The organism is Streptosporangium sp. NPDC050148, assembly GCF_055586505.1.
In genome coordinates this window covers 22546-80216 of the sequence record NZ_JBVJIA010000017.1, presented here as the reverse complement: position 1 = coordinate 80216, position 57671 = coordinate 22546, and the positions used below count along the sequence as shown (strand labels likewise).

The window sequence follows — 57671 nt, the reverse complement described above, 5'->3', positions numbered from 1 at the left end:
ACGCGCTGGACACCCTGGGCCTGCCCGAGGTGCTGGCCGAGGTCGACGAGGGCAACGCCGCGTCCGTCGCCGTCGCCGAGCGTCTCGGCATGACCCCCTTCGAGACGATCCCGGGCCTGCTCGGCCCGATGACCCGCTACCGCCGGACCCGCTGACGCGCGCGCCGGAGACCGGCCGCCGAATCCCGTTCACCGGCCGCCGCCCACACCCAGCGCGCACTCCTGGGTACGGCCCTCACCGGCATGTTTGACATCTCTCCCACCCTGACCGATCGTTGTACGTATAAAGGACGTATGCGTCCGATAAGCGGACAGAGCGGGAGAAGCGGATGCCGTACTACCGGGTCGTGGGAGAGATCCCCCGCAAGCGGCACGTGCAGTTCCGGCGGCCCGACGGCGGGCTGTACGCGGAGGAGCTGATGGGTGAGGAGGGGTTCTCCAGCGACTCGTCGCTGCTGTACCACCGCCACCTCCCCACGGCGATCATCAAGGCCGAGGCCGTCGCGCCCGACGAGACCGGCAGGCTGGTGCCCAACCTGCCGCTCTCCCCGCGCCACCTGCGCACCCAGGACCTTCCCGACGGGGGCGACCTGGTCACCGGCCGCGGCCTGCTGGCGGGCAACGCCGACGTCCGCCTCTCGTACGCCGCCACCGACGTCGCCAGCGGCCTCTACCGCAACTCCATGGGCGACGAGTGCGTCTACATCGCGAGCGGGCGGGTCAGGTTCGAGTCGACGTACGGGGTGATCGAGGCCGGGGAGGGTGACTACGTGGTCGTCCCCACCGGGACGATCCACCGGTGGGTGCCGCAGGGCCGGGTCACCGCGTTCACCGTCGAGGCGTCCGGGCACATCCGGCCCCCCAAGCGCTACCTGTCGAAGTACGGCCAGTTCCTGGAGCACGCCCCCTACTGCGAGCGCGACCTGCGGACCCCGCAGGAGCCGCTGGTCGTCGAGGGCCAGGAGGTGCCGGTGCTGGTCCGCACGCGCGGCGGCCTCACCCGGCTGGTCTACCGCGAGCACCCGTTCGACGTGGTCGGCTGGGACGGCTGCCTCTACCCGTACGCGTTCAACATCAACGACTTCGAGCCGATCGTGAAGCGCACCCACGCCCCGCCGCCGGTGCACCAGACCTTCGAGGGCCCGAACTTCGTGATCTGCTCGTTCTGCCCCCGGCCGCTGGACTTCCACCCGGACGCGATCCCGATCCCGTACAACCACCACAACGTCGACTCCGACGAGCTGATGTTCTACGCGGGCGGCGACTACACCGCGCGCCGGGGCTCGGGCATCGACGTCGGCTCGGTCTCGCTGCACCCCGCCGGGTTCACCCACGGCCCGCAGCCGGGTGCCGTCGAGGCGGTCATCGAGGCGGTACGGCAGGGGCACACGGAGACGACCGAGCTGGCCGTGATGGTCGACACCTTCCGCCCCCTCGACCTGGGCCCGGCCGGGCTGTCGGTGGAGGACCCCGGCTACGCGTGGACATGGGCCCGGTGACGAGCGCGGGCCCCCGTACGAGCGGGGGCCCGTCGGCCGACACCGGCCCGGCGGCCGCCGCCGCGGAGCCGGCCGGCAGCGGCCCGGCGGTGAACGCGAGCACGGTCACACCCGCGGGCACGGTCATGCGCCCGCGGGTGGGTAGGGACAGGCCATGAGCGCAGACGCGAGCACGCACACCGGCGGGGCCACGGGGACGGGAGCGGGCGCCGGGACCGCCCCCCTGTTCCGCGGGCTCGTCGACGACGCCGGGCTCTTCCCGCCGACCGCACTGCCGATGTCCGAGGCGCTGGAACGGCACAGGAACGACCTGGCGGGCGGCGATCCAGTGCTCACCCACCGGTTCCTCTGCCCGGCCGGCCGCCTGGACGAGCTCCGGGAGCGGGTGACCTTCCCGATCCGGCTCGGCCTGATCCTGGACGTGCCCGACCTCCCCCCGCTGGACGACCTCACCGTGGAGCTGGTCGAGGTACGGCAGGGACCGGGCGAGACGCCCGGGGACGTGGCCGAGCGGCTGGCCGGCCGGATGCCCGCCGGAGCCAGGCTCTTCGTCGAGGTCGTCCCCGGCGACCCGGCGTCCCTGCCGCGCGACGCCTCCGGGCCCGGCCTGAAGGTCCGCTGCGGCGGGCCGGCCGCCGACGCCTTCCCCCGCGCCGAGGACCTGGGGGCCCTGATCGCGCACTGCGCCGAGCACGGCGTGCCGTTCAAGGCGACGGCGGGGCTGCACAACGCGGTCCGCCACTTCGATCCCGCCTTGGGCGTGGACCGGCACGGCTTCCTCAACCTGGTCCTCGCGGTGTGCGCGGCCGTACAGGGGCGCGACCCGGTGGCCGTGCTGAAGCTGACCGACGTCGGCGGGCTGGTGCGGACGGCCCAGGCCGTACCCGAGGAGATCGCCACGCGCGCCCGGGAGCTGCTGGTCTCCTACGGGTCGTGCAGCACGGGCACCCCGATCGACGACCTGGTCGCCCTGGGCCTGATCGCGCACCGCCCGCCCTCCGCCGGGACCGGCCCCGGCCCCGTGCCCGGTACGACGTTCGACACAGCAGAGGAGATCGCGTGATGTCTTGGGGTCCGGAGAACCTGCCCTACGGAGTCTTCTCCCGCCACGAGGGGGAGACCCCCCGGGTCGGCGTCCGGTACGGCGACCACGTTCTCGACCTCGCCGAAGCCCTGCACGACGAGGTGTTCGCCACCGGCTCGCTCAACGCCTTCATGTCCAGGGGCCCGGCCGCGTGGCGGGACACCCGGGCGCTGATCCAGAACAAGCTGAGCACCGACCGCGCGGTGGTCGAGCGGCACCTCGTCCCGCTGGACCAGGTCACCCTGCACCTGCCGTTCGAGGTGGCCGACTACGTCGACTTCTACTGCTCGCTGGAGCACGCCTCCAACCTGGGCCGGATGTTCCGCCCGGACGGCGAGCCGCTGATGCCCAACTGGCGGCACCTGCCGGTCGGCTACCACGGCAGGGCCGGGACGGTCGTCCCCTCCGGCACCCCGATCGTCCGGCCGGCCGGGCAGCGCGGCGCCGGGGTCTTCGGCCCGTCCGCCAAGCTGGACATCGAGGCGGAGCTGGGGTTCGTGGTGGGCGTCCCGACGGCCCTGGGCGACCGGGCCGGGCGGTTCGAGGACCACGTGTTCGGCGTGACGCTGGTCAACGACTGGAGCGCCCGCGACATCCAGGCCTGGGAGTACGTCCCGCTGGGCCCCTTCCTCGGCAAGTCCTTCGCCACCTCGGTCTCCCCGTGGATCACCCCGCTCGCGGCCCTGTCCGAGGCCCGCGTCGAGGGACGCCGCCAGGACCCCGAACCGCCCGCCTACCTGCGCAGGCAGGAGCCGTGGGGACTGGACGTGCGGCTGGAGGTCGCGGTGAACGGCGAGGTGGTCTCCCGGCCGCCGTACCGGGACATGTACTGGACGCCCGACCAGATGCTCGCCCACATGACCGTCAACGGCGCGTCCCTGCGCACCGGCGACCTCTACGCCAGCGGCACGGTCTCCGGCGCCGAGCAGGCCGAACGCGGCTCGCTCATCGAGCTGAGCTGGAACGGGACCGAGCCGTTCAAGCTCCCCGACGGCTCGACGCGGAGCTTCCTGGAGGACGGGGACGTCGTCACGATCACCGCCACCGCTCCCGGGCCCGGCGGCGCCGTGATCTCCCTGGGCGAGGTCTCGGGGAGGATCGAGCCCGCGCGCTAGACGGCCCTGCGTCCCCTTTCCCGGCCCCCTCCCCGGCCGCCTTTCCCGGCCGTCTCTCCGGCGGCCGGAGAAGGCGTCCCCTGACAGCACTCGTACGAAGACATACGGTGGAGAAGGAACCTCCCGGACATCCGTCCCGTTGTACGAGTAGGAGGGCCGGAGCATGGACTATTGGGTCATCTGGCTGATCGTGGCCGTCGTTCTGGGGATCGCCGAGATCTTCACCCTGACCACCGCCCTCGGCCTGCTCGGAGGCGCCGCCCTGTTCGGTGCCGTCGCCGCCGTCCTCGGGCTGCCGGTGCCGCTCCAGCTGGTGGCCTTCACGATCGCCCTGGGCGCGGGGGTGACCGTGGTGCGGCCCATCGCCAAGCGGCATCTGGCCCAGCGGTCCCGGAGTGAGCGGTTCGGGATCCAGGCACTCGTGGGCAAGACCGCCTACGTGCTCCGCGAGGTGACCGGCCGGGACGGCCGGGTGCGGATCGGCGGTGAGGAGTGGTCGGCCAGGGCCTACGACGAGACCCTGGTGATCCCCGCCGGCGCGACCGTCGACGTGATCGAGATCGAGGGCGCGACCGCGCTCGTGTATCCCCGGGAGTGACACATGGACGCTCTACTCATAGCCGGACTCCTCGTCGTCCTGTTGGCGGTCTTCACCGTGGTCCGTTCGGTGCGCATCGTCCCGCAGGCGCGGGCCCGCAACGTGGAACGGCTCGGCCGCTACCACAGCACCCTCGGGCCGGGTCTCAACTTCGTGATCCCGTACATCGACCGGGTCTATCCGATGATCGACCTGCGTGAGCAGGTCGTCTCCTTCAAGCCCCAGCCGGTGATCACCGAGGACAACCTCGTCGTCGAGATCGACACGGTGCTGTACTTCCAGGTCACCGACCCGCGGGCGGCGGCGTACGAGATCGCCAACTACATCCAGGCCGTGGAGCAGCTCACGGTCACCACGCTGCGCAACGTGGTCGGCTCGCTGGACCTGGAGATGACGCTGACCTCGCGTGACACGATCAACAGCCAGCTGCGCGGCGTGCTCGACGAGGCGACCGGCAAGTGGGGCATCCGGGTCAACCGGGTGGAGATCAAGGCCATCGACCCGCCCAAGAGCATCAAGGAGGCGATGGAGAAGCAGATGCGCGCCGAGCGGGACAAGCGCGCCGCGATCCTCAACGCCGAGGGCCAGCGGCAGTCGCAGATCCTCACCGCCGAGGGTGACAAGCAGAGCGCGATCCTGCGGGCCGAGGGTGACCGGAGCGCCGCGATCCTCAAGGCCGAGGGCCAGTCGCAGGCCATCGACGAGGTCTTCCAGGCGGTGCACCGCAACGACCCCGACCCCAAGCTGCTGGCCTACCAGTACCTCCAGGTCCTGCCCGAGCTCGCCAAGGGCCCGAACAACACGTTCTGGGTGATCCCCAGCGAGGTCACCTCCGCCATCCAGGGCGTCTCCAAGGCGTTCACCGAGGCGCTGCCGCAGTCGTCGGCCGTCAACGAGACCCCCCGGGTCAACGAGGCCGCGGCCGAGGAGCGGAAGCTGGCCGAGCAGGCCGCCGCGGAGGCGGTCGCCGAGGCGGCCGAGGCCGACCTGGGGCCGCGTCAGCTCAGCGCCGGCCCCTCGCGCCTGCCCGGTGACGGCCTCACCGACGGTCTCGCCGACGGCCGGCAGGAGCGTCCCCTCCACCAGGAGCGGAACAGCGGCACCACCTCGTGATCCCCTCACGGTGCGGCCCTACCCGGACACCCGGCGGGCCGGAAGCGTAGTGACCGGCGTCGCCGTGACCGAACCGACCCTGCCAGGGGTCGCACTGGCCACGGCCACCGGGGTCCTGACCACGCTGCGCCAGGAGGGGACGGTGGAGACCCGACCCCGCGGCCCCGGCACCCCGCACGACCGGCGCGCCCGCCTCGAGCGGGCGCGCGGGCGCTGTGAAGCCGCCATCCCTTGCCGGCGCACATCGGCCCGCTCCATCGGCCGCTGACGGTGCCGAGCCTGCTGGTGTACGCCGAGTGGGCACTGAGCGCCCTCGACGGCCACGACCTCGACCCGGACGAGCTGTTCGAGTTCGGCCTCGGGCCACTGCTCGACGGCGTCGCGGCGCTCATCGAGGCCCGGTCCGGTCGGGGCTGACCAGGGTGGGAGCCGTCTACCTCCTGGTTCGCAGGCAGATGTCCGGGTACTCCTCTAGGACTCGGGAACCGGGTGTGAAGCAATGCCGTCGGTGGGATTAAGAAAACCGCGATGGACACCCCGAAGGCCACGGGGCACAGTGCGTAGGGTCGGAACGAGGGGAGATCCGCGATGAAGGCACTGGTCAAGGAACGGGCCGAGCCCGGCCTGTGGCTGGCGGACGTGCCGGAGCCGTCCATCGGCGCCGGGGAGGTGCTGATCAAGGTGCTGCGCACCGGCATCTGCGGCACCGACCTGCACATCCGGAGCTTCGACGCCTGGGCCCGGCAGACGCTGCGGACACCACTGATCATCGGCCACGAGTTCTGCGGCCAGGTGGTCGAGGTGGCGCCCGGCGTGGAGGACATCGCCCCCGGCGACCTGGTCAGCGGGGAGGGGCACATCGTCTGCGGCAAGTGCCGCAACTGCATGGCCGGCCGGCGGCACCTGTGCCGCAACACCATCGGCCTGGGGGTGAACCGCGACGGCGCCTTCGCCGAGTACGTGACGCTCCCGGCCTCCAACGTCTGGGTGCACCGGACGCCGGTCGACCCGGACATCGCGGCGATCTTCGACCCGTTCGGCAACGCCGTGCACACCGCCCTGACCTTCCCCATGGTCGGCGAGGACGTGCTGATCACCGGTGCCGGGCCGATCGGGCTGATGGCCGCCGCGGTGGCCACGCACGTGGGCGCCCGCAACGTGGTCATCACCGACGTCAGCCCCGAACGGCTGGAGCTGGCCCGCAAGCTCGGCGTGACGCTGGCGCTGAACATCGCCGAGACGCACGTCCAGGAGGGCATGCACGAGCTGGGCATGCGCGAGGGCTTCGACGTGGGCCTGGAGATGTCGGGCAACCCCCGGGCGCTCCGCGAGATGATCGCCAACATGTCGCACGGCGGGAAGATCGCCATGCTCGGCCTGCCCTCCTCCGAGTTCGCCGTCGACTTCGCCACCATCGTGACCTCGATGATCACCCTCAAGGGCATCTACGGCCGGGAGATGTACGAGACCTGGTACGCCATGTCCGTGCTGCTGGAGAAGGGCCTCGACCTGTCCCCCGTGATCACCGACCGCTTCTCCTACCGCGACTTCGACGCGGCCTTCGACACCGCCGCCGGCGGCAAGACCGGCAAGATCATCATGGATTGGACGGCCTGATGTTCGACAACGTTCGCGACGACCTCCGTACCACCCTGGACGAGATCGCCGAGGCGGGCCTGCTCAAGCCCGAGCGGGTCATCACCACCCCGCAGCGCGCCGGGATCGCGGTCGCCGGGGGCGGACAGGTGCTCAACTTCTGCGCCAACAACTACCTCGGGCTGGCCGACCACCCCGAGGTGGTCGCCGCCGCCAAGGAGGCCCTGGACCGCTGGGGCTTCGGCATGGCGTCGGTCCGTTTCATCTGCGGCACCCAGGAGGTGCACAAGGAGCTGGAGGCGCGGCTGTCGGCCTTCCTGGGCCAGGAGGACACGGTCCTGTACAGCTCGTGCTTCGACGCCAACGGCGGGGTGTTCGAGACGCTGCTCGACGACCGGGACGCGGTCATCTCCGACGCGCTCAACCACGCCAGCGTCATCGACGGCATCCGGCTGTCCAAGGCGCGGCGGCTGCGCTACGCCAACCGCGACCTGGCCGAGCTGGAGGCGCGGCTCAAGGAGTCCTCCGACGCCCGGCGCAGGCTGATCGTCACCGACGGCGTCTTCTCCATGGACGGCTACGTCGCCCCGCTGGCGGAGATCTGCGACCTGGCCGACCGCTACGACGCCATGGTGATGGTCGACGACTCGCACGCCGTCGGCTTCGTCGGCGACCACGGCGGCGGCACCCCCGAGCTGCACGGCGTACGCGACCGGGTCGACATCCTCACCGGCACGCTCGGCAAGGCGCTCGGCGGGGCCAGCGGCGGCTACGTCGCGGCGCGGAAGGAGATCTGCGAGCTGCTCCGCCAGCGCTCGCGTCCCTACCTGTTCTCCAACTCCCTCGCACCGGTGATCGCCGCCTCCTCGCTCCGCGTCCTGGACCTGATCAGCGGCTCGGACGAGGCCAGGACGCGGCTGCGCGCCAACACCGCGCGCTTCCGCACCGGCATGACCGAGGCCGGGTTCGACATCCTGCCGGGCGACCACCCGATCGTCCCGGTGATGATCGGTGACGCCGCCGAGGCCGGGGCGATGGCCGAGCGCCTGCTGGAGCGGGGCGTCTACGTGATCGGCTTCTCCTACCCGGTGGTCCCGCACGGCCAGGCCCGGATCCGGGTCCAGCTCTCGGCCGCCCACTCGGCCGAGGACGTCGACCACGCGATCGAGGCGTTCGTCGCCGCCCGAGGCTGAAAACCCGCCGCCGGACCCTCCGAAAACCGGCTGAAGACCCCCGAAGACCCTTCAATGCCTGTCGCGGGCCCGTCTCCGCCGTCCTCGGTGGCCGGGCCCGCGTCACGGGTCACGGGCGGCCTCGACGACAATACAGGCGTGATAGACACGCGGCGGCTGAGGACCCTGCGCGCGGTCGCCGACCACCGTACGATCACCGCCGCCGCGGCGGCGCTGCATCTGACCCCCTCGGCGGTCTCCCAGCAGCTCCTCGCCCTGGAGCACGAGGTGGGCCACCGGCTGCTCGACCGCGACGGCCGGGGCGTGCGGCTGACCGCCGTGGGGCGCATCCTCCTCGGCCACGCCAACGAGGTCCTCGCCCAGCTTGAGCGGGCCGGGGCCGACATCGCCTCCCACACAGCCGGCAGGGCGGGCGAGGTGACGGTGGCCTCCTTCGCCACCGCGATCGGCCTGGTCGTGGCCCCGGCGATCGGCGTCCTGCGGGACGGGCAGCCGGGCATCCGGGTCCGCGTCCTGGACGCCGAGGGCGACCAGAGCCTCACCATGGTCCTGGACGGCGCGGTGGACGCGGCCGTGGCCGTGGAGTACCGCGGGGCCCCGGCCGAGGACGACCGGCGGCTCTCGCGCATCCCCCTCTACTCCGAGCCCTTCGACGTGGTGCTCCCCGCGGGCCACCGGCTCTCCGGGGGCGAGGTGACGGTCGCGGACCTGTCGGGCGAGACCTGGATCGGCCCCTACCCCGGCAACCCCTGCCACGACGTGATCGCCCTGGCCTGCGAGCACGCGGGCTTCACCCCCGAGTTCGCCCACTCCTCCGACGACTTCAGCGCGGTGGTCGCGCTGGCCGCCGCCGGGGCCGGGGTGGCGATGGTGCCGCGCCTGGCGCTGCGCGGCACCGGCCTGTCCGGCGTGACGGTCCGCGAGGTCGCGGGCCCGGAGCGCCGCGTCTTCGCCGCTGTACGCCGGGGCGCGGAACGTCATCCTCTGCTCGTCCCGCTGCTGGAGGCCCTGCGCGACACCGCCACGGCCCTGCGCGGGGCCGCGTCCCCCTGACACGCGGATGTTCGTCGCGGCCGGAGACGTCCCGGCGGCTACGAAGCGCTGCGGTGCCCGCCCGCATGTCTCGAACTCGGGCGGAACCCCCCGTCCGCGACCCCCGAAACCAGGTGGATCTGCCTTCTTGCGAGCTCCGGACCCGGGCGGAACTCCCCGCCGCTCTCCACCCACGGCGCCGTCGAAAGCGATGACCGATGCCGGAGCCAGTGATGACCCACGGCCGCCGCGACCAGAGCGACCGTGGTGACCATCCCGACGATCACCGCCTGAACCACAAGGTACATATGACCGACTCCATCCCGTAGGTCCTTTGCGCTGCCTTTCGAGGGAAGTAGTCCTTCGGACGCGTCATGACCAGCATCTTTGCAAAAAGCGCTTCGCCCGCCCGTGCCCGTTTTCTGACCTTCACCAGTTTTCGAGCGGCCAGATCGGACGTACCGCCAGGTCCCGGCCGGGCGTCGGAGGACGGGCGCGCTTCAGGTTCGGACGAGCCCTCGGCGAGGGCTCAAACGGGGAAATGGAGCCGGAGCGGCACATGTCGCGGGCTCTTTCGTGGGGGACGAAGCCGCCTGCCGCTACCCGCCGGGGGTGGTTCATGGGCTCCCGACACAGGTGCTGGGAGCCGAACCCTCACGGTCCGTCCTTCACCTCGGCCGAAAGACGAGGCATCGGAGTCCGCGCCGGGCGGGGAGGTCGCGGTGCGGGAGGCGTGAGCCGCTTCGTGGCCCGCTCAATGCCTTGGATCGTCGCCGGGGCGGGCCGCGGGGGCGTCGTCGGGGTGTGGCGCCGGGTCGTCCTCAGCGTGGGGTGACACGAACAGGGCGGCCAGGAGGCAGAGCGCGGCCGTCGCGAGGACGAGGGTCAGGCCGGTGCGCGTCCCTGGCGCGACGAGCAGGATCCAGCCGAACGCGGCGGTGCCGAGCGAGCCTCCGAGCTGGCGGGCGAAGGTCAGGGTGCCCATCGCCGCGCCGATCTGCTCGGGACGGGCACGCCCCTGGGCGATCAGCGTGTACGCCTGCATGGACAGGCCCAGGGCGCCGCCCGCCAGGGCCATGCCGAGCACGGCGATCGCGACCGACAGCGGGCGCGGGGCCTGGTGCAGGGCGGGGAGCAGGGCCAGCGCCGCCGTACCGGCGACGCCCATGACGAGGGCGAGACGGCCCCAGCCGGTGACGGCCGGCCGGCGGCGGGCCAGGACGGAGAAGGCCGAGGTGGCCGCGAGCTGGCCACCGGTCAGGGCCAGCAGCAGCAGGCCCGTGCGCCCGCCGTCCGCGCCGGTCCCCTCCTGGACGGCCATCGGGACGAAGGCGAAGGTGCCGAACAGCGCGACACCGGCCAGGCCGGTCGCGACGATGCTGCGGGCCAGGCCGCGATCGGCGAAGAGGGACGGCGGGATCAGCGGCTCGGCGGCCCGGCGCTCGGTCCGGACGAACAGGACCGCGCAGACGGCGACGGCCGCGACCACGGCGCCGGCGCCGAGCGGGCTGCGGGCCAGGGACTCCGAGGCTCCCAGCGCGACCGTACCGCCTCCGACGGCCGCGACGAGCAGGGCACCGGCCAGGTCGAACGGGGTACGGGCCCGCTCCGGCGGCCGTCCCGGAAGCCCGCGCAGCGCCAGGAGCGCGGCGACGGCACAGAGCGGGAGGTTGATCGTGAAGATCCACCGCCAGCCGGGTCCGGCCGCCAGCAGACCGCCCAGGGGCGGCCCGGCCAGCGAGGAGAGCGCCATGACGCCGATGAGGTACCCCTGGCGCCTGATCAGCTCCTCGCGGGTGAACATCTGCGCCAGGGCGCTGATCGCGGTGACCACCAGGCCGCCCCCGCCGACGCCCTGGACCGCCCGCGCGGCGATCAGGGCGGGAAGGGAGGGGGCCAGGGCGCAGGCCAGCGATCCGGCGGCGAAGATCAGCAGGGCGCCGTGGAAGACCGCGCGGCGGCCGAGCAGGTCACCGAGCTTGCCGTGCACGGGGGTGGAGACGGTGACGGTGAGCAGATAGACGGCGGTGACGGCGGCGATCGCGCCGCCCGATCGCAGGTCGGCGGCCATGGCCGGGAGGGCGGCGACCACGACGTTGCCGTCCAGCTGGGCCATGAACATGCCCGCCAGCAGGGCGGCGAAGGCGAACCGCGTCGCGCGGGAGGGCTGGGAGGGCTGGGAGGGCACGGCGGTGCCGCCGGAAGAAGATGCGTGCATATCGCACACATTACGATGGTTGCGATATGCACGCAATACGCGACGAGTGGTCTCGCGAGACCAGACCGGGCGCCCCGTCATCACGAAAATGAAAACGATTATTTACATGACCATGATGACTACTTTATGCTGTCGTTCGATCACCCTTCGACATGACAGGAAGTAGGTGAGCACATGCCGGACAACGGCACGGAGATCCCTCCCGACCCCCGGGTGGCCTTCACGGACCTGACGACGGCCGACACGGGCCAGACGGACCAGCGCCCCGGGGTGGCCGACCGCACCGCCGTGGCCGCCAAGGGCGGCGACCCCCTACCCCCGCTGGCCGACGAGGAGCTCGACGACAGACCGCTGGCCCTGCGCTTCACGGAAACGGCATCGGAGGAGTAGACATGCAACTGCGCTTCCGCAACCGCTACAGCTCCAAGGTGTGGGTCGCGATCATGTTCTACAGCCCGGACGGCTGCCGCGACTACGGCCAGTGGGGCACCCGGGGCTGGTGGGCGATCGACCCGGGCGGCGAGGCGTTCGTCCTCAACACCACCAACCGCTACGCCGCCTTCTACGCCGAAGCCGCCAACGGGGCCGTCTGGACCGGCCCGTACGGCCCGATGTACGTCTACCAGAACGCCTTCGACTCCTGCCTGGGCATCGGCAGCACCGCCGCCAGGCTCGTCGGTACCCGCCTGGTCGACATGAACGGTTACTCGACCTACTACGTGAACCTCACCGCATGACGCGCTCCGCCCCCTGACGCACCGCCCGGCAGCGGCCGGCCCGGTGCGACGGTACGGCGGACGCGGATGAGCGCCTCCCGGGCGACGGCCACCGATCCCCCTTTCCGGGCCGTCCCCCTTACCGGGAGGCGCTCGATCCCATGCATCACCTCGGCGCCGGCGCGACTCCCGCCGTCCCGGCCCCCGGACACCGGCCATGCCGATCTCGTCCGGACGGGCGGCGGCTCACCTTCTCCGCGCCCGCCCCCGCGTCATCGGCGGCCGCTCGCGACCGCCGCCGGCTCGACCGGCTCGGCGTCCGCCGCGGCCCGGGAGAGCCTCCTGCGGCGATAGGGGATGATCACGCCCGTCGCGTAGATCGCCATCCCCAGCAGGACCATGAACACGATCGTCGGCCACTGCAGCCACGGCGGCAGGTAGAGGGCCAGGAACCACGCACGCGTCGGGCTTCCCGTCGCCTTGAGGTATCCGGCCACCAGCCCCTGCGGGAACAACGGGATCGCGCCCACCATGAAGCAGAGCCCCACGATGATCTGCTCGTGGCGCGGCAGGTCCTCGAAACCGGTCCGGACGCCCGGCGTGCCGCTCGGCCCGGAGGACGACCTGCGGCCGGTGCGCATCATGTTGAGCAGTTCGGGCCCCTGCGCGAGCAACCGTCGCTCGGCGAGCAGCCCGAGCCCCCAATACCAGAGGATCCCGGTCAGGACGCCGACGGCCACGCCCGCCCAGCCGTACAGCGCCGCCACGATCACCGCGGGGGCCGCGGTGAGGATCGCCAGCATCAGCACCGCGTACACCATGCCGGTGACCGCGCCGTCGTCGTCGGTGGAGCGCAGCGGGTTGCCACCGCGCCGGTGCGGGTCGGTGCCGGGGATGAGCCCGTACACCGAGACCAGGGCGACCAGCCCGGCACCGCCACCCAGCAGTGCGGGCAGGACGGCGAGCAGCATGGGCCACGGCCCGCCGGTGACCAGGGCCAGGCCGACCGTCAGCGCGACGGCGAGGGGCGCGACCGACAGCAGCCACGCGTGCTGCCGCCCGCGGACGTCGCTCGCGCCGGGGGTCATGAGCGTCAGCCACAGCGCGGTGCCGTCGGTGCCGTAGAGGTTGGCCGACATGGCCGCGGCCATCACGACGAAGACCGGTCCCGCCCAGGGCAGCATCCCGGTCCAGCCCATCAGCAGCGGGGCCGCGGCGAAGCACACGCCGTAGGCGAGGGCGAAGGTCAGCTGATGGGTGCGCACCAGGTCACGCGACCAGGTACGCGCCTCCTTGGCCAGTACGGCGCCGGAGGCGGTGGTGGCCCGGATCGGGCGCCGTCCCCTCGTGGCCGCCCTGGACGCGCCGGCCCTCCGGGTGAGCAGCACCGCCCACGCGGCCAGCAGCAGGACGACCAGCAGCGCCATCCCGCCCAGGGCCGCGAGCACCCGGAACCAGTCGGCGGACCCGGCGGCCTCGACCGCGACCGTCCCCCAGCCGGAGGGCAACCGGCGGGCCAGGTCCGTCACCACCGGCGGGATGCCGTTCGTCTCCCCGAGCACCACGAAGACGACCCAGATCTGGCCCAGGAACGCCAGGATCACGCCGTTGGCCAGGCCCGCGCCGATCGCGCCCACGCGGGAGCGCAGGGCCAGGCCGAGCACGGCGACCGCGACCCGGGAGAGCAGGACGAACACGGCGAGCTGGAGCAGCATCGCGGGGAGCGAGACGAGCGCGGCCACGACCCCCTGCCGCACGCCGAGGACCGCCAGCCCGGCCAGGGCGATCAGGCTGATCGCGGGCGCCACCCCGACGAAGGCCGCCATGAGCAGTCCCGAGGCCAGGCGGCGCGGGCGCAGGCCGAGCAGCGTGAAGTACTCCGGGCGGAGCGTCTCGTCGCCGCCGCCGGCGAAGACGGGGCCGAGCACCCAGCCCAGCATCCAGACGGCGTAGACGGCCACGAGCAGGTCGGCCCCGGACAGGGCCGCGATGATCGTGCCGGCCGCGAGGGTCAGGCCGAGCAGCGCGCCCATGAAGACGAAGCCGGCCCGCTGTCCCGTCATCGAGTGACGGAGCACGGCCACCTTCATCCGGACCATGGTCAGCTCGACAGCCATGTCAGCTCCTTCGATCCGCCGTCGGAGGTGCCGACCAGCTCGACGAAGGTGTCTTCCAGGGAGCCGGTGCCGCGGACCTCGTCCAGGGGCCCCGCGGCGGCCACCCGGCCCTTGTCGATCACTCCGACGTGGTCGCAGAGCTGCTCCACCAGGGCCATGACGTGGCTGGAGAGCACGACGGAGCCGCCCCCGGCCACGAAGCCGCGCAGGATCGTCTTGATCGTCGCGGCGGAGACGGGGTCCACCGCCTCGAAGGGCTCGTCGAGCACGAGCAGCCTCGGCGCGTGCAGCAGGGCGGTGGCCAGGCCGATCTTCTTGCGCATGCCGGTGGAGTACTCGATGACGAGCGTCTTCTCGGCCACGTCGAGCTCCAGCACGGACAGCAGTTCCTCGGCGCGGCGGTCGACGACGTCGCGCGGCAGCCCGCGGAGCAGTCCGAGGTAGGTCAGCACCTCGCGGCCGGTGAGCCGTTCGGGCATGGCCATCCCGTCGGGCAGGACGCCGACCAACGTCTTGGCCGTGGCCGGGTCGGACCAGACGTCGGCACCGAAGATCCGCGCGTGGCCCTCGTCGGGGCGCAGCAGGCCGACGGCCATGGACAGGGTGGTGGTCTTGCCGGCGCCGTTCTGGCCGACGAGCCCGTAGAAGGAGCCCTGGGGGATGGTCAGGTTCACGTGATCGACGGCTACCTTCTCACCGAAGGTCTTGCACAGGCCGTGGATCTCAAGTGCTGCGGGCATTTGATGACTCCGGATGGCGGGGGGAACCGGCCGGTTCGCGTGCGAGGTGGCCGGGTGGTGGATCAGCGAAAATACGCGCTAGAGACGTTACAGGCTCGACTGAACGTTAAATCCCTCATGTCCGAAAACTCAGGGCGTCCCGTCAGGTCCGGGCGCCGTCCCCGGCCACCGCGATCGCCTCGGTGAAGTTCCGGTAGCGCGTCAGCTCCTCCTCCACCGGCTCCAGCACCAGCTCACGGCCGACCCGTTCGACGCTCTCGCGCAGCGACCGGGCCGCCTTGCGCGCGCGGCGACGGCCGCCCAGCCAGGCGGCCACCCGGGAGAGCAGCGCGATCAGCAGACCGAGCAGGACCCCTCCGATCAGCAGCGCGCTGGGCCAGGGCAGCTCCCCCGCGGTCGGCAGGTAGAGCTGCGGGAGCCTCAGGTAGTCCAGGGCCACCAGGACGACCAGCCAGATCGCCCCGGCCAGCACGGTCGCGAGCGCCAGCCACTGCGCCACCCCGGCCAGCCGCCACCACAGGGGCCGCCGCGACACCCCGAGCGAGGTGGTCGCCACCGCCCGGTCCAGGCCGTCCTCCAGCTCGTCCCCGCGCGACCTCGCCGCCTGGCGCACGGCCGTCGCCCACGGCGCGGGCAGCCCGGCCGAGGCGGTTCCGGCGGCCTCCCGGATCGCGGTGTCCATCCGCGAGCGCTGGACGACGGTCGCGGCCGGGATCGACGTCCGGCCGACGATCTCGCTCCCGTCGGCGTCATCGGTGTCGCGCGGGCCGGCCGGGGTCCGGCTCGCCGCGTCCAGGCGCAGGCGCCGGAGCGGGTCCGGGCGCAGGCGCCGGATCCACCGGGTCGGCGGCCACCCGGTGGCGGCGATCGAGCGGTGCCGGTGCGACCTGGCCACGGCCTGCACGACCACCGGCACCCCGGCCGCCTCCGAGAGCGCGTCCCGCAGTGATCGCACCAGCCCCTCGGGCCTGGTCCCGGCGTCGGCGGAGAGCGTCTCGCCGGGGGCGACACCGGACGCGCGCAGCAGCTCGTCCGCGGCCATGCCCGCGTCGGCGGCGAGGCGGGCGGCCCAGGAACGCCGGTCGGCGACCCGCGAGACGAGCAGGGAGCGCAGCTCGGGAACGCCCGCGCCGGTCCGGGTGGAGATCCCGACCACCGGCACCCCGGTCAGGCCGTCCTCGTCCAGGAGCCGCCGCAGATCCTTCATGCACCGCTCGGCGGCGGCCGGGGAGAGCCGGTCGATCTGGTTGAGGACGACGACCATGACGTCGCGGTGGCGGGCCAGCGGCCGCAGGTAGCGGTCGTGAACGGCCGCGTCGGCGTACTTCTGCGGGTCGAGCACCCAGACCAGCAGGTCGACCAGCTCGACGAGCCGGTCCACCTCCATCCGGTGCGAGGGCTCGATCGAGTCGTGGTCGGGCAGGTCCAGCAGGATCAGCCCCGCGGCCTCCCCGTCCGTCCCGAACGCCTGCCCTGCCGCACCGGACGTCTGGAGCGCCGTGCCGGACGGCCGGGACGCCGCGCCGGACCCCGGCCCGGCCCCCGCGGCCGTGCCGGACGGCCGCAGGACGGCGTCCGGGCCGGGGTCGAGGGTGTCGTCCTCCTTCGGCCAGGCCATCCGGTCCGCCCGGTCCGCCCGGTCCCCTGCGCCCTGGGCGTTCACGAGTTCGTGGCGGCGGGGGATCTCCAGCCAGTCGAGCAGGGGGCCCGCGCCGCTCCCCTCCCACAGGGCCGCCTGGGCGGTGGAGGTGGTCGGCCTGGTGACCCCGACCGTGGCGAGCGAGGTGCCCGAGAGCAGGTTGAACAGCGAGGACTTGCCGCTGCCGGTGGCACCGGCCAGCGCGACCGCGGTGTGGTCGACCGACAGGCTGGCCCGTACCCCGGCGCGGGAGACCACCGACCGCGCGGCGGCCACCGCGTCGGCGTCCAGCCGTCCGTCCGCGAGGTCGGCGGCCCGTGCCAGCGCCTCCAGCCGGTCGTCCAGCGACACCGTCTTCGTACGTCGCAGCAGTTTCACGCCTCGCCCCCCTCTGTACCGTTCGCCCGGGGCACCCCGGCGGGACCTTCGTGCGGCCCCGGCGGGCCCCCGGGATCGCCGTTCACCCGGGGGGCGATCTCCGGCGTCCCGGGCGTGCCGGGCGTCCCGGCCGCGGAGCCCACCTGCCGCGCCGAGCCCGCGGAGCCCGCGGAGCCCGCGGGGAGCGCGGCCCGGCGGTTCGCGACGGGCAGCTCGCGCAGGTGCTCGCGTACGGCGTCGGCGGTGCCGCGCAGGGCCGGGGCGGTCTCGTCCGGGGGCTGGACGGCGTCCAGCAGGTCGGTGAAGCGGTCGGCCTCCTGGCCCAGCAGGATCGCCACGCGGGCCCGCAGGTCGGAGCGGGCCTTGACCGTGAGGGTACGGACGGCCTGGTCGCCGAAGACGGCCTCCAGGACCTTCTGGCTGAGCACGCTGGTGCCTCCGGCGATGCCGACCTCGATGCCGGTCAGCCCGCCGGTCGAGGCGAACACCGCGATCATGAGCAGCAGGCCGGCCCCGTTCAGGCCGTAGGAGGTGATCCGCGCGGTGGTCCGCTTGTCGGCCCCCTCCTGCCGGACCAGGTCGAGCACGTAGGACTGCCATCCCCTGACGGCCTCCTGCGCCCTGGCGGGCAGGTCGGCCGAGGCCCTGCCGAGACGGGAGGTGACCTCCACCCCGGCGTCCTCCAGCAGCGCCCGCCCGGCCGGGTGCGACGACCACGACTCCATCAGGCGCTCGGCGGCGCCGTCGGCCGAGGCCCTGATCAGCGACTCCACCCCGCTCTCCAGCGCGACCCGCAGCTCGTTCTCGGGCGCGGGACGCCCCATGACGAGCGCCACGAGCCGGTCCCTGAACCGGCCGACCCGGCTCTCCAGGGAGCGCATCAGGTCGCCGGTCCCGATGAAGTCCTGCCAGCGGGCCAGCACCTCCCCGCGCAGCAGCGTCCCGTCCCGCATGCCCTCGTCGAAGGTGGACAGCCCCACCGCGTAGGCCCCGTCCGCCATCGAGCGCAGCTCCGCGGCCCCGGCGTGCTGGCGTTCGACCGCGGCGGCGAGGGCGGGCACCCGGGTGGCCAGGCTCTCCAGCGCGCCCGACAGGGTCTGGCGCACCACCTCGGCCCGGGAGCGGGAGTCGGCGGCGAGCGCCAGGAGCCAGTCGGCGACCGGCTGGACGGCCTGGCGGGGCAGCCGGGCGTTCTCCTCGGGCAGCACCAGCTCGGGCACCTCGAACAGCCGGGTGCCGCCCAGCCCGTTGGCCTCCAGCAGCCGGGTCAGGTCCTTGCGCACCACGCCCAGGGCCTCGGGCGGGACCCGGGACAGCACGATGGCCAGTGCCGTGCTGCGCTCCCTGGCCGTACGCAGGAAGCTCCAGGGGACCTCGTCCGCGTAGCGGGCGGCGGTGGTGGTGAACAGCCACAGGTCGGCGGCCGACAGCAGCTGCGCGGCCAGCTCGCGGTTGGCGGTGACGATCGAGTCGATGTCCGGGGCGTCGAGCAGGGCCAGGCCCGGCGGGACGGCCGAGGCGGTGACGATCCGGATCGTTCCCGGCTGGCCCCGGCCGCCACCGGTGACGCGGGACAGGCCGGGGAGCACGTTCTGGGCGGTGAACCACTCCCGGTCGGCCGAGGAGGTGACCAGGGTCGGGGCCATGGTCGTGGGCCGCAGCACCCCGGGCTCGGAGACGTCCGCGCCCACCAGGGAGTTCACCAGCGTGGACTTGCCCGCCCCGGTGGAGCCGCCGACGACGGCGAGCAGCGGAGCGTCGATCGAGGTCAGCCGGGGAATGAGGTAGTCGTCGAGCTGCCCGGACAGCTCGCGCGCCGCGCGGCGGTCGGCCGTCACGTCGCCGATCGCGAGGGGGAACAGCTCGCGGCCGAGATGCCGCCGCAGCTCCCGCAGCGTCTCCAGAAGACCGTCGTTGTCACCCATACGGTCGTCCTGCCCTGCGAGGACCCCTCTAGACGCGTTTGGCCCCACCGCTCGACCGGGTTACGGGGGCGAACTCGGTAAAGCGGTGGGGCCCTGCCCTCGGATCTCATCCGGAGGCCGTACAGGGTTCGTCTCCCCCGCAGCTGGAGGCGAACCCGAGCCTCTCGGACGGTTCCGAGGTGATCGGGGGTCGTGCTTCGTCTATTTGAACACACAAAACTGCGAATCGGGTCAGTCGGAGCTGAATATCGGCTGAAAATTCAATCACTCTGCGGCGGGCGCAGGACGTAGCCCACCCCGCGGAGGGTGTGGATGAGCCTCGGCTCGGCCGTGTCGACCTTGCGGCGGAGGTAGGAGACGTAGGACTCGACCACCCCGGCGTCGCCGCCGAAGTCGTAGTTCCAGACGTGGTCGAGGATCTGCGCCTTGGACAGCACCCTGCCGCTGTTGACCATGAAGTAGTGCAGCAGCTTGAACTCGGTCGGCGACAGCCGCACCGGCACCCCGGAGCGCCAGACCTGATGCGCCTCCTCGTCCAGCTCCAGGTCGCCGACCTGCAACCGGGTGGGCAGGTCGAGATCCCCCCGGGTACGGCGGAGCACGGCCCTGATCCGGGCGAGGAGCTCCTCCAGGCTGAACGGCTTGGTCACGTAGTCGTCGGCCACGCGCAGCCCGGTGACCTTGTCGTCCGTGCCGTCCCGCGCGGTCAGGAAGAGCACGGGGACCTGCCCGTTCGTCTCCCTCAGCCGTCCGGCCACGGTGAAGCCGTCCATGTCGGGGAGCATCACGTCCAGCACGACGAGGTCGGGACGGAGGCGTTCGGCGAAGTGCACGGCCTCCCGGCCGTCCACCGCGGTCATCACCTCGAACCCGGACATGCGCAGGCTCGCCGAGAGCAGCTCCCTGATGTTCGGTTCGTCGTCCACGACCAGCAGACGGGCTTCCACTCTGTCCGGCACACCCCGAGGTTCGCCCACCTCGCTGGAACGCCGCTCAGCCGGGGCTGAAGGTTTGCTGGGAGGAGTCCCGCTCGGCCGGAACCGGAACCCGGCTCGGGCCCGCGCCCGGGTCCCGGTCCGGGTCCGGGTCCGGGTCCGGACGGCGGGACCCGGCGGTCCGGGACGGCGGGGTCAGTCGGACTCCGACGCCAGGGGGAGGAAGACCCGGAACGTCGCGCCCTTGCCCGGCTCCGACTCCACCGCGACCTCGCCGCCGTGCGCCTCGACCATCGCGGCCACGATCGACAGCCCGAGCCCGCTCCCGCCGTCCTCGGGGGCGCGCCGGCCCCGGGCCGAGTCGGCGCGGTAGAACCGCTCGAAGACCCGCTCGCGCTGCTCGGCGGTCAGGCCGGGCCCCTCGTCGGCGACCTCGATGAGGGCCATGTCGTTCTCGCCGGAGAGCGCCACCCGCACCGGGGTGCCCGCGGGGGTGTGGGTGAGCGCGTTGGTCATGAGGTTGCCCACCACCTGGCGGAGCCGTACCTCGTCGCCGGAGACGATGAGCGCGGAGCCGTCCACCGAGAGGCCGATCTCGCGCTCGGGGGCGAGGATGCGGGCGTCGTGGACGGCGTCGGCGGCGATGGCCAGCAGGTCGACCGGGCGCATGACCAGCGGCCGCTGCTGGTCCAGCCGGGCGAGCATCAGCAGGTCGTCGACCAGCAGGCCCATCCGGACCGCCTCCGACTCCACCCTGCGCATCAGCGGCGCGGCGTCGATGCCGGGCGCCTGCCGGTAGAACTCCGCGAAGCCGCGGATCGAGGTCAGGGGGGTACGGAGCTCGTGCGAGGCGTCCGCGACGAACCTGCGCATGCGCTCCTCCGACCTGCGGGCCGAGGACTCCGACTCCGACCGGGCCTGGAAGGCCGCCTCGATCTGGGCGAGCATGCCGTTGAGCGAGCGGCCCAGGCGGCCCACCTCGGTACGCGGGTCGGCGTCGGGGACGCGGCGGCTCAGGTCCCCTGCGGCGATGGCCTCGGCGGTGCGCTCGATCTCCTCCAGCGGGCGCAGGCTCCTGCGGATGATCAGCACCCCGGCCCCGGCGAGCATCAGCACCAGGCCGCTCCCGCCGAGCACCTCCACCAGGGCGAGCTGGCCGACGATCTGGTGCACCTCGCCCATGTCCACGGCCACGACGAGGCTTCCGTCCTGCGTCGGCACCGTACGGACCCGCCAGTCGCCGCTGTCGAACGGCAGCGCGCCCTGGCCCGCCGGGACGCCCGGCCCCGGCCTGTCCTCCACGTCGGCCCCGCTGAACGCGGCGAAGACCTCGCCCGCGTGGTTGCGCAGCTCCAGCTTCGCGTCCGGGGAGAGCGGCCTGCCGATGGGCGTGGCCCCCCGGTGCATCCGGCGCAGCGCGGTGTCGACGATCATGCCGATCTGGCCGTCGACGCGGTCGATCAGGTAGCCGCGCATGATCGAGACGCTGCCGATCCCGATGAGCGTCAGCGCGATCGTGAGCAGGATCAGGATGATCGCGATCAGCTTCACCCGGAGCGGGGTCGTGTCCAGCATCACGGCCCCGGGGGCAGGCGCAGTACGTATCCGACCCCGCGCAACGTGTGGATCAGCCGGGGGTCGACATTGTCGATCTTGCGGCGGAGGACCGAGACGTAGGACTCCACGATCCCGACGTCGCCCCGGAAGTCGTAGTCCCACACGTGGTCGAGGATCTGCGCCTTGGACAGCACCCGCCCGGCGTTCGCCATGAAGTAGCGCAGCAGCTTGAACTCGGTCGGCGACAGCGCCACCGCCCTGCCCTCGCGCCAGACCTCGTGGCTCTCCTCGTCCAGCTCGATGTCGGCGAAGGTCAGCCGGGGCGGCCGGGGCGGCAGGTCACTGGCGGAGGTACGGCGCAGCACGGCCCGGATCCGGGCCAGGACCTCCTCCAGGCTGAAGGGCTTGGTCACGTAGTCGTCACCGCCCATGGTCAGCCCGCGGATCTTGTCCTCGGTGCCGTCGCGGGCGGTGAGGAAGACCACCGGGGTGTCGCTGCCGCCACCGCGCAGGCGCCGTACGACGTCGAAGCCGTCCATGTCGGGCAGCATCACGTCGAGCACGATGAGGTCGGGGCGGTGGCGCTGCACGGCCGCGACGGCGTCCGTGCCGTTGCTCGCCGTGTTGACGCCGAATCCGGCGAACCTCAGGCTCGCCGCGAGAAGTTCGAGAATGTTCGGCTCGTCTTCGACGATCAGCAGGCGGGCCTCGGGCGAATCGGTCACCGCTCTATCCTCACCGGCCCATATGAGAAAACAGTCAACTGGTCAATGTCGAGGTTATCCCCACAATATGCCTGGCGATCGCCAGGCTGGAGGTCGCCGCGGGCGAGGGGGCGTTCCGCACCAGGACGACGCGGCCGTGCACGTCGATCGAGAAGTCGTCCAGCATGCCGCCGCGGGCGTCCACCGCCTGGGCGCGCACGCCCCCGGTGGTCCTGACCAGATCGCCGGCGGTCAGGGCGGGCACGTAGCGGCGCGCGGCCCTCAGGAACGACCGCCTGCCGATCGACCCGGCCACCTCCTTCACGCCGGTCCGCCAGTGCCGGGCGGCCATCCTGCGGGTGCCCGGCCAGGTCAGGATCCGGGCCAGCTCGGCCGGGGCGAGGTCCCGCCAGGAGTAGCCCTCCAGCGCCAGGGCCATGACCGCGTTCGGCCCGACCAGCACCTCCCCGTCGATCCTTCGGGTCAGGTGCACGCCCAGGAAGGGGTAGCGAGGGTCGGGGACGGGGTAGACGAGCCCGCGGACCAGGTCCCTCGCCGTACCGGCCAGCGCGTAGTACTCCCCCCGGAACGGGACGATCCGTACGTCGCCGGGCGCGCCGGCCATCCGCGCGACCGCGTCGGTGCCGAGCCCGGCGCAGACGATCAGCCGGTCGAAGGTCAGGGTCCGCTCACCGGCCACGACGCGCACCCCTCCCGCGGTCTCCCGGACGGACCGCACCGGGTGGGAGAGCAGCACCGACCCGCCGCCCTGCCGTACGTCCTCGGCCAGGCGGCGGGCGACGGCGGGGAAGTCGGCGATCGCGGTACGCGGGGAGTGCACCGCCCCGGTGCCGACGACGTGCGGCTCGATCTCGCGCAGCGCCAGCGCGTCCAGCTCCGCGATCCCGGGCACCCCGTTCGCGCGGGCCCGTACGGCGATCTCGCGCAGCGCGGGCCGCTCGGCCCCGGTGGAGGCCACGACGAGCTTGCCGACCTCGGCGTAGGGGAGGCGGTGCTCGGCGCAGTACTCCCGCAGCAGCGCCACGCCCTCCCGGCAGAGCCGGGCCTTGAGCGAGCCCGGCCGGTAGTAGATCCCGGCGTGCACGACGCCGCTGTTGTGCCCGGTCTGGTGGGCGCCGACGCGGTCCTCCTTGTCCAGGACGGTCACCCTGGCCCCGTGGGCCAGCGCCGCCTGCCTGGCCACGGCCAGCCCGACGATCCCGCCTCCGACGATCCCGACGTCCATCGCGGCCTCCCCTTCCCGTGAAGCCCGTCACCGCTTCCCGTGACGCTCGTCACCGTTTCCTGACCGTGACGCTCGTCGCCGTTCTGCGTGACGCTCGTCATGGTTTCCGTGACGCTCGCCACCGCCCGGCCGCCCGAGGGTACGTCACCGGGCGACGCTGTCCGCCAGCCTGCCGACCCTGCCGGCGTCGAGGTGTCCCTCCTGCGCCAGCCAGCGCAGCGCGTCGGCGACGGTCTCGTGCACCGGGCGCAGGCCCACTCCGAGCGCCTCCAGGGTAGGGGTGTCGTAGGTGCGGACCATCGTGACCATCATCTCGACGGCGTCCCGGGTGAGCGGGTAGTCGATCTCCTTGATCAGCTTCATCGCGTCCCCCACGGCAGCCGCGCCGCGCAGCACCGCCCGGTGGATCCTGAACCTGCGGCAGCGGCTCCCGGTCACCTCGTCGCAGACGTCGGCGAGCTGCGACCAGGTGAGGTAGTGCCCGCCCAGCATGAACCGGCGCGGGCCCCGCCCGGGTTCGAGACAGCGGGCGAGCACGACGGCCAGGTCCCGCACGTCGACGATGTTGACGCCGCCCTCGGTGATCGGCCAGCCCTGCTCCAGGCCGGCGCGCAGGCCCTCCATCAGCGCGTCCAGCGAGGGCTGACACGGCCCGGCGACCCCGGACGGGTAGACGATCGTGACCGGCATCCCCTGCTCCTGGAGGCCCCGGGCGTACCGCTCGGCGGAGATCTTGGTCCTGCCGTACTCGTTCCTCGGCACCGAGAGCGGGCTCTCGGTCGTGATCACCGGCCCGGACGGGGGGACGAAGACGCTGATGCTGGAGACGTGCACGACGGGGTCGAGACCGAGCTCGACGGCCTGGCCGAGGACGTTCTTCGCCCCCGTCACATTCGTACCGTCCAGATCGTCCGCGCGGCCGGTGACCCCGATTTCCGCGGCGGCGTGAATGACCGCGTCGCAGCCCTCCAGCGCGTCCCGTACGGCCGCGGCGTCGCGGATATCGGCCTTATGCAGAGAAATGGGCTCGTTCACCCCGAGGCGGGCCAGCACCCGGCACGTTTTCCCTGGATCGCGCACGAGGAGCAGCGGCTCGTGCCCGTCGGCGAGAAGGCCGGGGACGGCGTGCGAGCCGACGAAACCTGATGCTCCCGTTACCAGAACGCGCATGCTCGCAAGTTAGCGGCAATCCTCACCGGAAGAGAAGGGATAACCGGCACCGTTCTTAGTCGTCATTGTTCATTGCGGGATATCCGTACGGCACGGTCAAGGAATACGCGAATATGTCCGGTCAGTAAATCGCGATGCGGTCATTCACCTTCGGCATGAGAACGTGTTCCATGCCGATCCCGGGGAGCCGTCCCCGGGCCGGTCCGGCGGGTGTGGTCACCGGTGAGTGCACGCGCCGTTACGCACATGTCTCCGGTCCGTCGCCCACGCCGGCGTCCGGGCGGGGTATACCTTGATCGGGCCGGACGGCGGCCCGAGTCGACCGTTCCCGGGTGGAGATGCGAGGCGATGAGCAGAGAACTCTCCATCGGCGTCGACCACCACGAACACACCGGCTGCACCGTGATCACCGTCACCGGCGACATCGACCGCAACTCCAGCGGGCTGCTGAGGGCGACCATCGAGCGGCTGGTCTCCGACCGGCACACCCGGATCGTCATCGACGCCGAGGACATCAGCTTCTGCGACTCCACCGGCCTGCGGGCGCTCCTCAGCGGCATACGCGTGACCTCGGAGGCGGGCGGCTGGCTCCGTCTGGCCGGGGTCTCCGGGGTCCTCGAACGCCTGCTGCGGATGACCGACCTCTACGGCTGGTTCCCTGTCGACGCCGACGTGATCGCCTCCCTGGGCCACGCCCGCGGCCGGAGCCTGTAGCCCCGGCCGGAACCGGACCACGACCAGCGGGGACGGTCAGCGCATCCGGCCCACGGCCGCGCGCAGGCGCCGTACGTCCCGCAGGCGCGCCTCGTAGGTCGCGCCGACGGCCACCAGCAGCAGCCCGCCCAGCGCCATCGGCACCCACCGGGGCACCAGCGCGGCCAGCTGCGCGACCCACGGCGTCAGCTCGTGCAGGGCCACGGCCGCCAGGGTCAGCCCGCCGAGCACGACCGGCGCCTGGCTCCGGAACCGGGCACCGGCCAGCAGCACGGCCAGCGCGGCCACGCCGAGCAGCAGCGGCCGGAGCGTGCCCGAGCCGCCCAGGAGCGCCAGCAGGGAGGGCAGCAGGCTGGAGGCGAGCCCGGGGCCGTAGGCCACCCAGGACGAGGTCGGCCCGCGCCGCGCCCGCAGGAGACCGATCACCAGCAGCACCACCGAGAACGGCACCGTGTAGGCCTCGACCACGGTGACGTCGGAGGCGAGCAGCCGCAGCCAGGAGGCCGCCAGCAGGAACCCGGTCCCCACGTACCCGGCCCACCGCCGCCGGTCGGGCCGCAGCGCGGTCCCGGCCATCAGCACGCCCGCGACGGCGCAGGCCAGGCTCGCCGTCGGCAGATCGGCCGACGCGAGCGGCAGGCCCACGCCCACCAGCGCGTACCCGGCCGCCTCCACCCCGGCCGCGAACGGCGACCGCCTGAACCGGCCCGCCAGGACGGCGGCGGCGCAGGCCACGGCGAGCGGGCCGAACGCCGCGTACCGCACCGGCCAGTCCGGTGCCAGACCCGCGGCCAGCGCCTCGCCGCCCGCGAGCAGCGTCGCCAGCCCGGCCGCGACCGGCGCCACCCCGGCCGCCCGGCCCCGCAGGGCGACCGCCGCGGCGACGACGGCCAGCACCGGCAGCACGACCAGGGTGGCGGTCTCGCTCGCCAGGGCCCAGGAGATCGCCACGAAGGCGGCCCAGGTCGCCGCCACCCCGCCGAAGGCCCAGGCCGCGCGGCTGCGCGCCGCCGCCCACGCCGGCGGGACCACCCCGGCGACGAACATCGCCACCTCCGTCCCGTACGGCAGGGCGACCGAGACCGGCAGGGACACCAGGACCAGGGGCCAGGCCAGCAGTGCCGTCCTGACCGCGCCCGGGCGGCGCGCCATCTGCCAGGAGACCAGCACCGCCGCCGTCGCGGTGAGGACCACCACGGCCGCGAGCACCGGATGGACGACCCCGGGCCAGGCCGGCGCCGTCCAGGGCCGCAGGAGGGGCCGGTGGAAACGACCGATCGCGATCAGGGCCGGGGTGGCGGTGAGGACCGCGAGGAGGGCCAGCGTCCCGCTCAGTACCAGCCCGGTGAGACGTCTCGGGTCATCCACCGAGGCCGCGGAAGCCGGGGTCGCGGACGACGGGAGGGCGGACGGCATGAGGGCGGGCAGGACGAGCAGGGCGGCGAGCACGGCCCCGGCCGCCAGCGCGAGGGACAGCCCTTCCCCCCCGGCCGCCCATCCGAATCCGCTGAGGAACGTCCAGCCCAGACCGATCGCCGAGAGCACGCCCGCGACCAGCGAGAGCGCCGCCACCGCCAGCACCCGGGCGGTGTACGCGGCCACCCCCCAGGCGACGAGCAGGACGGTGAGCACGACGTACGTGGTCGTCCGGGTGGCGAGCCCGACCGCCAGCGCCTCGGCCGACACCGTCCCGGCCGCCACCGCGAAGGCCCACGCCCACCGCGGTCGCGTGGCCAGGGCCAGGGCCGCCACGAGCGCGACGGCCAGCACCGACAGGACCGCCAGGTCCACCCGGTGACCCCAGCCGAAGGCGACGGGTGCGACGGCCACGGTGAGCGTCCCCGCGGCGATCGCGGCGAACCCCAGGAGGGGCCGGCCCCGCAGGGCCGCCACCGTCGCGGCCAGGGCCAGCAGCCCGGCCACGACCGGGAACTGCGGGAAGGACGCGATCGGCCACGCGGCGCCGAGGTTCCCCGCGGCGTCCAGGCGGGCGTACTGCCCCCGGTTGAGCAGGGCGAAGGGCACCACGTCCACGAACGGGAGCGTGGTGACCGCGGCCAGCACCGCGCCGGAGCGGGCTCCGGTCGAGCGGAGCCGCGGCTCGTCCAGGCCGGGCGCGCGGAGCATGACCACCACCGTGGCCAGGGCCGCCAGGGTGTAGAGGACGACCTCCCAGGCGCTCGGGAACAGCGGCCGGAACGGCGCCGCCAGCCCCACGGTCAGGGTGAGCGCGGAGACGGCGGTGGCGACCCCGAGACGGCCGTCGTGCCGTACCCGGCGCGCGACCGCCAGCCCGGTCACGGCCATCGCGACCAGCACGGCGCCCTTGGCCGCGGAGGCCGCGACGCCGTCGCCCAGGCCGTCGCCGAGCACCTGCTGCAGGAGGACGGCCAGGATGCCGTGGCACACGCCCAGGCCCCAGACCACACCGAAGCAGACCGCCACCGTCGCTCTCACCCCGGCCCGGGGGGTGGACGCGGGGACGGGCGCGGGATCGCCGCGGGCCGTGAGGATCAGGAAGGCCGCGTCGGCGGCGGCCGTGGCGGCGAGGGCCGCGGTGATCCACGACGCCGACTCGTCGAAGGCGAGGAACGAGAGCGGGAACTGGGCGACGACGACCGCGACGGGCAGCGGCAGCCGCAGCGGGAGCAGTCGCGAGTACCCCGCCACGGCGAGGGCGACCAGCGTGAACAGCAGCGCGGCGTAGTGGGGCCCGGTCAGCTCGTCGGCCCCCGCCAGCCCCGTGTGCCGGGCCGCGTAGCCGTCCAGGAACAAAAGCGCGACGCCGAACATCGCCATGGTCTCGGCGGTGGTGACGAGGCCGCGTCTCACCAGCGGGACCGGCGCGGCGAAGGCCAGCCCGGTCACCCCGGCCAGGACCGCCGCCCTCCCGCCGATGCCCATGCTCCCCCAGCTGACCACCGTGAACACCACGGCGGCGACGACCAGCAACAGGCCGCCCAGACCGAGGAGCAGGTTCTGCACCGCCCGGGGCGAGACCTCCTTCTTCGGTACGGGGACGGGGACGGGTCCCGGACCCGGCACGTCCCCGGGTCCGGCCGCGAACCCGGGTCCGGCCGCGAACCCGGGCCCCGGCACGAACCCGGGCCCCGGCACGGGCCCGGCCGCGGCCGTGGAGGAGGCTCCGGGCCCAGGCTCGGCACCGGCTCCCGGCACGGCCCCCACCCGAGGGCCGGAGCCGGGTCCGGAGGCAGCGGCCGGGGACGGACCCGATGCGGGCGCCACCGGACCGGCCGTCCCCGCGCGGGCCCGTTCGGAACCGAGCACGCCGAGCAGGTGGGCCCGGCGGGCGAGGAGCCCGGCCTCGCGGGCCCGCAGCCCGGCCAGATCCCGGTCGAGCCGCCACAGCTCGGCCGCGACCGGCCCCCGCAGGAGCAGCGCGCAGCGCGGGCAGCGCTCGTACGTCCCGGCCAGGGGGGCGTCGCACTCGGGGCAGGTCACCCGCATCGGCGGGCGGCCGGGCGGGGGTGCCGGGATCTCGTCATGCATGCCCCACAGGATGACGGTGACGGCTTGCGGTGCGCTTGCGCCGGATTACTCAACCGTGCCTGAGTACCCCTCAGCGGGTGTGGCGGGCGATCAGCGTGATCACGCCGGTGGCACCCGCCGCGATGGCCAGCCACAGGAGCACGGCCGAGGCCGGCACGCCCGCGTCGGCGTCGTCCTCGGCGGCGTCGGCGTCCCTGGTCCCGGCCACCGGTGTGGTGCCCGGGTCGGCGGTGCCGGGCGTCGTCGCGGGAGCGGCCCGTCGCGCGGCCGGTGTGGGCTCGGGGGCCGCGGCGGCGAGGACCGTCGCGGGCAGCGGCACCCGGTGGACCGGGCTGCGGTTCCCCTCGGTGCCGGTCAGCAGGCTCCTGCCGTCGCGCGTGTAGGCGATCGACTCGGCCTGCTCCAGGTCCGGCATGGTCACGCGGGCGATCTGCTCGTCGGGCGCGCGGTAGACCGTGGCGGAGAAGTAGGTGCGGATCACGAAGCTCGACCCGTCGGGGGCGTAGGCGGCGTCGGTGGCCATGATGGGCGCGGAGCCGACCTTGCGAAGCACGTTGACCCGGTCGGTCCGCAGCCGCTTCGGCGCCTGGTAGACGGCCCCGGAGAACTGCTTGGTCACGACGAGCAGGCGCCCGGTGCGGGGGTGGACCATGATCCCCTCGGCGTTGTGCCCGCCGTCCTCGTAGCGGAACCGGTAACGCACGGCGGGGACGACGGCGTCGGTGAGCGTCGCGGGCTCCTCCACCCGGTACACCGACACGTCTGGCCAGGCGCCCTCGAAGTTGTCGCCGATGTCGGCGAACCAGAGCACCCCCCGTCCGGTACGCGGGTCCGTGGAGGCGGCCATGCCCTCCCAGTCGCGGGAGGCCGCCCCCCGCAGCGTGAAGGTCGCGCGGGTCCGCCCGTCGGGGCCGACCGCGAAGAAGACCGGGCCCGCGGAGCTGTCGTTGTGGGTGTAGTAGACGCCGTCACGGGTGGGCGAGACCGCCAGGCCGCTCGACTCGGTGATCCGCTCGTCCTTGAAACGGAAGAGGATCCGCCCCCCGTCGTCCCCGGGCGAGCCCTGCCCGGGGTCGCGCGCCGTGCCGGCCCCGGCGTCCCGCGCCGTTCGCAGTCCCGCACCGGCCCGCGCCTCCTGACCCACCGCGGCTCGTGTCTCCTGCCCTGCCGCGGTCCGCGTCTCCTGGCCCGTACCGGCCGAGGCGCCGTGTCCGGTGAGGACCACGGCCGCGGTCACGCCGGCCACCGCGAGCACGCGCATCACGACATCCCCCGGCTTGTTCAGCATGCAGCCATCATGCCCCGGCGGCACCGGTGGGCGGCGCAGACGCGGCGGGCCGTACCGGTGCGGATTTCCCTCCGCCCCCGCTCGCCTGGAGTGCACTCCAGGTACCTAGTGTGGGTCGCATGGATTACACGCAGCTCGGCCGTACCGGCCTGAAGGTCAGCCGTCTCTGCCTGGGCACGATGAACTTCGGCCCCCAGACCACGGAGGACGACTCCTTCGCGATCATGGACCATGCCCACGAGCTGGGGATCAACTTCTTCGACACGGCCAACGTCTACGGCTGGAAGAAGGGCGAGGGCATCACCGAGAACATCATCGGCCGATGGTTCGCCCAGGGGGGCGGGCGCCGCGAGAAGACGGTGATCGCCACGAAGCTCTACGGCGACATGGGCGACTGGCCCAACGACGGACGGCTCTCCGCGCTCAACATCCGCCGGGCGGCCGACGCGTCGCTGAAGCGGATGCAGACCGACTACATCGACCTCTACCAGGCGCACCACGTCGACCGGAACACCCCGTTCGAGGAGTTCTGGGAGGCGATGGACGTCCTCAAGCAGCAGGGCAAGATCCTGTACGTCGGATCGTCCAACTTCGCGGGCTGGCACATCGCCAAGGCCCAGGAGGAGGCCAGGCGCCGCAACACCCTCGGCCTGGTCTCGGAGCAGTCCCACTACAACCTGCTGGTCAGGGCTCCCGAGCTCGAGGTGATCCCGGCGGCCGAGGACTACGGCCTCGGGCTGATCCCGTGGAGCCCGCTCGCCGGCGGCCTGCTCGGCGGCATCCTGCGGAAGATCGACAAGGGCCGTTCCGCCACCCCGCAGATGGCCTCGGAGCTGGAGAAGCACCGCGACAAGGTGGAGGCCTACGAGGCGTTCGCCGACGAGCTCGGCGTGGACCCGGCCCACCTGGCGCTGGCCTGGCTGCTCCACCAGAAGGTCGTCACCGCGCCGATCATCGGCCCGCGTACGATCGACCAGCTCGACGGCACCGTCAGGGCGCTGGAGGTCGAGCTGGACGAGAAGGCGCTGGCCCGGCTTGACGAGATCTTCCCCGGGTTCAGGACGGCACCCGAGCACTACGCCTGGTGACCCGTGGCCGGACGGCGCCGACCGGCGCCGACCGGCTAGGAGACGAGGGCGCCGACCACCACGAGGAGCACGAGCAGTACGAGCACCGTGGGCAGAAGCCAGCGACTGGGACGATCCACGCCCTGGAGCCTAGCCCTGCCCACGGGGTGCCCGTGCCGCCAGGCGCCATTCCGCGACGCTCTCGTAGCGGACCCGGCCCCCGCGAGGGGCCGCGGTCCCGGCGTCGCTGCGCATCAGGTGGACGGCCGAGGCCTCCCAGGAGGTGCCGGAGAACGGCGCGAACTCCTCGACGAGCCCGCGCACGTCCGTACCGGGACGGCATCGGGCCAGGCTGAGGTGGGGGACGAACCGCCGCTCGGCCCCGCCCGCCCGGCCCGTCGCGGACCCCGCGGCATCCTCCAGCGCGGCGCGCGCCCCGTCCCGTACGGATCCGGCCAGGCGCGCGAGGCGGGGGACGTCGCCGGTCACCCCGGTCCACAGGACCCGGGCCCCGTCCGGCGACGGGAACGCCCCGGCCCCGGCGAACGAGAGCGTCATCGGCCCGTGGCCCGCGGCGGCGTCCCCCAGCCGTGACCGCAGCCCGGGGAGCGCACGGTCGGGCACCTCCCCCAGGAACGCCAGCGTCACGTGCCAGTTCGCCGGGTCCAGCCAGCGCAGCGCGGGCCACCGCGCCCGTGAGGACGCGAGGGCGCGGGCGAGTTCGTCACGCGCCCGCGGGGGCGGTGTCAGTCCCACGAACAACCGCACGGGTCCTCCTGCTGATCACCTTCGTCAGTGTCATCGCCGCGCCGATGCCCAGCAGGGTGAGCACCCCGCCGACCGCGACCCCGGCGCGCGGGCCGCCCAGCTCGGAGATCCAGCCGAGCAGCGGCGCGCCCAGCGGGGCCCCGCCGGTGAAGACGAGCACGTATATGCCCATCACCCGGCCGCGCATCTCCGGTGAGGTGGCCATCTGCACGCTCGCGTTGGCCGCGGTGTTCACCGAGATCAGCGCCATCCCGGCGGGCACCAGCAGCACCAGGTAGAGGGGGTACCAGGGGGCCAGCCCGCTGGCGATCTGGAACAGGCCGAACGAGACCGCCCCGGCGATCAGCAGCCGCCTGCTGGGCCGTACCCGGCGGGCCGCCATGAGCCCCCCGGCCAGCGCGCCCACCGCGAACATGCTGGAGGCGAGCCCGAACGAGGACGCGCCCGCCCGGAAGACCTCCTTGGACATGAGCGCGATCGACATCGAGAACGACTGGGTGAACAGCGAGACGAAGCCGAGCAGCAGGATCGGCATCAGCAGCTCGGGCCGGGCCATGACGTAGCGCACCCCCTCGCGCAGCTGCCCCTTGCCCCGGGGCACCGGCTCGGAGGCGACCAGCTCGCCCCTGCGCATCAGCAGCAGGCCGCCGATCACGGCGACGAACGACAGCGCGTTGATCATGAAGATCGGGCCGGTGCCGCCCAGCGCGTGGATCAGGACACCGGCGACGGCCGGGCCGACCACGCGGGCCAGGTTGAAGCTGGAGGAGTTCAGCGCGATCGCGTTGGGCAGGTCCTCGCGGCCCACGATCTCCACGACGAACGCCTGGCGGGTCGGCACCTCGACGCAGGCCAGCAGGCCCACCGAGAACGCCATCACGTACACCTGCCAGACCTGCGCCGAGCCGGTCACCGTGAGCACGCCCATGGTGAGCGCCAGCAGGCCCATGAGGGACTGGGCGGCCAGCAGCAGCGGACGCTTGGGGTAGCGGTCGGCGAGCACGCCGCCCCAGAGGCCGAACAGCAGCAGCGGCAGGAACTGCAGCGCGACGGTCAGGCCCAGCGCGGAGGCGCTGCCGTTCGTCAGGTCGAGCACCAGCCAGTCCTGGGCGGTGCGCTGCATCCACGTTCCGACGTTGGAGACCACCCCTCCGGCGGCGAACAGCCGGTAGTTGTGGATGCGCAGCGAGCGGAACATCCCGCCCCGCGTCCCGGGCACGTCCCCCGAGGCCGCCGGGGCGTCCGGGGTCTTTCCGAGGTCCGGATTCTTCTGAGCCTCCTGGGCCTCCTGGGCCTCCGGAGCCTCCGGAGCCTCCTGGACGTCCGCGGTCACCGCGGGGACCGGGACCGCGGGACTCCCGGGTTCCTCGGGGTCGGCTAGATCCGGCTGAGCTTCTCCAGGATCGGAGCCGCCTGCCGGAGCACCGCCCTCTCCTCGGGGGTCAGCTCCTTCAGCCGCTGCGTCAGCCACGCCTCCTTGAGCCGCCGTTCCTCGCCGAGCAGGGTCGAGCCCTCCTCGGTCAGGCTCACGCTCACCTGACGCCGGTCGGTCGGATGCGGCGTACGTGACACCAGCCCCCGCTCGGCCAGCGCGGCGATCACGCGGGTCATCGAGGGCGGTTGCACCTTCTCGAGGTCGGCCAGCTCGCCGGGGGTTATCCCGGGATTTCGCTCCACCGTGGCGAGCGTCGCGAGGTGGGTGGGCGTCAGCGAGTGCACCGCGGCCTGCCTGCGCAGGCGCCTGTTCAGCCGCGCCATGGACACGCGCAAAGCCGAAGCCAGACCGGCGTCGCTGCGCAGGCTGGCGGCGTGGTCCTTCTTGGGAAGATTCGTTAGCATAAGTCATTACCTTTGCTAACTATATAGGGCTGCACGGGATTCCCTCCACGGGGGTCCTGCTCGGCGCGGGCCGTACAGCGTCCCAGACGGCCGGGGGTTCGTCGAACCCCTGCCCCGAAGCGCCCGCACCGGCCCGTGACGGCTCGTGGCGGCTCGTGACGGCCCCGGAAGACGCCTCGGGCGGACCGCGGGCGGCCACGCCCCCTCCGCCGCCGGGTCCGTGACCCGTCCCCGGGCCTCCCGAGGCGCGGGGGTTTCGGTTGGTTACATCCCTGACGGCGGGGTAGTCGCCGACCACTTCCACCGGACGGGAAAGGACGATCGACATGGGAATCAAGGAGACCCTCTTCCAGGGACGCGCCGAAGTGGTCTATGACGGTCACACCATCACCGTGGAGAGCAAGACCGGCCGCGGGGTCGGCAACCATCACCGCCTGTTCGTCGACGGCGAGGCGCAGGACGCCGAGACGACGTTCCTGGGCGACCACCTCGACGGCACCCTTCCCGACGGCAGGGCCTTCAAGGTCCGTGTCGAACAGGGCGTGCGCACCCACTACCACCTGCTGATCGGCAACGAGGAGATCAAGATGGGCAGCGACTTCGTCGCCTGACCCGCCGGTCACCCCGGCTTTTCGGCCGTCTCCCGGCCGTCTCCCTACCGTGCGGGGACGGTGCGAGCCGCCCGCGCGGCCGGGAGACGGCCGTGACCGGACCGGCGCGAGCCCGTCACCGCACCCGCCCCGGGCCTCGGCCGGACCGCCGGGAACGGCGCGGCGTCGTGTCCGATTCGTTCAAGACGGCCGGGCCGGTGCTCGGCCAGCATGGACGCCATGAGCGATGACATCTTCGGCAGCGCGCGGGACTTCCTGCTCCGCGAGGGGCGCCTGCTCGAACGGCGCCTGTTCGCCACCCTTTTCGAGGGAGCGTCCGCCGACGGGGTCGTGGACTGCCTGCGCGGCTACCAGAACCCCGACGGCGGCTTCGGCCACGGTCTCGAACCCGACAAGCGCTGCCCCGCCAGCCTGCCCATCGACGTGGAGACCGCCTTCCAGGCGCTGGTGACGGCCGGTTCCCCGGACGGTGGGCAGATGGTGTCGCGCGCGTGCGACTGGCTGGCCACGGTCGCCGCGCCGGACGGGCTGGTGCCCCTGTCCCTGCCGGTCATGGAGGGCTACCCGAGGGCCGGGCACTGGTCCGACTGGACGTACGCGCCGGGGCTGAACCCCACCGCCGGGCTGGCCGGGCTGCTCCACCGGATGGGGGTGGAGCACCCCTGGCTCACCCGGGCCACCGACGGGTGCTGGGCGGAACTGGAGAAGGGCTTTCCGAAGGACGCGCACGCCATGTCCGAGACGATGGTCTTCCTCGAGCACGTCCCCGACCGCGACCGGGCCGAATCCGTCGCCGAGCGGGTGGGAGCGTGGCTTCCCGAGCTGAGCTGGTACCGCGCCGATCCCGCGGACCCGGGCTACGGCGTCACCCCGCTGCACCTCGCCCCCACGCCCGGAAGCCACTGGCGCCGGCTGTTCCCCGACGACGTGATCGAGGGTCACCTCGACCGGCTGGCGAAGGACCGGCAGCCGGACGGAGGGTGGGCCATCACCTGGGAGCCACCGGGCGCCGCCGCCACCCTCGAATACCGGGGCGTCGAGACCCTGCGGGCCCTGCGGGTGCTCACCGCCTACGGCAGGTGCGAGGGGTGATCGTCCCGGCGCGGCCCGAGGCCGTCATGGCGACGGTGGAACCGGTCGCCATGACGGCCTCGGGCGTACCGCTCAGCCCAGGCCGAGCAGGGCCTTGATCGGGCCGAGGGCGAAGTAGATCACGAACAGCCCGGCGACCGTCCACATCAGCGGGTGCACCTCGCGGGCCCTGCCGGTGACGGCCTTGATCAGGACGTAGGTGACGAAGCCCGCCCCGATGCCGGTCGCGATCGAGTACGTGAACGGCATGAGGACGATCGTCAGGAACGCCGGGATGGAGATCCCGTAGTCGGTGAAGTCGATCTCGCGGATCGCGGTCATCATCAGGAAGCCGACCACGACCAGCGCGGGGGCGGCGGCCTCGTACGGGACCACCGCGACCAGCGGCGAGATGAAGATCGCCAGCAGGAAGAGCACGCCGGTGACGACGCTCGCCAGGCCGGTGCGCGCGCCCTCGCCGACACCGGCGGCCGACTCGATGTAGGTGGTGTTGGAGGAGACCGAGGCCGCGCCTCCGGCCGCCGCGCCGATCGAGTCGACGAGGAGGATCTCCCGGGTCCTGGGCAGGGTGCCGTCCTCGCGCAGCAGCCCGGCCTGCCCGCCGACGCCCACGATCGTGCCCATGGTGTCGAAGAAGTCGGTGATCAGCAGGCTGAAGATGAGCAGCAGCGCCAGGATGGCCGAGACGGAGCCGAAGGCGCCGAAGGGGTCGAACTCGCGGAACAGCACCAGCGGATTGTTGAACCCGAAGACCTGCTCGGGCAGCCGGGGGACGACGAGCTGCCAGCCCGCGGGGTTGGGCGCCTTGCCCGGCACCGTCGAGGCGCCGACCTTGGCGACGGCCTCCACGACGATCGCGAGCACGGTGGTGGCCAGGATGCCGATCAGGATGGCGCCCCTGGTCCTGCGCGCCACCAGCACCACGATCAGCAGCAGGCCGACCACGAAGACGAAGATCGGCCAGCTCGTCAGCGAGCCCGCGATGCCCAGCTCCAGCGGCGGCCCGGCCGCCACGCGGCGGACGAAACCGGCGTCCACGAAGCCGATCAGGGCGATGAACAGTCCGATGCCGACGCTGATGGCGGTCTTGAGCTGCGACGGGATGGCGTTGAACACGGCGGTGCGGAACCCGGTCAGCACCAGGATCGCGATGATCACACCTTCCAGGAACACCAGCCCCATCGCCGACTCCCAGGACATCTGGGTGGCGATGCCGTAGGTGACGAAGGCGTTCAGGCCGAGACCGGCGGCCATCGCGAAGGGAACCTTGCCGATGACTCCCATCAGGATGCTGAGCAGGCCCGCCACCAGGGCGGTACCGGCCGCGACGAGCGGGATGTTGGGAGCGCTTCCGTCGCCGATGAACTGCCCCTCGGCGTCCTTCACGGTCGCGATGATCAGAGGGTTGAGCACGACGATGTAGGCCATCGTGAAGAACGTGGCGAACCCGCCGCGCACCTCTCGGCCGACGGTGGAGCCCCGGTCGGAGATGAAAAAGAACCGGTCAAGTCCACTGCTTCGGGAAGGTATGACATCTTTCACTCACGCAGAGTGACATTGACCTCCCCTCCAGGGAAGTACCGGCCACCGATGGTGATGGTTTCGAGACGGATTCGCGCCTTGGCGTAATCCGTTTTGCGAACAGTGGGATGCCATCACCTAGTCTGGAGCGCGTGAACCAGCCACGCCCTCCGGAGCTGCAGCCGTTGAAGACCAACGACACGCTCACGATCCTCGTGGGCACGGTTCTGTGGGCCGTCGCCCTGGTCGTGCTCCTGCTCTTGCAGCCCGATCCCGGGCAGCGCTGGTGGATCTGGACGTGCGTCTCCGGCATCTGCGGGGGCCTGTTCGGCATGTGGTTCGTCCGCCGCCGTGACCGGCGCCGGCCTCCCCCGGACGAGGAGCCGATCGAGCCGACCACGGCGATCCTGTAGGGCCGCCGCCCCGCCCCGGACCCACCGGACCCACCGGACGATGACCCGCACGGGACCGCCCGCCCGGGTCACGGTACGGACGGGCAGCGCCGCCGACGGTCCCGCGGACGGTCCCGCCTAGGTGGAGGCGGTCCAGCTGTCCAGGTCGGCCTCGGCCAGCAGCAGCGGCACCGCCGCGGGATCCCGGAGCAGCGCGGCCACCGCGAGGCGGTCGCCCCACTGGCCGGACGCCCAGGCGAGCCCGCGCGCCAGCCCCTCCACACCCGAGGCGTGCACCGTGCCCTCGAAGAAGCGCCAGGCCGCGGGGACGCCGTCCACCAGCAGGTCCTCGTGCGCCACGTAGCTCGTGGGCGCGGTGGGCAGCAGCGATCGCACCGCGGGCGGGACGTCGCGGACCTCGCCCGAGGACGTCACCTCCCCGGCCGCCTCCTCACCGGCCAGCGGCAGGTCCAGCAGTTCCGACAGCGCCTCGGCCAGGTCGAACGGGGCCAGGATCAGCGGCCGTCCGGCGACGAGCGGCAGCAGATCCGGGGCCTCGACCACGACCGGCTCGCCCGGCCCGTCCGTCTCGCCCCGGCCGTCGGCGGACAGCGTACGGCCGTCCTCCGCGTCCACCACGACGACCTCGCCCCCGAGGACGGCGCGTACCGAGCGCGGGGGCGCGACCCGGGACGGGTCGACGGCCGTCAGGGCCACCCACAGGGAGCGCAGCTGGGCCCGGTCGACCTCCACGGACGGGTCGCCGAGCAGGTCGAGCAGCTCGTCGGGGCCGCCGTGCGAGGCCAGCAGCTCGGCCAGGGTGCTCCGGACGCCGATCATCGCCAGCGCCGCCGCGTCCACGACCGCCGGGGCGTCCCCGTACAGGCCGAACAGCAGCGGGTCGCCCGCCGGGAGCCGCAGCTGCGTGGGACGCCTGCCGGCCAGCACGGGGTGCGTGGAGAGCCACCACGCGGTGTAGGATGGCACCTCCACGACCTCCCCGGCCACCAGGATCCGCAGCGGGTGCAGGACCGAGCGCAGCGGCGGGCGCGACAGCAGGGCGAGGGCGGCCGGCCAGTCGGCGACGTACTCCAGGTCGCGGACGGCGGAGAACTCCCGGGCGACCGGCGGGACGTCCATCTCGGGCAGCAGGTCGAGGACGGTCTCCAGCCACTCGTCCTCGCGGTCCAGGTCGTGGTCGCACTCGTCCGGGTCGATCATGACGTCGGTGTCGTTGACCACCGCGAAGCCGTCGAGCACCCCGGTCGCGGCGAGAACCCTGGGGCCGTAGCGCTCCACCAGCTCGGGCGCGGCCGTGCCGAAGTGCGTCTCGTCGTCGAGCAGCCCGGCCAGCGCGCCGTCGGCGAGGAGCAGCTCGCCGGCCGGGTACAGCTCGCCGTCGGCGCCGCGCAGCGCCAGCTCCGCCAGCCAGGGGGCGTCGCCCGCGGCCAGCCCGGCGGCGTCGACCAGCGCGAGCACCGCGCGGGCCACCGGTTCGGGGTCGGGGCGCTCCAGCGACTCCGACACGGCCGAGCGGGTCAGCGGGTCCTCCAGGACCGTGCGGGGGGTCGCCTCGCCCGCGCCGAGCCTGAGCAGGAGCGGGTGGGCGGCGTCCGGGTGGACCACGCGCAGGCCCAGGGGCGCCAGGACGGCGGGGTCCAGCGCCGAGTCTCCGGTGCCGCCGGTGCCGCCGGTGAGCAGCAGGGTGCCGCGCGGTCCCCTGACCAGGCGGCCGTCGGCGAGCGGGACGGGCAGCGCGCCGAGCGCCTCGGGGTCGTCGGCGGGCAGCACCTCGTACAGCGACCGCCACCAGGCCGGGTCCCTGTCCTTGACGGCGTCGCCGGAGAGCATGTCCACGATGTCGGAGAGCTGCACCTTCCTGACACCGAGGGCGGTGATCGCCGGATGCCGGGACGGCCACCCCGCGGGCAGCAGGCCCGGGATCATCGGGGCGACCCTGTCCAGCAGCTCCGCGGGCGCCGCCACCACCGAGGCCTGCCGCCCGGAGACGACGAGGTCCTCACCGGGTACGGGCGCGGGCGGGGAGGCCGCGGGGGAGGCCGGAGCCGGGGCCTCGGGCGCGCCGGGGTCGACGAGGCCGAAGTCCGCGAACGCCGAGGAGCCCGAGGAGGCCGCGGAGGCCGCGGGGTCCGCGGGCGGGGACAGGGCGGGCAGCAGCGGCGCGTCCGGGAGCCTGCGCAGGATGGCCCGGCGGATGCGGGCGTCGAGCTCGCCCTTGCCCATCAGCCCGGGGACGAGGTCGAGGAGCCGGGGCGTGCGGGGCAGCCGCGCGAGCAGCTCCAGGTAGGTGTCGGCCGCGCGCTCGACCAGGAAGTCGGCCAGCGGGCCCGGTGCCACGTGCCTGCGGTCGGTGGCCATCGGGAACGAGGCGATCAGCAGCGCGGGCAGGTCCAGCGGCTCGTCGCTCGGTGTGGGCGCGTGCACCACGGGCGGCACCAGGGCGGGCAGCGGCACCGGCTCCCCGTCCGGCGTACCGGAGACGGAGACGGCGAGGGACGCGGGCGCGGAGCCCGATGCGGAGCCCGGCGCGGGATCGGGGGCGGGGGTCGTGCCCGCGACGGGCACCGCCCAGCGGACCAGCCAGTACGGCCGGGAGCGCTCCTCGGTCGGCCGGTCGGCGAAGAGCACGGCCACCTGCTCGGGGGTGAACGTCCCGGAGGTGGAGACGACCTTCCAGCCCTCCGCGGTGACCGTCCTGGTCTCCCCGTCCAGGTCGATCTCGATCGACTCCAGCGCGGGCAGGCCCAGCAGCAGCGCGGGGCCGGTCTGGCGGAGCATCGCCCGCACCGCGTCCACGGCGGCCTCGTCGCGGAGCGGCAGCCGTACGAGCGTGTCGAACCCGGCGGGGATCTCGACCGGCCCGGCCGGGAAGGGCAGGCGCAGCAGCGGGACATGCCCGCCGCGCTCGGCGAGCTCCTTGGCCAGCGCGGGCTCGGCGGCCACCAGGGCCGCGGTCCGGTCGCGGGACCAGCGCACGACCCCCGAGCCCAGGGAGCCGATCACCGGCTCGTCGCAGACCGACACCACGGCCGCGAACCCGACGCCGAACCGGCCGGCCGCGCGGGTCTCGTCCCGCTTGGCGGAGACGCGCAGCGTGGACAGGCCCTCGATCCCGGCCCTGTCCACGGGGGCGCCGGTGTTGGCGGCCGAGAGCACGCCCTCGCGCAGCGAGAGGCGCAGCCGCCCGGGAACGCCCGCGCGCAGCGCCGCGTCCGCGGCGTTCTGGGCGAGCTCGACGATCAGCCGGTCGCGGTAGCCGCCGAGCGCGAAGTCCTCCTCGGCGTTGGCGTCCTCGCGGAAACGCGCGGGCGAGGCCGTCCAGGCGGCCAGGACGGCGGAGCGCAGGCGTTCGGTACCGAAGATGTCAGTCAAGGCGATGCTTTCCAAAGGTCGGGGCCCCCGTGGGCCGTCTGTCGCGTCCGATCGTCCGGGCGTACACGATCATCCGGCGTGCGCGCCCGGCCGGGGGCGCACGCCGCGCCGCCCGGTGCCCGGCGCCGGACCGGACGGCCGGGACGCCACCGGGGGCGTGGCCGGCCGTCGGCGACCGGGCGGGTCGCCGGCGGGGCGGCCCTGAGGGGGCCGCCGGGGAACGTCCGGGACCGCCCGGTCACGGGCCGGTCCCGGATCTCCGCGTCAGAAGGGACCGGACGGCGTCCCCCGTCAGGAGTGGCCGAGCGGCTCGGATGCGGTCTCGTCCACCGAACCGGCCAGGTCGGGCTCGGGCCCGCTCTCCGGGTTCTCGGCGGTGTCGTAGGAGAGGTCGTCGAGGATCGGCGAGGCCGGCTCGACCTGGTGCGGCAGCACCGCGGCCTCGGAGTGCGCGCCGCACCCGTGGTCGGCGGCCACCACCCGCCCGTCGTCGGGGGCGTACTCGTTGGCGCAGACGCCGAAGCCGGTGCGCAGCGCGCCCGCGAGCGGCCAGTAGAAGCCGCAGGTGGAGCACTGGGCCGGGGCGGCGTGCGCGAGCGGGGTGTGCGGCCCGGACTCGCCGGAGTGCCAGCGGCGCACGGCGCGGTCGCGGCCGATCGGGGAGAGCACCCGGGCGCGGCCGAGACCGTACTCGAAGATCATCTGATGGTCGGTCTCGTCGTCGGTCTCGGTGAAACCGGGCGCGAGCCGGTCGTCGTCGTCGGAGGTGGGCAGCAGGTCGCCCACGCCGAGGTCGCCGGGGCGCAGCCGCTCGCTCCACGGCACCCACTGCGGCGGCATCAGCGCGCCCGTCCCGGGCAGGAGCACGACCTCGCTGACCGTCACGTTGCGCGCGCGGGAGGCGCGGGCCACGGTGACGGCCCAGCGCCAGCCCCGGTAGGCGGGGTCCAGGCAGGCGAAGTAATGGGTGACGACGCGGTCGCCCTCGCCCTCCACCCCGAGGTGCTCGCCCACCTGCTCGGCCTTGACGTTCTCCTCGACCGCCCCACGGGCCAGGTCGACGGCCGCGACGCACGCCTGGTCAAGGACCACGGCGCGGGATCGAGTCCGGCTCACGAGTCGTCTCCCGTCAGCCTCGCAGCACCACGGCTGCTGTCCCTACTGGCTCGCTCGCTGCGCTCACTCACAGTTCATTCTCACCCATGACCGGAGCGAACGGCACCGCGGACCGCCGATCACCCTGCGAGTGACCAACCGCACCGGACAACTCACCCGCCCTTCGGGTATGACTGGATACGTGGCAGCGGGGTGGGAGCGGGTGCGGCAGGCGGCGGGTGAGGCCTCCCGGCAGGTGGGCCGGTCGGTGGCCGCAGCCGGGCGCGCGGGCGTGCGGGCCGGGCGGGGCACCGGCCGTACGGCGGCGCGGGCGGGCCGCGGCGCGGTCGGCGGCACCCGGCGGGTGGGCCGGGCCGCGCGGCGGCTGACCCACGCCCAGGGCGCGGGCCGCACCGGGCTGGGCCAGCTGATCGAGCTGACCGCCGCGCACAGCGCGGGTGACGCCCTGGTCACCGCCGCCCTGGCCGGGACGCTGTTCAAGCTCCCGGTCAACGAGGCGCGCGGCCAGGTCGCCCTCTACCTGCTGATCACGATGATCCCGTTCGTGGTGGTGGCGCCGTTCGTCGGCCCGGTGCTGGACCGGTTCCGCTCGGGGCGGCGCTTCGTGATGGCCGGCACCCTCTTCGGCCGCGGCCTGCTCTGCTTCGCCATGGCGGCGGCGATCGTCCCGGGCGACGTGTTCACGATCTTCCCGGCCGCGCTGGCCGTGCTGGTGCTGTCGAAGGCCTACAACGTCTCCCGGGCGGCGATCATGCCGAGCGTGCTGCCCGCCGACATCGCGCTGGTCACGGCCAACGCCAGGGTGGCCCTGTTCGCGCTGGTCAGCGCGGGGATCGCGGTGCCGCTCGGCGCCGGCGCCAGCGCCTGGCTGGGCGCCGAGTGGGTGCTGCGCGCCGCGACCGTGCTCTTCCTGCTCCAGGGCGTGCTGGCGGTACGGCTCCCCCGGCATGTCGACTCCCCCGACCTGGAGGGCCTGGACGAGCAGGGTGAGGACCGGCCGCACCGCTGGCGCACCATGCTCAACGTGGGGCCGGTGGTGGCCGAGGCGATGTACGCCAACGTGGCCGTCCGCGTCTACTCCGGTTTCCTGCTGTTCTACCTGCTGTTCCTGGTCCAGGACAGGAACCTGCCCGGCCTGCCGCCCACGGTGGCGATCGGCGTGCTGGCCGTGGCCGCGGGCGCCGGGGGGCTGGCGGGCACGGCGGTGGCCTCCTGGGTGCGCAACCACTCCCCGCAGGTCATCGTGCTGGCCACGCTGGCGGTGACGACCGCGATCACCGTGCTGGCGGCGGTCGTCTTCCAGATGTGGAGCGCGGTCGCGGTCGCCCTGGTGGCGGCGTTCGCCCAGGGCCTGGGCAAGCTCGCGCTGGACGCGGTCGTGCAGCGCGAGATCGGCGAGGAGGTGCGCTCCTCCACGTTCGGCGTGGTGGAGGCGTTCCTGCAGATCGCCTGGGTGCTGGGCGGCCTCGTCGGGCTCTGGCTCTCGCTGTTCGCCTCCGGGTCGGCCGGGCTCGCCGCGATGGCCGCGGTACTGGCGGGCTCGCTCGGCTGGCTGCTGGTCCGGCGCCGCGGACGGGTCCGCGACGTGGAGGCCCGGGTGGAGGCCGCCCGGGGGACGTCCTCCCCGGACGACGTCCCGGCCCCCGCGGGAGGCGGCTCCTCGCCCCAGGACGCGTGGGGCAGGCCGTGGCCGGGCGGGACGACCACCGCGGTGGTGCGGCACGCCGAGCCCCCGACCGAGAAGCGGACCAGGCCGCTGACCAACCCGCACGGCTGATCCGTCCCCCGGGCCGGGCCGGGTCCCGGCCGTCCCCGGCGGCCGGGCGGGGTGTCAGTCGTCCAGGTCGTCGGCCACGGCCCGGAGGACGGCCGCGATCTTCTTCGCGTGCGCGGCCTCGGGCTGCTTGCCCTTCTGGTACGACGTGGAGACCGTGTCGAGGAGCTTGATCAGGTCCTCCACGATGACGACCATCTCGTCGGGCTTCTTGCGCTTGCCCTTCGGCTTGGCGGTCTTCGCGAGCGTCGGGGGCTGGTCGATCACCCGGACCGACAGGGCCTGCTGGCCGCGGCGTCCCTCGGCCACGCCGAACTCGACCTTCTGGCCCGGCTTGAGGGAGTCCACGCCGGAGGGCAGCGCGGAAGAATGCACGAAGACCTCGCCGCCGTCGTCGCGGGTGAGGAAGCCGAATCCCTTGTCGGCGTCGTACCACTTGACCTTGCCACTCGGCACAGGGGTGACCTCGTTCAGACTGTCGTGAAAAGGAATGGATGTAGGTTATGCCCAGCGGGCGCCGGGAGCGACCGCATATCGAGCCCCGAATTACGCGGGAACGGCGACGGTTCTCCAGCCTTCGAACCATTCGGCGAACTCGGTCAGATCCTCCAGGACCACGTCGGCTCCGTGATCGCGTAAATCCCCCGCCGAACAGGGGCCCGTCGCCACCGCCACGCTGAAGGCTCCCCCCGCCCGCGCGGCGTCGACGTCCGCGACGTGATCTCCGACATAGGCGGCGGCGCCGAACGCCGCGAGGGCCGTTCCCTTGGCCGCCCCGAAGACCGAACCGGCGACCTCGTCCACGTCCAGGCCGAGGAACTCGACCGTGCGCGTCGCGTCGTGGACGTTCTTCGCCGTCACCACGATGACCCTGCCCCCCGCCCGGCGCACGGCCTCCACGGCCTCGCGGGCACCGGGCATGGGGGTGGTGACGGGGACGGCGATCGACGCGTACAGCTCCCGGTAGAGGCTCGCGACGGCCGGGACCTCCTCCGCGGGCATCCAGTGGGCCAGTTCGTGCTCCAGCGGCGGACCCAGCCTGGCCAGCACGACGGCGGTGTCGATGCGGACGCCGATGCGCGCCGTCACCTCGTCGAAGGTCGCGGCGATACCGGCACGCGTGTCCGCGAGCGTCAGATCGAGGTCGAACCCCACCGAGTTCATCGGGTCACTCACCGTTCCTTCTCGACTACACGAAGACAATTCTCCGATAACCCATCAGAGAATGCCAAATCGCCTTAAATATGGCTAACTCAAATCCTGTCGCCGACACTCCCCGCCACGGCACTCCTCGGGAAAGTGTTTACTTATGCGGAAGGCGGTGGGCTCTTCCCGGGTCGCGCGACCGGTCCGCCTCCGCACGGGCGGCTCACCTCCGCACGGGCGATCCGTCTCCGCACTGGCGGTTCGGCTTCGCGCGGGCGATCCGTCTCCGCACGGGAGGTCCGCCTCCGCGCGGCCGGACCGGCTCGGACCGGCGCGGCCGGGCGTGCTCCCCACCGGTTCCCGGCACTGGATAAGGTCACCGTGGAGGTATCGGCAGAGAAATGACCAGATCGACGCGCGAGCGGATCATCGACGAGTCCCTGCGCCTGTTCGCCGAACGAGGCTACGCGGCGACCTCGGTGGCCGAGATCGAGGCCGCCTCGGGGCTGTCGCCGGGCGCCGGTGGCCTCTATCGCCACTTCAAGTCCAAGTACGAGGTGCTGGCCGCGGCGATGAACGAGCACGCCGCCCGGACACGGGTGCAGATCGCCGAGACCCTGGCCGAGTTCGGCGTCGTCGACACCTCGTCCGGCATCGAGGAGCGGCTGGCCCACCTGTGCAGGGCGGGCCTGGCCAAGGTCAGCGAGGAGCGGGAGCTGACCCGCGTCTTCTTCCGCGACCTGAGCCAGTTCCCCGAACTGGTCGCGACCGTGCGCGAGGGCCTGCTGCAGCCCATGTTCGACGCGATCACCACGTGGTTCCACGCCCAGCCCGAGTACGCCGGCGTCGAGGCCGACTGGCACGCCATCGGGGCCGTGCTCGGCGGGGCGGTCGTGCACTACCGGCTGTTCCAGGAGACCGTGGGCGAACCGCCCGGCCGCGCAGAACGCGATCGCTTCGTCTCCGCCTGGGTACGGCTCGCGCTCGGCCTGCTCCCCCACCCGGCGGTCCGGGCGGTCGTCTGAGACGGGCGTCACCGCCCTCCCCGGCCCGGCTGGATCACCGGGTTGAGCAGGCGGTAGGTCAGCCAGAAGACCCCCCACGCCGTGCCCAGCAGGAACATCAGCCCGCTGATGGTGAAGAACTCCTCCACCACCCTTCCGATGTCGCCCCGGGCACGGACCAGGGCGACCAGGCCGCCGCCCAGGGTGTAGCTGAGCATCGGGGAGACGATCCCGATCACCTTGTCGGCGGGAAGCCACGCCTGGCAGGCGACGACCACGACCGCGCCCACGGCCCAGACCAGCACCGGCACCGTGAAGATCGCGATCGGGGCGAAGGGGAACGGGATCAGCAGCCCGGCCAGGGTGAGCAGGGCCATGCCGACCGTCTCGAGCCGGTGGCCCAGCAGGATCGTCCGGGCGTCCTGGGTGCCCGGCACGATGTCCTCGCGCGACCGGGGCGGGCGGTTCCGGCGCAGCAGGCCGGGACGGGCGCGCGACTGCTTCCTGGCCAGCCGCTCCTCCGCCTCCCGGATCCCCCTGGCCACGCCGGGCGGCATCCCCGGCCGGACCCCCGCGGGCCCTTTCCCGGACGCGTCCCCGTTCCCCGGGCCCTTGCTCCGCGGCTCCGCCTCCTTTCCCGGCTCCGTCTGCGGCACGGGCCCCGGCACCGGCGGCGCCAGGGGATCCGGTACGGACGGCGCCAGGGGATCGGGCACGGACGGCGCCAGCGGGTCCGGTACGGACGGCGCGAGAGGGTCGGGGGCGGGAGGTGCGACGGGGTTCGGCACGGGCGGTGCCAGGGGGTCGGGGGCGGGAGGTGCCGACGGGTCGGGGGCGGGCGGTGTCGGGGGGACGGGCGGCACGGGCGGGATCTCCTCGGTCGGCGGATCCCCCTCCACCGCGTCGTCCCACTCGTCCTCGGACCGCCGGCCCGGGACGGACGCCCGGTCCGGGGAGGCCGAAGGGTCCGAGGGGGGCGTCGAGGCGTAGGGATGTCCGCGTACGGGCCGTCGGGGGGCGGGGACGCCGGCGTCGTCACCTTCGCCGGGGTCGTCGGGGTCACGGGAGTCGCCGGAGTCGCGGGACGTGGGCGCGGCGAGGGGCGACGCCGGGGCCGGCACGGAGGCCGATGCCGCGGGGGCCGATGCCGCGGGGGCCGGTGACGCGGAGGCCGGTGACGCGGAGGCCGGTGACGCGGAGGCCGGTGGCGCGGAGGCCGATGAGGCGTGGGCGGGGACCCCGGCCGGCCGGGGCGTCTCCTGCCTGCCCAGCCGTCGCAGCTCCTGCCCGACCAGCTCGACGGGGTCGCCGAGACCGGCCAGCATCCTGGCCACGGCGGCCGGGTCGTCCGTCCCCCTCCGCTCGGCGTCGATCCGCCTGCGCAGGCCCGTGACGAAGTCGATGCGTTGTCTCGGTGGCAGCACCCCGTGGGCGGCGTCGGCCACCTTGCCGACGTAGTCCAGGACGAGCTGATCGGTGCGCTCGATCACACTGCCATCCTCTCTCGACATCGCCTCGCACGGGAGCCCCTTCCCTCATTCACCGCCCGTCAAGTGATCGATTCGGGTCCTTCGCGCGATCGTGGAATTCCCCCAGGCCGCGCGATGTCGGTCAAGCCTCCTACCATTGGCGGAATGAGCACGGAGTTCACCGAGTGGCTGCGCGGCCGCAGCGACGACCGGTTGCGGGCGCTCGTCTCCGCGCGTCCCGAGCTCATCACGCCCGTGCCCGCCCATCTGGAGGGCCTGGCCGGACGGGCGAGCAGCCCGTCGGCGGTGGGCAGGGCCCTCGACCGGCTCGACCGGTTCGCCCTCGCGGTCATGGAGACGCTGGTCGTGCTCCCCGGCCCCGTCCCCTACCGGTCGCTCCGCGCCCAGATGGCCCGCGCCCTGCCCGGAGCGGCCGATCCGGCGTTCCAGAACGCGCTCAAGGAGACGGTCGAGCGGCTGCGCACCATGGCCCTGGTCTACGGGCCCGACAAGGCGCTGGCCACGGCTCCCGGGGTGCGCGAGGTGCTGGACGGCCCCGCCGGGCTCGGCCCGCCCGCCGTGGAGGCGTTCCGGCACCATCCCGCCGAGCGCCTCGCCGAGCTGGTGCGGGACGCCGGGGGCGAGGACGGTGACACCAAGGAGGCCCTGGCCGCGCTGCTCGCCGACCCGGAGGTCGTCGGGCGGCTGGTCGGGGAGGTCTCCCCGCAGGCCCGGTCGGCGCTCAACGAGCTGGCCTGGGGCCCGGCCAGCGGCCGGGTGCCGAACGCCCGGCGCGAGGTGCGCGCCGCCACCGCGCAGTCCCCGATCGACCAGCTGCTCTCCCGGGCACTGCTGGCCGCCACCGGCGAGGAGAGCGTGGTGCTCCCCCGCGAGGTCGGCCTGTTCCTGCGCGGCGGCCGCGTCCACCGCGATCTCTCCCCCTTCCCGCCGGTGACCGAGGGCACCGAGCGCGACCAGGGGCTCGCCGACCGCACGGCGGCCGGGCAGGCGTTCACCTTCGTCCGCGCGGTGGAGGAGCTGTGCGAGCGCTGGAGCGCCGACCCGCCCGGCGTGCTCCGCAGCGGCGGCCTGGCCGTGCGCGACCTCAAGCGGACCGCCGCCCTGCTCGACCTGCCCGAGTGGGTGACGGGGCTCATCATCGAGGTGGCGTACGCGGCGGGGCTGGTGGCGGCGAGCGGCGCGGTCGACGGCGACTGGATGCCCACGCCCGGCTACGACGGCTGGCGGGTGAAGGCCACCGAGGATCGCTGGACGGCGCTGGCCACGACCTGGCTCACCATGGACCGGCTGCCGGGTGTGATCGGCGACCGGGACGAGCGCGACCGGCTGCTCAACGCCCTCCATCCCGACCTGCGCCGCCCGTCCGCGGCCGAGGTCCGCGCCGCCACCCTGGGCGTGCTCGCCTCCGCGCCGGGGACGGCGCCCACCCTGGAGGCGGTACGCGACCGCCTGGCCTGGGAGCAGCCGCGCCGCCGGGGCGGCCACCGCGACCGGCTGGTGGAGTTCACCCTGCGGGAGGCCGAGCAGATCGGCGTCACCGGGCTGGGCGCGCTCTCCGCCCACGGCCGCGCCCTGCTCCCCGACGCCTCCGGCGACCCGGGCGCCTGCGGGGGGTCCGGCGGGTCCACCGCGTCCGGGAGTCCCGCCGGGTCCGCAGGTTCCGGGGGTTCCGGCGCCCATGCCGCCGCGCGGCTGCTGCTCCCGCTGCTGCCCGAGCCGCTCGACCACGTCCTGCTGCAGGCCGACCTGACCGCCGTCGCCCCCGGGCCGCTCACCGGCGAGCTGAGGCGGTGGCTGGCACTGGCGGCCGAGGTGGAGTCCACCGGCGGCGCCACGGTCTACCGGTTCGACGAGCGGTCGATCCGGCGGGCGCTGGACGCCGGGCAGGGCGCCGACGAGCTGCTCGCCATGCTGGAGCGCCACTCGACCACGCCCGTCCCGCAGCCGCTCGGCTACCTGATCGCCGACGTGGCCCGCAGGCACGGCCGGATGCGCGTGGGCACGGCGAGCGCGTACGTGCGCTGCGACGACTCCTCGCTGCTGGACGAGGTCATGGCCGACAAGCGGGCTATCCCGCTGCGGCTGCGCCGGCTCGCCCCCACGGTGATCGCCTCCAAGTCCTCCCGGCCCGTGCTGGTCGACGCGTTGCGCGCGATGGGGTACGCCCCCGCGGCCGAGTCGCTCGACGGAGACGTGATCATCACCCAGCTCGACGTGCGCCGGACCGAGGGCCCGCCGGCGGCCCGCGCGCCGGTCACGTTCGGCGGCCCGGAGGCCGACGTGGTGGCCGCGGCCGTCCGCGCCGTGCGCGCCGGGGACGCCGCCCATCTGGCCCGGCGTCCCCCGGTGGCGGCCCCCGGTGGCCAGGTGCCGCGTTCCCCGGCCACCGCCACGATCACCGCGCTGCGCGAGGCCATCCGGCAGGGCTCGCAGGTCTGGATCGGCTACCTCGACTCGCAGGGCAACGCGACCAGCCGGATCCTCGAACCCGCCCGGATGGAGGGCGGCTACCTCACCGCCTACGACGAGACGCGAGCGGCCGTGCACCGTTTCGCCCTGCACCGCATCACCGGCATCGCCGACATCGCCTGAGCCTCCACGAAACCGGCACGGCACCGGCGTGACACCGGCGTGACACCGGCCGGCGTCGCACGACGTCACCCGGCACCGGCCCGCACCGGTCCGCACCGGCCCGCACCGGCCCGCACCGGCCCGCACCGGCCGGCATCGGCCGGTGACGGGCGGCACCGGCCGGGAACGCCCGACATCCGGCGTCATCGGTCGCCATCGGCCGTCATCGGCCGGTGTTCCCGTCCTCGGCCGCGTCGCCGGGAACGCCCCCGCGCGTTCCGGACGGGGATCGGGAACGGCCGCACGGTCGCGGTGTACCGGGCAGGGCCACAGGGTAATGTCGGTTCCGGAACGGACCGCCCCGAGGCCGGCCGCCGGGTCGCCGAGGCAGGTCGCCGCGCGGAGCGGGGTCCTTCCCGGTCTCACCCGGGATCCGGCCGCCGGAGCGGAGACCGACCCATTCGTCCGTGGCACACGGTTCACGGCTCATATCGTGATATCTGTTGATGTCCCGAGCTCCACGGAAGCGAGAGATCCACGGTGAGCAGCGGTCATTCCGAAGGCCCCAGCACCAACCCGGACGACTGGAAGAGCCCCTACGGCACGGGTCCCGGCCCGGCCTCCGGCGACGACCGGCTCGCCTACGACCGGGAACGGTCCCCCCAGGGGTACTCGTCCGGCCACGACCGGGCCTCCGGCGACCCGGCCCACACCGGCCAGGGGTACGGCGCGCCGGCCTACGCCGACCAGGGGTACGGCGCTCACGAGCGCGCCGATCAGGGATACGGCCAGGGATACCCCGGTCAGGCGTACACCGACCACGGCCATGCGGGCGGATACGGCGACGGGGGGTACACCCGGCCGGATCACGGCTCCTACCCGGGCGGATACGGCCAGGGCTATGCCGAGCAGCCCTACGGGGCCGGTCACGACCCCGTGGCGTCCCGGAACGCCGAGGGGGTCAGGACGCACGCGATCATCGTCCTGGCCGTCGGCATCGTGCTCTCGCTGAGCTGCTTCCTGAGCATCGGCGGTCTGGTCAGCGCCGTCCTGTCGGGCATCGCGCTGGGCAGGGTCGACTCCGACCCCCGGGGGGCCAGGGGCCTGCTCCGATGGGCCTGGATCAGCATCGGCGTCAACGTCGGGCTGCTCGTCCTGGGAGTGGCCGCCTTCATCGTCGCCGGGCTCAACGACGCCTTCAGCGCCTGACCATGCCGGAGACACCGGGACCACCGGGAGCGTCCCCGGACCCGTGCCCCGCCCCGTGTCCGTCGCGGAGCCCGCGCGCCCGGCGCCCGCATCCCCGGCGACCCCGTACTCTCGATGTCCGGGCACGGTGCGTACGCACGCGTGCCGGCCGGGAATGTGAGATCGCTCGCATCGGCGGGTCGCGCGGGACTGCCCACGCGTCCCCGTCCGTTGCACCCGGGGAACGTGGGGCAGCAGACGGTCCGGCGCCCACCCGCCGGGTCCGACCGAGAGCCGAGCCGCCCAACCCGCGGTAACCGAGGGAGACGTCTGTGACTGACGGACCATTGATCGTCCAATCGGACAAGACCCTGCTCCTCGAGGTCGACCACGAGAGGGCCGGGGAGTGCCGTAAGGCGATCGCGCCCTTCGCCGAGCTGGAACGCGCCCCCGAGCACGTGCACACCTACCGGGTCACGCCGCTGGCGCTGTGGAACGCGCGGGCCGCCGGGCACGACGCCGAGCAGGTGATCGACGCCCTGATCGCCTACAGCCGCTACCCGGTGCCGCACGCGCTGCTGGTCGACGTCGCCGAGACGATGGCGCGCTACGGCAGGCTGCGCCTGGAGAAGCACCCCGTGCACGGGCTCGTGCTGACCAGCACCGACAGGGCCGTGCTGGAGGAGGTATTGCGCTCCCGGAAGATCCAGCCGCTGCTGGGCGAGCGCCTGGACGACGGCGTGGCCGTGCACCCGAGCGAGCGCGGCAACATCAAGCAGCACCTGCTCAAGCTGGGCTGGCCCGCCGAGGACCTGGCCGGGTACGTCGACGGCGAGCACCACCCGATCGAGCTCACCGAGGACGGCTGGGAGCTGCGCACCTACCAGCGCGAGGCCGCCGAGGCGTTCTGGCACGGCGGCTCCGGCGTGGTGGTGCTCCCGTGCGGGGCGGGCAAGACGATCGTGGGCGCCGCGGCGATGGCCCAGGCCAAGGCGACCACGCTGATCCTGGTGACCAACACGGTCTCGGCCCACCAGTGGAAGCAGGAACTGCTCAAGCGGACCTCGCTGACCGAGGACGAGATCGGCGAGTACACCGGTACGAAGAAGGAGATCCGGCCGGTCACCATCGCCACGTACCAGGTGATGACGACCCGCAGGCAGGGCGTCTACCGGCACCTGGAGCTGTTCGACGCCCGTGACTGGGGCCTGGTCGTCTACGACGAGGTGCACCTGCTGCCAGCGCCGATCTTCCGGATGACCGCCGACCTGCAGGCCAGGCGGCGGGTCGGGCTGACCGCGACGCTGGTGCGCGAGGACGGCCGGGAGGGCGACGTGTTCTCCCTGATCGGCCCCAAGCGCTACGACGCGCCGTGGAAGGAGATGGAGAACCAGGGCTGGATCGCCCCGGCCGACTGCGTCGAGGTGCGGGTGACGCTCACCGACGAGGAGCGGCTGGCGTACGCGATGGCCGAGTCCGAGGAGCGCTACCGGTTCTGCGCGACCACGCCGTCCAAGACGCGGGTGACCGAGGCGCTGGTCCGCCGGCACCTGGACGAGCAGGTGCTGGTCATCGGGCAGTACATCGACCAGCTCGACGAACTGGGCGAGCACCTGAACGCGCCGGTGATCAAGGGTGAGACGAAGGTCAAGGAGCGGGAGCGGCTCTTCCAGGCGTTCCGCGACAAGGAGATCCAGGTCCTGGTCGTCTCCAAGGTCGCCAACTTCTCCATCGACCTGCCCGAGGCGGCGGTGGCCATCCAGGTGTCGGGCACCTTCGGGTCACGGCAGGAGGAGGCGCAGCGGCTGGGCCGGGTGCTGCGACCGAAGGCCGACGGCGGCGGGGCCCGCTTCTACTCGGTGGTCAGCCGTGACACGGTCGACCAGGACTTCGCCGCGCACCGGCAGCGTTTCCTGGCCGAGCAGGGGTACGCCTACCAGATCATCGACGCGGACGACGTGCTCGCCGGAGAATGACTCCACCTGGCGAACACGTCGTCGATGTGTGTCAGGCCCACGAAATCCCTCGGGCTTTCGACAAACAGACCACCCCCTCGCTAGGCCTCTGCGGCCACTGGCGACATACCCCCATGATCTGCGCGAGTCACCATGTTCGGCTGCCTTTTTCATCATTTCTACACGGAATTACCCAGAGTATCAGAGTGATTACGGAGCGGTCTCAACGCCGGTCCCGACAATGCCCGCGATGACCGCTGAATGACGATCCGACGATCGATGAAGACGTCGTCACGGCGATTCTTACCGGGGCGGGCCGTCCCGAAGGACGCGCCCGCCCGAGGTCCCGGGCGCCACCGCGTACCCGGCCCTAATCCCTTTGAGACGCGCGGGCGTCGCCGCTAGGCTGGTCGATTCGCTGCCCGATGACCACCACCTCCGTTCATGAATGGGAGGCGCTTCAGCGTGCCCGCACACCAACTGGCCCCCGACATATCCTCCGATCCCGCCCGGATCCTCGCCGCCGAACGTGAACACCTGGCCGCTTCCAGGGCGGCGCTGCGCGCGATGCGCGAGCACGCCGCCTCCCTGTCCGCCGACGCCGCCGGGGACTGGGTCTCCCAGCAGGTCCTGCAGGGGCTGCTGGACCAGCGGGTCGCGGCGCTCGCCGACCACTCCGGCACGCCCCTGTTCTTCGGCCGGCTCGACCGGGAGGCCGGCGACGATCTGCCCGAGACGATCCACGTCGGGCGCAGGCACGTCCACGACGACCGCAGCCGCCCCCTGGTCATCGACTGGCGGGCCCCGGTCTCCCGGGCCTTCTACCAGGCCGGCCCGGCCGATCCGATGGGCGTCGTACGGCGCCGCCGGTTCGGCTACCAGGGCGGGGACCTGACCGCCTACGAGGACGAGCGCCTCGACCAGGGCGATACCGCCGTCGCGCAGAGCAGGATCCTCACCGAGGAGATCGAGCGCCCCCGCTCGGGGCCGATGCGCGACATCGTCGCGACGATCCAGCCCGACCAGGACGAGATCGTCCGCTCCGAGCTGACCCGGACCGTGTGCGTCCAGGGAGCCCCCGGCACCGGGAAGACCGCGGTCGGCCTGCACCGGGCGGCCTACCTGCTCTTCACCCACCGCGAGCGGCTCGCCCGGTCGGGCGTCATGATCGTCGGCCCGAACCGGGCGTTCCTCTCCTACATCTCCTCGGTGCTGCCCGCCCTGGGCGAGGTCAAGGTCGACCAGACCACGGTCTCCGGCATCCTCGGCGACCACTCCGCGCCCGAGGACGCGGCGGTCGGCGCCGTCAAGGGCGACGCCAGGATCGTCGGGGTGCTCAGGCGTGCCCTGTGGATGCACGTCGTCAAGCCCACCGAGGGCGTGCTGTACACCAAGGGGATCAACCGCTACCGGGTCGCCGACCACGAGGTGCGCGAGATCGTCGCCGCCCTGCGCGGCACCACCCGCTACGGGCCCGGACGCGCGACGCTCGCCCAGCGCCTCGCCCACCTGGTGCTCGTCCGGATGGAGCAGCGCGGCGAGTCGCCCGACGACCGGGTGCAGGACGCGGTGGCCAGGTCCGCGCCGGTCAAGCGGCTGGTGGACGCGGTCTGGCCCAAGGTGACCCCGCAGCAGGTGCTGTACCGGCTGTTCAGCGACCCCGGCTTCCTGGCCTCCGCGGCCAAGGACGACCTCACGCCCGAGGAGCAGGCCCTGCTGCTCTGGGCCAGGCCCGCCAAGTCCTTCCGCTCGGCGAAGTGGTCGGCGGCCGACGCCGCGCTGATGGACGAGCTGGGCGACATGATCGAGCGGACCGTACCGCTGGGCCACCTGGTCGTGGACGAGGCCCAGGACCTGTCGGCGATGCAGCTGCGGGCGCTCGGGCGGCGCTGCCGTACCGGGTCGGCCACCGTGCTGGGCGACCTCGCCCAGGGCACCACGCCCTGGTCCGCGCGCTCCTGGACCGAAGTGCTGACCCATCTGGGCTTCGAGGACGGCAGCGTCACCGAGCTCACCCTGGGGTTCCGGGTGCCTCGCGAGGTCCTCGACTACGCCGCCAGGCTGCTGCCCTCGGTGGCCCCTGGCCTGGCCGCCCCCCGGTCACTGCGGCCCGGCGCGGGCTCCCTGTCGGTGCGGCGGGTGACGGACCTGGCCACGGCGCTGTCCGGCGCCGCCGAGGAGGCGCTCGCCCGCGAGGGGTCGATCGGCGTCATCGTCCCCGACGCCTCGGTGGACGCGGCGTCCGCCGCCCTGTCCCATCTGGATCACCGCGTGCTGAGCCCCGACACGGTCGCCGACCACCGCCTGCTGGTCGTCCCGGCCACCCTGGCCAAGGGCCTGGAGTACGACCACGTGATCGTGACCGAGCCGGCCGACATCGTCGCCGCCGAGCCCCGGGGCCTGGCCCGCCTGTACGTGGTGCTGACCCGCGCGGTCACCTCGCTGACCGTGCTGCACACCCGGCCGCTCCCCGCGCAGCTCGGCTGACCACGCGACGCACCGGACGGTGAACGACGCGACGTCCGGCCGTTGAACGACACGGCGTCCGGACGGTGAACGCAAAAAGAGGCGGCCCCGACGGGGGTCGCCTCTTTTTCGAAAGCGTATGGACTAGAAGTCCATGTCGCCACCGCCGCCGGGCATGGCGGGAGCGGCACCGGCCTTCTCGGGCTTCTCGGCGATGACGGCCTCGGTGGTGAGGAACAGCGCCGCGATGGACGCCGCGTTCTGCAGAGCGGAACGCGTCACCTTGGCCGGGTCGATGATGCCCGTCTCGAACAGGTTGACGTACTCGCCGGTGGCGGCGTTGAGGCCCTCACCCGCGGGAAGGTTGCGCACCTTCTCGACCACGACGCCACCCTCGAGGCCGGCGTTCACGGCGATCTGCTTCAGCGGCTCCTCGAGAGCCTTCTTCACGATCGCGGCACCGGTGGCCTCGTCGCCGGTGAGCTCCAGCTTGTCGAACGCCTTGGCGCCGGCCTGCAGCAGGGCCACGCCACCGCCGGGGACGATGCCCTCCTCGACGGCCGCCTTCGCGTTGCGAACGGCGTCCTCGATGCGGTGCTTGCGCTCCTTGAGCTCGACCTCGGTCGCCGCGCCGGCCTTGATGACGGCCACGCCGCCGGCCAGCTTGGCGAGACGCTCCTGGAGCTTCTCGCGGTCGTAGTCGGAGTCGGTGTTCTCGATCTCGGCGCGGATCTGGTTGACCCGGCCGGCGATCTGCTCGGCGTCGCCGGCACCGTCGACGATGGTGGTCTCGTCCTTGGTGACGATGACCTGGCGGGCCCGGCCGAGCTGGTCCAGCGTGGTGGACTCCAGCTTGAGGCCGAGGTCCTCGCTGATGACCTGGGCGCCGGTCAGGATGCCGATGTCGCCCAGCATGGCCTTGCGGCGGTCACCGAAGCCGGGCGCCTTGACGGCGACCGAGCGGAAGAGACCACGGATCTTGTTCACGACCAGGGTGGCCAGGGCCTCGCCCTCGACGTCCTCGGCGATGATCAGCAGCGGCTTGCCGGCCTGCACGACCTTGTCGAGAACGGGGAGCAGGTCCTTGTTGGCGGACACCTTGGAGTTGACGACCAGGATGTAGGGGTCGTCGAGGACGGCCTCCATCCGCTCCGGGTCGGTCACGAAGTACATCGAGGTGAGGCCCTTGTCGAAGCGCATGCCCTCGGTGAGCTCGAGCTCGAGACCGAAGGTGTTGCTCTCCTCGACGGTGATGACGCCTTCCTTGCCGACCTTGTCCATCGCCTCGGCGATCATCTCGCCGATCTGCGGGTCGCCCGCGGAGATCGAGGCGGTGGAGGCGATCTGCGCCTTCGTCTCCACGTCCTTGGCGAGCTTGGACAGCTCCTCCGACACGCGCTCGACGGCGGCCTCGATGCCCTTCTTCAGGGCCATCGGGTTGGCGCCGGCGGCGACGTTGCGGAGACCCTCACGTACGAGAGCCTGAGCGAGCACGGTGGCGGTGGTGGTGCCGTCACCCGCGACGTCGTCGGTCTTCTTGGCGACTTCCTTGACGAGCTCGGCCCCGATCTTCTCCCACGGGTCCTCGAGCTCGATCTCCTTCGCAATGGAGACACCATCGTTGGTGATGGTGGGGGCTCCCCACTTCTTCTCCAGAACGACGTTACGGCCCTTGGGGCCGAGGGTCACCTTCACGGCGTCCGCGAGCTGGTTCATGCCACGCTCGAGACCGCGCCTGGCGTCCTCGTTAAACGCGATCATCTTGGCTGCCATACGGCTAGACCTCCCAGATACAGGGTGGCTTGCTCCGGACCGAGCCGACGCCCGCGACGGCATGTGGGCCCACGACTCCGTTCGGCGGGCCCCATCGCCTCGATCCAGGTTTGGCACTCCTCATGTGCGAGTGCCAACAAACTGTTTAGCACTCTACCCTGCCGAGTGCAAGCTGCGATCGCCTGACCTGCGTCGCACCAGGGGACATCGCGCCTTCACGGCGGCGCGTCAGGGGTACGGCACCGGCCGCCTCGTGGCACGTCAGGGGCGATCCACCGGGCGCGACGCCCGGCCCGCCGGGGCGTGGGGCGTCCTTTCGCCGCCCGACGACGACGGGACCGTTCCGCGCAGAGCGAAGGCCCGGTCCGTCCCCCCGGGGAGGGAACGGGGCCAAAAAAAAGAAACCTTCCGAACCCCCC

The 57671-nt window shown here is 73.2% G+C and carries 45 protein-coding genes (1 of these 45 running past the window's edge); 23 read left to right on the top strand and 22 right to left on the bottom strand.

Features of this window, described 5'->3' with window-relative positions; translation table 11 throughout:
- From ACZ6RT_RS20440 to ACZ6RT_RS20395, 10 genes are all read left to right on the top strand, one after another.
- Positions 1 to 155 carry the end of a GNAT family N-acetyltransferase gene (locus ACZ6RT_RS20440; protein ID WP_470155329.1) on the top strand. It extends 373 nt beyond the left edge of the window, so 155 of the gene's 528 nt are visible here — the last part of the coding sequence; its start codon lies beyond the left edge, outside the window; its stop codon occupies positions 153 to 155.
- Between the two features lie 173 nt (positions 156 to 328).
- Positions 329 to 1498, top strand: a complete 1170-nt coding sequence (locus ACZ6RT_RS20435; protein WP_399193917.1) for a homogentisate 1,2-dioxygenase — start codon at positions 329 to 331, stop codon at positions 1496 to 1498.
- 154 nt (positions 1499 to 1652) lie between these two features.
- Positions 1653 to 2561 (top strand): hypothetical protein, encoded by a 909-nt coding sequence (locus ACZ6RT_RS20430; RefSeq protein ID WP_470155328.1) that lies wholly within the window; start codon positions 1653 to 1655, stop codon positions 2559 to 2561.
- Positions 2561 to 3697, top strand: coding sequence for a fumarylacetoacetase (fahA, locus tag ACZ6RT_RS20425; protein ID WP_470155327.1), 1137 nt, complete (start codon positions 2561 to 2563; stop codon positions 3695 to 3697). Before ACZ6RT_RS20430 ends, fahA begins: the two co-directional genes overlap by 1 nt.
- 163 nt (positions 3698 to 3860) lie before the next feature.
- A complete protein-coding gene (locus tag ACZ6RT_RS20420; RefSeq protein WP_470155326.1) occupies positions 3861 to 4295 on the top strand; it encodes an NfeD family protein in 435 nt (144 codons plus the stop codon).
- A 3-nt stretch (positions 4296 to 4298) separates the two neighbouring features.
- Entirely contained in the window at positions 4299 to 5408 is a 1110-nt protein-coding gene (locus tag ACZ6RT_RS20415) for an SPFH domain-containing protein (RefSeq protein ID WP_470155325.1), read from the top strand.
- Positions 5409 to 5639: 231 nt separating this feature from the next.
- A complete protein-coding gene (locus ACZ6RT_RS20410) occupies positions 5640 to 5825 on the top strand; it encodes a hypothetical protein (RefSeq protein WP_399193928.1) in 186 nt (61 codons plus the stop codon).
- Positions 5826 to 5996: 171 nt separating this feature from the next.
- Complete coding sequence (gene tdh, locus ACZ6RT_RS20405) at positions 5997 to 7025, top strand: L-threonine 3-dehydrogenase (RefSeq protein WP_470155324.1); 1029 nt, start codon at positions 5997 to 5999, stop codon at positions 7023 to 7025.
- Positions 7025 to 8197: a glycine C-acetyltransferase gene (locus ACZ6RT_RS20400; RefSeq protein WP_399193932.1), complete on the top strand. Its 1173-nt coding sequence runs from the start codon at positions 7025 to 7027 to the stop codon at positions 8195 to 8197. The genes tdh and ACZ6RT_RS20400 overlap by 1 nt, the downstream gene beginning before the upstream one ends.
- A 138-nt stretch (positions 8198 to 8335) precedes the next feature.
- A complete protein-coding gene (locus ACZ6RT_RS20395; protein WP_470155322.1) occupies positions 8336 to 9250 on the top strand; it encodes a LysR family transcriptional regulator in 915 nt (304 codons plus the stop codon).
- Positions 9251 to 9983: 733 nt separating this feature from the next.
- Here the strand turns inward: ACZ6RT_RS20395 and ACZ6RT_RS20390 are convergent.
- Complete coding sequence (locus tag ACZ6RT_RS20390; protein ID WP_470155320.1) at positions 9984 to 11447, bottom strand: MFS transporter; 1464 nt, start codon at positions 11445 to 11447, stop codon at positions 9984 to 9986.
- A 174-nt stretch (positions 11448 to 11621) separates the two neighbouring features.
- Between ACZ6RT_RS20390 and ACZ6RT_RS20385 the strand changes: the two genes are divergently transcribed.
- Together ACZ6RT_RS20385 and ACZ6RT_RS20380 are read left to right on the top strand one after the other, a co-directional pair.
- Entirely contained in the window at positions 11622 to 11837 is a 216-nt protein-coding gene (locus ACZ6RT_RS20385; RefSeq protein WP_399193942.1) for a hypothetical protein, read from the top strand.
- A 2-nt stretch (positions 11838 to 11839) separates the two neighbouring features.
- On the top strand, positions 11840 to 12184 hold the full coding sequence (locus ACZ6RT_RS20380; RefSeq protein WP_344899627.1) for a DUF1036 domain-containing protein: 345 nt from the start codon (positions 11840 to 11842) through the stop codon (positions 12182 to 12184).
- Between the two features lie 251 nt (positions 12185 to 12435).
- On the opposite strand, the gene ACZ6RT_RS20375 is transcribed toward ACZ6RT_RS20380, so the two are convergent.
- From ACZ6RT_RS20375 to ACZ6RT_RS20335, 9 genes are all read right to left on the bottom strand, one after another.
- Entirely contained in the window at positions 12436 to 14280 is a 1845-nt protein-coding gene (locus ACZ6RT_RS20375; RefSeq protein WP_470155318.1) for a hypothetical protein, read from the bottom strand.
- On the bottom strand, positions 14265 to 15020 hold the full coding sequence (locus ACZ6RT_RS20370; RefSeq protein ID WP_470155316.1) for an ABC transporter ATP-binding protein: 756 nt from the start codon (positions 15018 to 15020) through the stop codon (positions 14265 to 14267). The genes ACZ6RT_RS20375 and ACZ6RT_RS20370 overlap by 16 nt, the downstream gene beginning before the upstream one ends.
- A 142-nt stretch (positions 15021 to 15162) precedes the next feature.
- A complete protein-coding gene (locus tag ACZ6RT_RS20365) occupies positions 15163 to 17037 on the bottom strand; it encodes a GTPase family protein (RefSeq protein WP_470155314.1) in 1875 nt (624 codons plus the stop codon).
- A complete protein-coding gene (locus ACZ6RT_RS20360; protein WP_470155312.1) occupies positions 17034 to 18962 on the bottom strand; it encodes a GTPase family protein in 1929 nt (642 codons plus the stop codon). The genes ACZ6RT_RS20365 and ACZ6RT_RS20360 overlap by 4 nt, the downstream gene beginning before the upstream one ends.
- A 260-nt stretch (positions 18963 to 19222) precedes the next feature.
- Positions 19223 to 19909, bottom strand: coding sequence for a response regulator transcription factor (locus ACZ6RT_RS20355; RefSeq protein WP_399193952.1), 687 nt, complete (start codon positions 19907 to 19909; stop codon positions 19223 to 19225).
- Between the two features lie 183 nt (positions 19910 to 20092).
- The gene (locus tag ACZ6RT_RS20350; RefSeq protein WP_470155310.1) at positions 20093 to 21472 is read right to left on the bottom strand and encodes a HAMP domain-containing sensor histidine kinase; all 1380 of its coding nucleotides are present in this window, start codon (positions 21470 to 21472) and stop codon (positions 20093 to 20095) included.
- Entirely contained in the window at positions 21472 to 22179 is a 708-nt protein-coding gene (locus ACZ6RT_RS20345) for a response regulator transcription factor (protein ID WP_470155309.1), read from the bottom strand. Before ACZ6RT_RS20345 ends, ACZ6RT_RS20350 begins: the two co-directional genes overlap by 1 nt.
- Before the next feature lie 34 nt (positions 22180 to 22213).
- Positions 22214 to 23404 carry an L-2-hydroxyglutarate oxidase gene (gene lhgO / locus ACZ6RT_RS20340; protein WP_470155307.1) on the bottom strand — a complete coding sequence of 397 codons (1191 nt, stop codon included), beginning with the start codon at positions 23402 to 23404 and terminating at the stop codon, positions 22214 to 22216.
- 144 nt (positions 23405 to 23548) lie between these two features.
- Positions 23549 to 24574, bottom strand: a complete 1026-nt coding sequence (locus ACZ6RT_RS20335) for an NAD-dependent epimerase/dehydratase family protein (protein WP_399193960.1) — start codon at positions 24572 to 24574, stop codon at positions 23549 to 23551.
- A 348-nt stretch (positions 24575 to 24922) separates the two neighbouring features.
- On the opposite strand from ACZ6RT_RS20335, the gene ACZ6RT_RS20330 reads away from it, so the two are divergent.
- Positions 24923 to 25288 carry an STAS domain-containing protein gene (locus tag ACZ6RT_RS20330; protein WP_344899647.1) on the top strand — a complete coding sequence of 122 codons (366 nt, stop codon included), beginning with the start codon at positions 24923 to 24925 and terminating at the stop codon, positions 25286 to 25288.
- A 36-nt stretch (positions 25289 to 25324) separates the two neighbouring features.
- On the opposite strand, the gene ACZ6RT_RS20325 is transcribed toward ACZ6RT_RS20330, so the two are convergent.
- Positions 25325 to 28798: an SCO7613 C-terminal domain-containing membrane protein gene (locus ACZ6RT_RS20325; protein ID WP_470155305.1), complete on the bottom strand. Its 3474-nt coding sequence runs from the start codon at positions 28796 to 28798 to the stop codon at positions 25325 to 25327.
- 70 nt (positions 28799 to 28868) lie between these two features.
- Positions 28869 to 30086 carry a hypothetical protein gene (locus ACZ6RT_RS20320; RefSeq protein WP_470155303.1) on the bottom strand — a complete coding sequence of 406 codons (1218 nt, stop codon included), beginning with the start codon at positions 30084 to 30086 and terminating at the stop codon, positions 28869 to 28871.
- 119 nt (positions 30087 to 30205) lie between these two features.
- On the opposite strand from ACZ6RT_RS20320, the gene ACZ6RT_RS20315 reads away from it, so the two are divergent.
- Positions 30206 to 31174, top strand: a complete 969-nt coding sequence (locus ACZ6RT_RS20315) for an aldo/keto reductase (protein WP_344899653.1) — start codon at positions 30206 to 30208, stop codon at positions 31172 to 31174.
- A 129-nt stretch (positions 31175 to 31303) separates the two neighbouring features.
- Here the strand turns inward: ACZ6RT_RS20315 and thpR are convergent, their stop codons facing one another.
- The 3 genes from thpR to ACZ6RT_RS20300 are packed head-to-tail and all read right to left on the bottom strand — an operon-like array spanning position 31304 to position 33760.
- Complete coding sequence (thpR, locus tag ACZ6RT_RS20310) at positions 31304 to 31921, bottom strand: RNA 2',3'-cyclic phosphodiesterase (protein ID WP_470155301.1); 618 nt, start codon at positions 31919 to 31921, stop codon at positions 31304 to 31306.
- The gene (locus ACZ6RT_RS20305; RefSeq protein WP_470155300.1) at positions 31878 to 33254 is read right to left on the bottom strand and encodes an MFS transporter; all 1377 of its coding nucleotides are present in this window, start codon (positions 33252 to 33254) and stop codon (positions 31878 to 31880) included. Before ACZ6RT_RS20305 ends, thpR begins: the two co-directional genes overlap by 44 nt.
- A gap of 44 nt (positions 33255 to 33298) precedes the next feature.
- On the bottom strand, positions 33299 to 33760 hold the full coding sequence (locus tag ACZ6RT_RS20300) for a MarR family winged helix-turn-helix transcriptional regulator (protein ID WP_399193970.1): 462 nt from the start codon (positions 33758 to 33760) through the stop codon (positions 33299 to 33301).
- Between the two features lie 326 nt (positions 33761 to 34086).
- On the opposite strand from ACZ6RT_RS20300, the gene ACZ6RT_RS20295 reads away from it, so the two are divergent.
- Entirely contained in the window at positions 34087 to 34371 is a 285-nt protein-coding gene (locus tag ACZ6RT_RS20295) for a hypothetical protein (protein WP_399193972.1), read from the top strand.
- A 219-nt stretch (positions 34372 to 34590) separates the two neighbouring features.
- Positions 34591 to 35463, top strand: coding sequence for a hypothetical protein (locus tag ACZ6RT_RS20290; RefSeq protein WP_399193974.1), 873 nt, complete (start codon positions 34591 to 34593; stop codon positions 35461 to 35463).
- Between the two features lie 72 nt (positions 35464 to 35535).
- Here ACZ6RT_RS20290 and ACZ6RT_RS20285 read toward each other — a convergent pair whose 3' ends face one another.
- Positions 35536 to 37005 carry an NCS2 family permease gene (locus ACZ6RT_RS20285; RefSeq protein WP_399193976.1) on the bottom strand — a complete coding sequence of 490 codons (1470 nt, stop codon included), beginning with the start codon at positions 37003 to 37005 and terminating at the stop codon, positions 35536 to 35538.
- 131 nt (positions 37006 to 37136) lie between these two features.
- Here ACZ6RT_RS20285 and ACZ6RT_RS20280 point away from each other — a divergent pair, with 131 nt between their 5' ends.
- Positions 37137 to 37397 carry a DUF2530 domain-containing protein gene (locus tag ACZ6RT_RS20280; RefSeq protein ID WP_470155298.1) on the top strand — a complete coding sequence of 87 codons (261 nt, stop codon included), beginning with the start codon at positions 37137 to 37139 and terminating at the stop codon, positions 37395 to 37397.
- Between the two features lie 117 nt (positions 37398 to 37514).
- Here ACZ6RT_RS20280 and ACZ6RT_RS20275 read toward each other — a convergent pair whose 3' ends face one another.
- Positions 37515 to 40769, bottom strand: a complete 3255-nt coding sequence (locus ACZ6RT_RS20275) for a sacsin N-terminal ATP-binding-like domain-containing protein (RefSeq protein WP_470155296.1) — start codon at positions 40767 to 40769, stop codon at positions 37515 to 37517.
- Positions 40770 to 41060: 291 nt separating this feature from the next.
- A complete protein-coding gene (locus tag ACZ6RT_RS20270) occupies positions 41061 to 41885 on the bottom strand; it encodes a DUF3027 domain-containing protein (protein ID WP_399193982.1) in 825 nt (274 codons plus the stop codon).
- A 181-nt stretch (positions 41886 to 42066) separates the two neighbouring features.
- On the opposite strand from ACZ6RT_RS20270, the gene ACZ6RT_RS20265 reads away from it, so the two are divergent.
- Positions 42067 to 43662, top strand: a complete 1596-nt coding sequence (locus ACZ6RT_RS20265; RefSeq protein ID WP_470155294.1) for an MFS transporter — start codon at positions 42067 to 42069, stop codon at positions 43660 to 43662.
- Positions 43663 to 43716: 54 nt separating this feature from the next.
- On the opposite strand, the gene ACZ6RT_RS20260 is transcribed toward ACZ6RT_RS20265, so the two are convergent.
- Together ACZ6RT_RS20260 and ACZ6RT_RS20255 are read right to left on the bottom strand one after the other, a co-directional pair.
- Positions 43717 to 44115 (bottom strand): cold-shock protein, encoded by a 399-nt coding sequence (locus ACZ6RT_RS20260; protein ID WP_344921876.1) that lies wholly within the window; start codon positions 44113 to 44115, stop codon positions 43717 to 43719.
- Between the two features lie 90 nt (positions 44116 to 44205).
- On the bottom strand, positions 44206 to 44835 hold the full coding sequence (locus tag ACZ6RT_RS20255) for an HAD family hydrolase (protein WP_399193986.1): 630 nt from the start codon (positions 44833 to 44835) through the stop codon (positions 44206 to 44208).
- A gap of 371 nt (positions 44836 to 45206) precedes the next feature.
- On the opposite strand from ACZ6RT_RS20255, the gene ACZ6RT_RS20250 reads away from it, so the two are divergent.
- Positions 45207 to 45830: a TetR/AcrR family transcriptional regulator gene (locus ACZ6RT_RS20250; RefSeq protein ID WP_399193988.1), complete on the top strand. Its 624-nt coding sequence runs from the start codon at positions 45207 to 45209 to the stop codon at positions 45828 to 45830.
- An 8-nt stretch (positions 45831 to 45838) separates the two neighbouring features.
- Here the strand turns inward: ACZ6RT_RS20250 and ACZ6RT_RS20245 are convergent, their stop codons facing one another.
- Positions 45839 to 47299, bottom strand: a complete 1461-nt coding sequence (locus ACZ6RT_RS20245; RefSeq protein ID WP_470155292.1) for a hypothetical protein — start codon at positions 47297 to 47299, stop codon at positions 45839 to 45841.
- A 144-nt stretch (positions 47300 to 47443) separates the two neighbouring features.
- Here ACZ6RT_RS20245 and ACZ6RT_RS20240 point away from each other — a divergent pair, with 144 nt between their 5' ends.
- From ACZ6RT_RS20240 to ACZ6RT_RS20225, 4 genes are all read left to right on the top strand, one after another.
- Positions 47444 to 49891 (top strand): helicase-associated domain-containing protein, encoded by a 2448-nt coding sequence (locus tag ACZ6RT_RS20240; RefSeq protein ID WP_470155290.1) that lies wholly within the window; start codon positions 47444 to 47446, stop codon positions 49889 to 49891.
- 519 nt (positions 49892 to 50410) lie between these two features.
- Positions 50411 to 51079, top strand: a complete 669-nt coding sequence (locus tag ACZ6RT_RS20235; protein WP_399193994.1) for a hypothetical protein — start codon at positions 50411 to 50413, stop codon at positions 51077 to 51079.
- Positions 51080 to 51390: 311 nt separating this feature from the next.
- Positions 51391 to 53034 carry a DNA repair helicase XPB gene (locus tag ACZ6RT_RS20230; RefSeq protein ID WP_399193996.1) on the top strand — a complete coding sequence of 548 codons (1644 nt, stop codon included), beginning with the start codon at positions 51391 to 51393 and terminating at the stop codon, positions 53032 to 53034.
- A gap of 444 nt (positions 53035 to 53478) precedes the next feature.
- Positions 53479 to 55500: a HelD family protein gene (locus tag ACZ6RT_RS20225; RefSeq protein WP_470155288.1), complete on the top strand. Its 2022-nt coding sequence runs from the start codon at positions 53479 to 53481 to the stop codon at positions 55498 to 55500.
- Positions 55501 to 55623: 123 nt separating this feature from the next.
- Here ACZ6RT_RS20225 and groL read toward each other — a convergent pair whose 3' ends face one another.
- The gene (groL, locus tag ACZ6RT_RS20220) at positions 55624 to 57252 is read right to left on the bottom strand and encodes a chaperonin GroEL (protein ID WP_399194000.1); all 1629 of its coding nucleotides are present in this window, start codon (positions 57250 to 57252) and stop codon (positions 55624 to 55626) included.
- Positions 57253 to 57671: the final 419 nt, after the last annotated feature.

Bases quoted from the DNA above. Each gene is read 5' to 3' on its own strand.
- ACZ6RT_RS20435 (WP_399193917.1), top strand. From the start codon at position 329: ATGCCGTACTACCGGGTCGTGGGAGAGATCCCCCGCAAGCGGCACGTG.
- ACZ6RT_RS20430 (WP_470155328.1), top strand. From the start codon at position 1,653: ATGAGCGCAGACGCGAGCACGCACACCGGCGGGGCCACGGGGACGGGA.
- fahA (WP_470155327.1), top strand. From the start codon at position 2,561: ATGTCTTGGGGTCCGGAGAACCTGCCCTACGGAGTCTTCTCCCGCCAC.
- ACZ6RT_RS20420 (WP_470155326.1), top strand. From the start codon at position 3,861: ATGGACTATTGGGTCATCTGGCTGATCGTGGCCGTCGTTCTGGGGATC.
- ACZ6RT_RS20415 (WP_470155325.1), top strand. From the start codon at position 4,299: ATGGACGCTCTACTCATAGCCGGACTCCTCGTCGTCCTGTTGGCGGTC.
- tdh (WP_470155324.1), top strand. From the start codon at position 5,997: ATGAAGGCACTGGTCAAGGAACGGGCCGAGCCCGGCCTGTGGCTGGCG.
- ACZ6RT_RS20400 (WP_399193932.1), top strand. From the start codon at position 7,025: ATGTTCGACAACGTTCGCGACGACCTCCGTACCACCCTGGACGAGATC.
- ACZ6RT_RS20390 (WP_470155320.1), bottom strand. From the start codon at position 11,447: ATGCACGCATCTTCTTCCGGCGGCACCGCCGTGCCCTCCCAGCCCTCC.
- ACZ6RT_RS20385 (WP_399193942.1), top strand. From the start codon at position 11,622: ATGCCGGACAACGGCACGGAGATCCCTCCCGACCCCCGGGTGGCCTTC.
- ACZ6RT_RS20380 (WP_344899627.1), top strand. From the start codon at position 11,840: ATGCAACTGCGCTTCCGCAACCGCTACAGCTCCAAGGTGTGGGTCGCG.
- ACZ6RT_RS20375 (WP_470155318.1), bottom strand. From the start codon at position 14,280: ATGGCTGTCGAGCTGACCATGGTCCGGATGAAGGTGGCCGTGCTCCGT.
- ACZ6RT_RS20370 (WP_470155316.1), bottom strand. From the start codon at position 15,020: ATGCCCGCAGCACTTGAGATCCACGGCCTGTGCAAGACCTTCGGTGAG.
- ACZ6RT_RS20360 (WP_470155312.1), bottom strand. From the start codon at position 18,962: ATGGGTGACAACGACGGTCTTCTGGAGACGCTGCGGGAGCTGCGGCGG.
- ACZ6RT_RS20350 (WP_470155310.1), bottom strand. From the start codon at position 21,472: ATGCTGGACACGACCCCGCTCCGGGTGAAGCTGATCGCGATCATCCTG.
- lhgO (WP_470155307.1), bottom strand. From the start codon at position 23,404: ATGGACGTCGGGATCGTCGGAGGCGGGATCGTCGGGCTGGCCGTGGCC.
- ACZ6RT_RS20335 (WP_399193960.1), bottom strand. From the start codon at position 24,574: ATGCGCGTTCTGGTAACGGGAGCATCAGGTTTCGTCGGCTCGCACGCC.
- ACZ6RT_RS20330 (WP_344899647.1), top strand. From the start codon at position 24,923: ATGAGCAGAGAACTCTCCATCGGCGTCGACCACCACGAACACACCGGC.
- ACZ6RT_RS20325 (WP_470155305.1), bottom strand. From the start codon at position 28,798: ATGCATGACGAGATCCCGGCACCCCCGCCCGGCCGCCCGCCGATGCGG.
- ACZ6RT_RS20320 (WP_470155303.1), bottom strand. From the start codon at position 30,086: ATGCTGAACAAGCCGGGGGATGTCGTGATGCGCGTGCTCGCGGTGGCC.
- ACZ6RT_RS20315 (WP_344899653.1), top strand. From the start codon at position 30,206: ATGGATTACACGCAGCTCGGCCGTACCGGCCTGAAGGTCAGCCGTCTC.
- ACZ6RT_RS20300 (WP_399193970.1), bottom strand. From the start codon at position 33,760: ATGCTAACGAATCTTCCCAAGAAGGACCACGCCGCCAGCCTGCGCAGC.
- ACZ6RT_RS20295 (WP_399193972.1), top strand. From the start codon at position 34,087: ATGGGAATCAAGGAGACCCTCTTCCAGGGACGCGCCGAAGTGGTCTAT.
- ACZ6RT_RS20290 (WP_399193974.1), top strand. From the start codon at position 34,591: ATGAGCGATGACATCTTCGGCAGCGCGCGGGACTTCCTGCTCCGCGAG.
- ACZ6RT_RS20250 (WP_399193988.1), top strand. From the start codon at position 45,207: ATGACCAGATCGACGCGCGAGCGGATCATCGACGAGTCCCTGCGCCTG.
- ACZ6RT_RS20240 (WP_470155290.1), top strand. From the start codon at position 47,444: ATGAGCACGGAGTTCACCGAGTGGCTGCGCGGCCGCAGCGACGACCGG.
- groL (WP_399194000.1), bottom strand. From the start codon at position 57,252: ATGGCAGCCAAGATGATCGCGTTTAACGAGGACGCCAGGCGCGGTCTC.